The 57,361-nt window shown below is 61.6% G+C and carries 49 protein-coding genes (2 of these 49 only partly in view); 18 read left to right on the plus strand and 31 right to left on the minus strand.

Annotated features, from left to right (window positions below; translation table 11 throughout):
• The 4 genes from AC3D25_RS19250 to AC3D25_RS19265 form a co-directional block, all read left to right on the plus strand.
• A protein-coding gene (locus AC3D25_RS19250; RefSeq protein WP_488890049.1) for an ABC transporter ATP-binding protein crosses the window boundary here: on the plus strand, window positions 1–821 show its 3' portion. 49 nt of this gene lie to the left of the window's left edge; 821 of the gene's 870 nt are visible here — the last part of the coding sequence; the start codon falls outside the window, past its left edge; the stop codon is at window positions 819–821.
• Entirely contained in the window at window positions 818–1,825 is a 1,008-nt protein-coding gene (locus tag AC3D25_RS19255) for a HEAT repeat domain-containing protein (protein ID WP_488890050.1), read from the plus strand. The genes AC3D25_RS19250 and AC3D25_RS19255 overlap by 4 nt, the downstream gene beginning before the upstream one ends.
• 604 nt (window positions 1,826–2,429) lie before the next feature.
• Window positions 2,430–3,188 carry a DUF4118 domain-containing protein gene (locus AC3D25_RS19260; RefSeq protein ID WP_488890051.1) on the plus strand — a complete coding sequence of 253 codons (759 nt, stop codon included), beginning with the start codon at window positions 2,430–2,432 and terminating at the stop codon, window positions 3,186–3,188.
• On the plus strand, window positions 3,185–4,060 hold the full coding sequence (locus AC3D25_RS19265) for an alpha/beta hydrolase (protein ID WP_488890052.1): 876 nt from the start codon (window positions 3,185–3,187) through the stop codon (window positions 4,058–4,060). Before AC3D25_RS19260 ends, AC3D25_RS19265 begins: the two co-directional genes overlap by 4 nt.
• Window positions 4,061–4,362: 302 nt before the next feature.
• Here AC3D25_RS19265 and AC3D25_RS19270 read toward each other — a convergent pair whose 3' ends face one another.
• Window positions 4,363–4,707 carry a hypothetical protein gene (locus AC3D25_RS19270; protein ID WP_488890053.1) on the minus strand — a complete coding sequence of 115 codons (345 nt, stop codon included), beginning with the start codon at window positions 4,705–4,707 and terminating at the stop codon, window positions 4,363–4,365.
• 22 nt (window positions 4,708–4,729) lie between these two features.
• Between AC3D25_RS19270 and AC3D25_RS19275 the strand changes: the two genes are divergently transcribed.
• The gene (locus tag AC3D25_RS19275; RefSeq protein ID WP_488890054.1) at window positions 4,730–5,233 is read left to right on the plus strand and encodes a hypothetical protein; all 504 of its coding nucleotides are present in this window, start codon (window positions 4,730–4,732) and stop codon (window positions 5,231–5,233) included.
• 192 nt (window positions 5,234–5,425) lie between these two features.
• Here AC3D25_RS19275 and AC3D25_RS19280 read toward each other — a convergent pair whose 3' ends face one another.
• The 3 genes from AC3D25_RS19280 to AC3D25_RS19290 all read right to left on the minus strand — a co-directional run bounded on the left by AC3D25_RS19280 (window position 5,426) and on the right by AC3D25_RS19290 (window position 7,268).
• The gene (locus tag AC3D25_RS19280) at window positions 5,426–5,746 is read right to left on the minus strand and encodes a DUF4148 domain-containing protein (RefSeq protein WP_488890055.1); all 321 of its coding nucleotides are present in this window, start codon (window positions 5,744–5,746) and stop codon (window positions 5,426–5,428) included.
• 36 nt (window positions 5,747–5,782) lie between these two features.
• Window positions 5,783–6,046: a DUF4148 domain-containing protein gene (locus AC3D25_RS19285; RefSeq protein WP_488890056.1), complete on the minus strand. Its 264-nt coding sequence runs from the start codon at window positions 6,044–6,046 to the stop codon at window positions 5,783–5,785.
• A 280-nt stretch (window positions 6,047–6,326) separates the two neighbouring features.
• Window positions 6,327–7,268: a GlxA family transcriptional regulator gene (locus AC3D25_RS19290; RefSeq protein ID WP_488890057.1), complete on the minus strand. Its 942-nt coding sequence runs from the start codon at window positions 7,266–7,268 to the stop codon at window positions 6,327–6,329.
• A gap of 138 nt (window positions 7,269–7,406) precedes the next feature.
• On the opposite strand from AC3D25_RS19290, the gene AC3D25_RS19295 reads away from it, so the two are divergent.
• Window positions 7,407–8,048 (plus strand): HD domain-containing protein, encoded by a 642-nt coding sequence (locus AC3D25_RS19295; protein WP_488890471.1) that lies wholly within the window; start codon window positions 7,407–7,409, stop codon window positions 8,046–8,048.
• A gap of 235 nt (window positions 8,049–8,283) precedes the next feature.
• Here the strand turns inward: AC3D25_RS19295 and AC3D25_RS19300 are convergent, their stop codons facing one another.
• On the minus strand, window positions 8,284–9,702 hold the full coding sequence (locus tag AC3D25_RS19300) for a DEAD/DEAH box helicase (protein WP_488890058.1): 1,419 nt from the start codon (window positions 9,700–9,702) through the stop codon (window positions 8,284–8,286).
• A gap of 330 nt (window positions 9,703–10,032) precedes the next feature.
• Between AC3D25_RS19300 and AC3D25_RS19305 the strand changes: the two genes are divergently transcribed.
• From AC3D25_RS19305 to AC3D25_RS19315, 3 genes are all read left to right on the plus strand, one after another.
• Window positions 10,033–12,459, plus strand: coding sequence for a two-partner secretion domain-containing protein (locus AC3D25_RS19305; RefSeq protein WP_488890059.1), 2,427 nt, complete (start codon window positions 10,033–10,035; stop codon window positions 12,457–12,459).
• Between the two features lie 25 nt (window positions 12,460–12,484).
• Complete coding sequence (locus tag AC3D25_RS19310; protein WP_488890060.1) at window positions 12,485–14,848, plus strand: two-partner secretion domain-containing protein; 2,364 nt, start codon at window positions 12,485–12,487, stop codon at window positions 14,846–14,848.
• Between the two features lie 310 nt (window positions 14,849–15,158).
• Window positions 15,159–17,375 (plus strand): two-partner secretion domain-containing protein, encoded by a 2,217-nt coding sequence (locus AC3D25_RS19315; protein ID WP_488890061.1) that lies wholly within the window; start codon window positions 15,159–15,161, stop codon window positions 17,373–17,375.
• A gap of 103 nt (window positions 17,376–17,478) precedes the next feature.
• Here AC3D25_RS19315 and AC3D25_RS19320 read toward each other — a convergent pair whose 3' ends face one another.
• Complete coding sequence (locus AC3D25_RS19320) at window positions 17,479–18,330, minus strand: spherulation-specific family 4 protein (RefSeq protein ID WP_488890062.1); 852 nt, start codon at window positions 18,328–18,330, stop codon at window positions 17,479–17,481.
• Window positions 18,331–18,582: 252 nt separating this feature from the next.
• Window positions 18,583–20,127: a methyl-accepting chemotaxis protein gene (locus AC3D25_RS19325; protein ID WP_488890063.1), complete on the minus strand. Its 1,545-nt coding sequence runs from the start codon at window positions 20,125–20,127 to the stop codon at window positions 18,583–18,585.
• A gap of 309 nt (window positions 20,128–20,436) precedes the next feature.
• Between AC3D25_RS19325 and AC3D25_RS19330 the strand changes: the two genes are divergently transcribed.
• Window positions 20,437–21,762 (plus strand): Gfo/Idh/MocA family protein, encoded by a 1,326-nt coding sequence (locus AC3D25_RS19330; protein ID WP_488890064.1) that lies wholly within the window; start codon window positions 20,437–20,439, stop codon window positions 21,760–21,762.
• 145 nt (window positions 21,763–21,907) lie between these two features.
• The gene (locus AC3D25_RS19335) at window positions 21,908–22,291 is read left to right on the plus strand and encodes a nuclear transport factor 2 family protein (protein WP_488890065.1); all 384 of its coding nucleotides are present in this window, start codon (window positions 21,908–21,910) and stop codon (window positions 22,289–22,291) included.
• A gap of 26 nt (window positions 22,292–22,317) precedes the next feature.
• Here the strand turns inward: AC3D25_RS19335 and AC3D25_RS19340 are convergent, their stop codons facing one another.
• Window positions 22,318–22,476 (minus strand): hypothetical protein, encoded by a 159-nt coding sequence (locus tag AC3D25_RS19340; protein ID WP_488890066.1) that lies wholly within the window; start codon window positions 22,474–22,476, stop codon window positions 22,318–22,320.
• Window positions 22,477–22,699: 223 nt separating this feature from the next.
• The gene (locus AC3D25_RS19345) at window positions 22,700–23,725 is read right to left on the minus strand and encodes an aldo/keto reductase (RefSeq protein ID WP_488890067.1); all 1,026 of its coding nucleotides are present in this window, start codon (window positions 23,723–23,725) and stop codon (window positions 22,700–22,702) included.
• 367 nt (window positions 23,726–24,092) lie between these two features.
• On the opposite strand from AC3D25_RS19345, the gene AC3D25_RS19350 reads away from it, so the two are divergent.
• Both AC3D25_RS19350 and AC3D25_RS19355 read left to right on the plus strand, forming a co-directional pair.
• Window positions 24,093–24,566, plus strand: coding sequence for a VOC family protein (locus AC3D25_RS19350; protein WP_488890068.1), 474 nt, complete (start codon window positions 24,093–24,095; stop codon window positions 24,564–24,566).
• A gap of 305 nt (window positions 24,567–24,871) precedes the next feature.
• The gene (locus AC3D25_RS19355; protein WP_488890069.1) at window positions 24,872–26,668 is read left to right on the plus strand and encodes a thiamine pyrophosphate-requiring protein; all 1,797 of its coding nucleotides are present in this window, start codon (window positions 24,872–24,874) and stop codon (window positions 26,666–26,668) included.
• A gap of 46 nt (window positions 26,669–26,714) precedes the next feature.
• On the opposite strand, the gene AC3D25_RS19360 is transcribed toward AC3D25_RS19355, so the two are convergent.
• Window positions 26,715–28,223, minus strand: a complete 1,509-nt coding sequence (locus AC3D25_RS19360; RefSeq protein ID WP_488890070.1) for a sensor domain-containing diguanylate cyclase — start codon at window positions 28,221–28,223, stop codon at window positions 26,715–26,717.
• A 448-nt stretch (window positions 28,224–28,671) separates the two neighbouring features.
• Here AC3D25_RS19360 and AC3D25_RS19365 point away from each other — a divergent pair, with 448 nt between their 5' ends.
• The 4 genes from AC3D25_RS19365 to AC3D25_RS19380 all read left to right on the plus strand — a co-directional run bounded on the left by AC3D25_RS19365 (window position 28,672) and on the right by AC3D25_RS19380 (window position 32,503).
• Window positions 28,672–29,217 (plus strand): hypothetical protein, encoded by a 546-nt coding sequence (locus AC3D25_RS19365; RefSeq protein WP_488890071.1) that lies wholly within the window; start codon window positions 28,672–28,674, stop codon window positions 29,215–29,217.
• Window positions 29,218–29,399: 182 nt separating this feature from the next.
• The gene (locus AC3D25_RS19370; protein ID WP_488890472.1) at window positions 29,400–31,199 is read left to right on the plus strand and encodes a RecQ family ATP-dependent DNA helicase; all 1,800 of its coding nucleotides are present in this window, start codon (window positions 29,400–29,402) and stop codon (window positions 31,197–31,199) included.
• Between the two features lie 75 nt (window positions 31,200–31,274).
• Window positions 31,275–31,511 carry a hypothetical protein gene (locus AC3D25_RS19375; RefSeq protein WP_488890072.1) on the plus strand — a complete coding sequence of 79 codons (237 nt, stop codon included), beginning with the start codon at window positions 31,275–31,277 and terminating at the stop codon, window positions 31,509–31,511.
• A 56-nt stretch (window positions 31,512–31,567) separates the two neighbouring features.
• Entirely contained in the window at window positions 31,568–32,503 is a 936-nt protein-coding gene (locus AC3D25_RS19380) for a serine hydrolase domain-containing protein (protein ID WP_488890073.1), read from the plus strand.
• A gap of 19 nt (window positions 32,504–32,522) precedes the next feature.
• Here the strand turns inward: AC3D25_RS19380 and AC3D25_RS19385 are convergent, their stop codons facing one another.
• The 17 genes from AC3D25_RS19385 to AC3D25_RS19465 all read right to left on the minus strand — a co-directional run bounded on the left by AC3D25_RS19385 (window position 32,523) and on the right by AC3D25_RS19465 (window position 50,199).
• A complete protein-coding gene (locus tag AC3D25_RS19385; protein WP_488890473.1) occupies window positions 32,523–33,812 on the minus strand; it encodes a c-type cytochrome in 1,290 nt (429 codons plus the stop codon).
• Between the two features lie 450 nt (window positions 33,813–34,262).
• Window positions 34,263–34,871: a cytochrome c oxidase subunit 3 gene (locus tag AC3D25_RS19390; RefSeq protein ID WP_488890074.1), complete on the minus strand. Its 609-nt coding sequence runs from the start codon at window positions 34,869–34,871 to the stop codon at window positions 34,263–34,265.
• On the minus strand, window positions 34,864–36,897 hold the full coding sequence (ctaD, locus tag AC3D25_RS19395) for a cytochrome c oxidase subunit I (RefSeq protein WP_488890075.1): 2,034 nt from the start codon (window positions 36,895–36,897) through the stop codon (window positions 34,864–34,866). The genes AC3D25_RS19390 and ctaD overlap by 8 nt, the downstream gene beginning before the upstream one ends.
• Before the next feature lie 16 nt (window positions 36,898–36,913).
• Window positions 36,914–37,969 (minus strand): cytochrome c oxidase subunit II, encoded by a 1,056-nt coding sequence (gene coxB, locus AC3D25_RS19400; protein ID WP_488890076.1) that lies wholly within the window; start codon window positions 37,967–37,969, stop codon window positions 36,914–36,916.
• Between the two features lie 189 nt (window positions 37,970–38,158).
• On the minus strand, window positions 38,159–39,019 hold the full coding sequence (locus tag AC3D25_RS19405) for a cytochrome c oxidase assembly protein (RefSeq protein WP_488890474.1): 861 nt from the start codon (window positions 39,017–39,019) through the stop codon (window positions 38,159–38,161).
• Window positions 39,019–39,639 (minus strand): SCO family protein, encoded by a 621-nt coding sequence (locus AC3D25_RS19410; RefSeq protein ID WP_488890077.1) that lies wholly within the window; start codon window positions 39,637–39,639, stop codon window positions 39,019–39,021. The genes AC3D25_RS19405 and AC3D25_RS19410 overlap by 1 nt, the downstream gene beginning before the upstream one ends.
• A gap of 181 nt (window positions 39,640–39,820) precedes the next feature.
• Window positions 39,821–41,344, minus strand: coding sequence for an amidase (locus tag AC3D25_RS19415; RefSeq protein WP_488890078.1), 1,524 nt, complete (start codon window positions 41,342–41,344; stop codon window positions 39,821–39,823).
• A 37-nt stretch (window positions 41,345–41,381) separates the two neighbouring features.
• Window positions 41,382–42,146, minus strand: coding sequence for an SDR family NAD(P)-dependent oxidoreductase (locus AC3D25_RS19420; protein ID WP_488890079.1), 765 nt, complete (start codon window positions 42,144–42,146; stop codon window positions 41,382–41,384).
• 46 nt (window positions 42,147–42,192) lie between these two features.
• Window positions 42,193–42,843, minus strand: a complete 651-nt coding sequence (locus AC3D25_RS19425; protein ID WP_488890080.1) for an ANTAR domain-containing response regulator — start codon at window positions 42,841–42,843, stop codon at window positions 42,193–42,195.
• A gap of 1 nt (window position 42,844) precedes the next feature.
• Window positions 42,845–43,999 (minus strand): transporter substrate-binding domain-containing protein, encoded by a 1,155-nt coding sequence (locus AC3D25_RS19430; protein WP_488890081.1) that lies wholly within the window; start codon window positions 43,997–43,999, stop codon window positions 42,845–42,847.
• 81 nt (window positions 44,000–44,080) lie between these two features.
• On the minus strand, window positions 44,081–45,067 hold the full coding sequence (locus tag AC3D25_RS19435; RefSeq protein WP_488890082.1) for an acetamidase/formamidase family protein: 987 nt from the start codon (window positions 45,065–45,067) through the stop codon (window positions 44,081–44,083).
• 13 nt (window positions 45,068–45,080) lie between these two features.
• The gene (locus AC3D25_RS19440) at window positions 45,081–45,788 is read right to left on the minus strand and encodes an ABC transporter ATP-binding protein (protein ID WP_488890083.1); all 708 of its coding nucleotides are present in this window, start codon (window positions 45,786–45,788) and stop codon (window positions 45,081–45,083) included.
• The gene (locus AC3D25_RS19445) at window positions 45,785–46,495 is read right to left on the minus strand and encodes an ATP-binding cassette domain-containing protein (protein ID WP_488890084.1); all 711 of its coding nucleotides are present in this window, start codon (window positions 46,493–46,495) and stop codon (window positions 45,785–45,787) included. Before AC3D25_RS19445 ends, AC3D25_RS19440 begins: the two co-directional genes overlap by 4 nt.
• Window positions 46,492–47,556 (minus strand): ABC transporter permease subunit, encoded by a 1,065-nt coding sequence (locus AC3D25_RS19450; RefSeq protein WP_488890085.1) that lies wholly within the window; start codon window positions 47,554–47,556, stop codon window positions 46,492–46,494. The genes AC3D25_RS19445 and AC3D25_RS19450 overlap by 4 nt, the downstream gene beginning before the upstream one ends.
• A 24-nt stretch (window positions 47,557–47,580) precedes the next feature.
• Entirely contained in the window at window positions 47,581–48,450 is an 870-nt protein-coding gene (locus AC3D25_RS19455; RefSeq protein WP_488890086.1) for an ABC transporter permease subunit, read from the minus strand.
• 64 nt (window positions 48,451–48,514) lie between these two features.
• Window positions 48,515–49,750, minus strand: coding sequence for an urea ABC transporter substrate-binding protein (locus AC3D25_RS19460; RefSeq protein ID WP_488890087.1), 1,236 nt, complete (start codon window positions 49,748–49,750; stop codon window positions 48,515–48,517).
• A 242-nt stretch (window positions 49,751–49,992) separates the two neighbouring features.
• Window positions 49,993–50,199, minus strand: coding sequence for a hypothetical protein (locus AC3D25_RS19465; protein WP_488890088.1), 207 nt, complete (start codon window positions 50,197–50,199; stop codon window positions 49,993–49,995).
• A gap of 119 nt (window positions 50,200–50,318) precedes the next feature.
• On the opposite strand from AC3D25_RS19465, the gene AC3D25_RS19470 reads away from it, so the two are divergent.
• Window positions 50,319–52,094: a chloride channel protein gene (locus AC3D25_RS19470; RefSeq protein WP_488890089.1), complete on the plus strand. Its 1,776-nt coding sequence runs from the start codon at window positions 50,319–50,321 to the stop codon at window positions 52,092–52,094.
• 134 nt (window positions 52,095–52,228) lie between these two features.
• Here the strand turns inward: AC3D25_RS19470 and AC3D25_RS19475 are convergent, their stop codons facing one another.
• The 4 genes in view from AC3D25_RS19475 to AC3D25_RS19490 are tightly spaced (at most 49 nt apart) and all read right to left on the minus strand, a layout consistent with a single transcriptional unit that may run on beyond the window.
• On the minus strand, window positions 52,229–53,200 hold the full coding sequence (locus AC3D25_RS19475; protein ID WP_488890090.1) for an MBL fold metallo-hydrolase: 972 nt from the start codon (window positions 53,198–53,200) through the stop codon (window positions 52,229–52,231).
• A 10-nt stretch (window positions 53,201–53,210) separates the two neighbouring features.
• Window positions 53,211–54,962 (minus strand): FAD-dependent oxidoreductase, encoded by a 1,752-nt coding sequence (locus AC3D25_RS19480; protein WP_488890091.1) that lies wholly within the window; start codon window positions 54,960–54,962, stop codon window positions 53,211–53,213.
• Window positions 54,963–55,011: 49 nt separating this feature from the next.
• Window positions 55,012–56,472, minus strand: a complete 1,461-nt coding sequence (locus AC3D25_RS19485) for an alginate export family protein (RefSeq protein WP_488890092.1) — start codon at window positions 56,470–56,472, stop codon at window positions 55,012–55,014.
• Window positions 56,462–57,361, minus strand: partial view of a VOC family protein gene (locus tag AC3D25_RS19490; protein WP_488890093.1) — the 3' portion only. The gene runs 51 nt beyond the window's last position; the window shows 900 of its 951 coding nt (coding positions 52–951); its start codon lies off the right edge, out of view; the stop codon is at window positions 56,462–56,464. The genes AC3D25_RS19485 and AC3D25_RS19490 overlap by 11 nt, the downstream gene beginning before the upstream one ends.

Here is a 57,361-nt window from a genome sequence, read left to right on the forward strand (position 1 = left end):
AACTCTCGGTGACGCTAGGCGATGACGCGCGCGCTTTCATCGCCGTGCGCGACGTGAACGCGGTTATCGAAGCGGGCGAGTTCGTCTGCATTCTCGGTCCGTCGGGCTGCGGCAAGTCCACGCTGCTCGCGGCGCTGGCGGGACACGTTGCGCCGAGCGCAGGCCGCGCGACACTCGACGGCAAACCGATCGAAGGACCGCATCCCGATCGAGGCATGGTGTTCCAGCAGCACACACTGCTCCCGTGGCGCAAGACGCTCGACAACGTCGCGTTCGGTTTGAAGATGCGCGGCGTCGGCCGCCGTGAGCGGTACGCCGAAGCACGCGCGCTGCTCGAACGCGTCGGTCTCGGCGCATTCGCGGACCGTTATCCGGCGCAATTGTCGGGTGGCATGCAGCAGCGGGCCGAGATAGCACGCGCCATGCTCAATGCACCGCGAATTCTCCTGATGGACGAACCGTTCGGCGCGCTCGACGCCCAGACTCGCGCGATGATGCAGGCGCTGTTGCTCGACGTGTGGAGCGAGCACAAGCCGACCGTGATCTTCGTCACGCATGACATCGACGAGGCGTTGTTTCTCGCCGACCGCATCCTCGTGATGAGCGCAAGTCCCGGCACGATACTCGAAGAACTGCGCGTGCCCTTCGCGCGGCCACGGCTTCGCGGCGAGACACACGATCTCGTCACGGAACCCGAATTCGTCGCACTCAAGCGCCGGTGTCTCATGCTACTGCGGCATCAGGCCATCGCCACGCCCGCCGTTTTCGAGGATGACCCGGCGCGCGTCCGTTTCACGAACTCCGTCCAGACCGCTCCATGACGCACGCCACTTCGTCGCGCCCTTCTCCGCTGTTCGATGCATTCACCGACGCCGACGACGCCGCACTCGCCGCGCGCTTCACGCATAGCGATGCCGCTGTGCGCCGGCTCGCGGTGATCGAAGCGGCCGAACTGGAAGAGGAAGCGTGGTTGCCCGCGCTGACTCACGTTCTGCGTCACGACGCCGACGCCGACGTGCGCCGCACGGCGGCACAACGGCTCGGCGCGTGGGAGCTGGATGAAGTCGTCGACGCGCTCTGTCATGCGGTGCGAGACGACACGCTCGATATCGCCACGCGCGAAGCCGCCGCCGAAAGCCTGACCGCGCTAAAGGCGCAGTCGGCGGGCGCACGCGTGCTCGGCCAACTTCCCAACGCAGACACATTCGCGCGCGCCGCGTTGCTGCGGGCTCTTCGTGAATTACGTCTGCCGCAATCCGCACCGGCGGCGCGCGAGGCGTTATCGGATACGTCGGCGGACGTCAGGCGCGAAGCGGTGGGCGTGCTCGGCTGGCTGCGCGACGAGGCGGCGCTTCCACCCCTCGCGGCGCTCGCTCGCAATGATGAAGCAGCCGAAGTCCGTCACGCCGCCGTGGGCGCGTTGGGTTTCGCCACCGACGATACCGTGCTCGACACACTGCGCCACGCGTTATCCGACGACGAATGGCGCGTGCGCGAGGAAGCCGCCGCGACGCTCGGCAAGCTGCGTCTGACGGCTGCGCGCGCCGCGCTCGAAGCCGCGCTCGCCGACGATTACTGGCAAGTGACCCTGCAGGCGGCGCGCGCGCTCGGACGTATCCGCGACGTCGCCAGCAGCCATGCGGTTGCGACCTTGCTCACATATCCGATCAGCAACGTGCGCAAGGAAGCGGCGCTTGCACTCGGCGAACTGGCGGATGCCAGCGCGCTCGCCGTGCTCGAAGCAGCACTCGGCGACGGCGATCCGGAAGTGCGCAAGGCCGCGCGTATTGCAATCGCGCAGATTGGCGCGCGGCACGAGTCGTAGGATGGAGGACCGGCGGAACACTGCAGTCCGCCGCTTGAGCTTCCAAAAGGATGACCGGACCCATTGGGTCCGTCTTATCGACCGTTTCCACGCATTGCGCGATATCCCGGGCATACATCGCGGATGCCGGTGACTATGACGCCTGGCGCGCCAACTTGGTCCGCACGGGACGCATGCCGCTCGGCTCTATCAAGACGGGCACATGACCAGTCGTTGGTCCTTTTGCAGCGACGTCGGAGGCGCTGACTGCCAGCGGCGATCCCGCACGCCATCTTCACAAAACACGCCACACCTACTCACGCTCGCGGATGTCCGTCTGGATACACTGCGCGTCATTACGTAGGTTGTCGTTCGCTTCGCGAGCCTCGTCGGTCTATTGAATAAAAGCCTTCAAATTCGCCGTGACGACCTGCGAACGAAAAGGACGACTTGCATAAGGAAACGTTAAGCATCGCGCTGCTTTAATCCGCAACGGGCGCGGCGTCTTTGCAACGACGGCGGCCCGATCAAATGACGGCCGAAAGCGCACAGAAAGCGATGACGGAACCAGTTCGCATTTTAGCGACGGCGACTTGCCGACCGTTGCAAACAGTTAGTAAAGGCTATGAAAGTAAAAAACGCTGGCCGCTGGGCGCCCCGAGGCGGCCAGGCGTGGCTTTACACCGCGCTTGCAGTCGGCGTCGCAGGGGCATTACGGATGATCCTGCACCCGTATCTCGGCCCGATCATGCCAGGCACCGCGTTTCTGATCGCGGCGGCGCTGGTCGAATATTTCTTCGGCATGACGCGCGCCCTCGTCGCAATGACGCTGGGGCTCGGCATTGCCGATTATCTCTTCGTACCGCCGTACGAGCAGATCGCCACGCTCGACCAATCCGACCTCGCGCTGATCATCTCGTATCCACTGATTACGCTCGTGGTTATCGTCTTGATCGAGCGGCTACGACGCGCTCAATTTCGTGCCGAGTTCATCGCGAGCGTCGCGCAGTCGCGCTATGAAATGCTGCTGCGACTCGACAATGAACGCGCGCTCGCCAAGCGTGCCGCCGACGAAACGCATCGGCTGCTGCGGCACCTGCCGCACTATCACGACGACATCATTCTGATCAAGGCGTTCGACCGATCATCCGGCGCGGCTGCGCAGCCCGGCGCGGCGAAAGACGTTTCCGGCGTCGCGCATGGCGCGTGCTTCGATAGTGTGCATCCGGCCGACGCGGTGCGGCTCTCGTCGACGTCGAATCCAGGCACTCATCGCGTGCGGTTCAGCAGAGGCGGCGTGTACAAATCGATTGTCTGTATCGCCGAGCGCTTCACCACTCATGCGGGCGACTTCCTCGTGTTTCGCGTCGAAGGCTCGTCATGAATGCAGTCAAGAGCATCGTGTATGAAGGCGGCCAGCATGCGGTGCTCTTGCTGCACGGCCTGTCGAGTTCACCGCTCGAAATGCGCTTTCTTGCACGCGCGCTGTATCGAGAGGGCTTCACGGCCGTCGCACCGGCGCTCGACGGCTACAGTGCCGGTACGAGCGAGAAGCGGATGGAAGCGTGGCTCGCGGCCGCCGTCCGTGAATTCGACGCATTGCAGGCGAAGTACGAAACGGTGTCGGTTTGCGGACTGTCGATCGGCGCGACGCTCTCGATTGCGCTCGCGGCCGAACGTCCAGCGACCCGCGCGCTGATCCTGCTTTCGGTGACCCTCGAATACGACGGATGGGCGATCCCCTGGTATCGCTTCCTGCTTAACTGGGCGTGGTACACGCCGTTGCGGCACCGTTGGCGATATCGCGAAGGCGAGCCGTACGGGCTGAAGAACGTCGCGTTGCGGGCGAAGATCGCCCGCGCGATGCAGAAAGACGCTATCAGCGAAGTCGGTCCGTCGACGATTTCCCTGTCCGCGCTGCACGAAGCGAGCCGACTGTCGGGCGATGTGCGGCGGCAACTTCCAGCGATCACGACGGACACGCTGATCATGCATGCAATCGACGACGAAACGGCAAGCCCGCTCAATGCCCGCTTCGTCGATGCGCACATCGGCGCGAGCTTTGTGCGGACCATCTTCCTCGACGACTCGTATCACATGATTACGTCGGACAACGAGCGCGAGATCGTCGCGCGGGAGATCGTGATGTTCCTGCGCGAAAGCGACGCTGCCCGCCATGCAAACGACCGAAAGGCGCCCGTCGTCTCGAAGGCGCTCGCGCGGAGGCTGCGGCAGATCGCGGCGGTCAGCATCTGAGCAGCCGCGCTATGCGTCATGCGGCGCCTCGTTACCTTCACTGCTTCGGCAAGTTGCTGCGTTACGCCGCCCGAAGTCCGGTCACCGCGCAAGCGACCGAGTTGAATAGGTTGCCGCGCTGAGCACGGCGAGTCGTGGCCGTCGTGGCCGTTGCCGGCCGGACGATTCGACGGACCGCGCATCGGGCGTCACCGTTAACGGAAGGCTACGATACCCTGTCGCGGAGCTTCATGACGGGGCTTTATTCCCTCGTGGAAAGGTTTGGTAAGAGGACGAGATTTAGGTCCGGTTCAGCTCTGGACTTACTTGTCGTAATAACGGATGTGCCTCAAGCGGGCGCCGCCCCGCGAAGCGATTTCGTTAATCTTACGGAGACCATTCATGTCGATTTCGACATTGACCGGGTCCGCCAGCAACGCCCAGATCTGGCAGCAAAGCCTCTCGAAGCGTCGTGCGGCCCAGAGCAGCACCGACTCGTCGTCGGACACCGGCTCAACCTCGGATATCAATCCGCTCGCCGCCGCCATTGCGTCTGCATTCTCTGCGCTCGGCATCTCGACGCCGAGCACCTCGTCGACGGATGCGGATACGGCTTCATCGTCAACGAGTTCGACCGACAGCACCTCGACCAGCTCGGATACCACCATCTCGGCCGCGCTTCAGCAATTCATGGGCGACTTGTTTCAGTCGCTCGGTCAATCGAACGGCGCACCGCCTCCGCCACCTTCCACCGACAGCAGCACCGACTCGACACCGGTGAGCAGCGTCGATGGAAGCCCAAGCGCTTCGTCCGGCACGAGTGCTACGTCGACCAGCGGCTCGCTGCCGCCGCCCCCGCCCCCGCCGCCGTCTCAAGCACAGGGCTATGGCAACGACCTCGCATCGGCGATCGAAAATCTCGCGCAATCGCTCTCGTCGGGCAGCGGCACGAGCACGGCATCGTCCAGCACATCGAGCAGCGCGTCGGACAGCAGCGCTTCCGCAAGTTCGACGTCGAGCAGCGGCGCGTTGTCGAGCGACTTTCAGAGCCTGCTCTCGGCGTTGGGGGGATCCAGCGACAGTTCCTCGGCATCGTCGAGCGCAACGCTGCAAAAGTTCTTGACGACGCTCGCCAGCAACCTGCAAAGCGGCGTCTCGCGTTCGAGCGGTCTGTTCGTCAGCACATCAGCCTGACTTTCTGGTGCGGCGCGCCTCGACCCTCGATTCGATGCTCGGCGCGCGCCACTCCGAAAGCGGAGAGTACGAGAGCCACGTGTCTCATACCTTTCGCTTCGCGCTCCTCCACTTCGATCCGTCCATCTTTCGGACCTCTGTGCCGCGCTTAGCAAAGCAATGCCTCGCGCAGACAACGCCGCCTCAACCCCATCACTGTGACGCCGATGTTCCGTCCATGGTCGATCCATAAGCCGTCGCCTGGTGTTGTTGTTCTCGCGATTTTTGTTCTGCCGCTTGAATGTCCTGCGGATAATTCGGGTCTTCGCCGCCCGGACGATAACCCGCTTCCTCGAGCCGCACCAGATCCGCCTTAACCTGCTCACGCGTTACGGGACCGTTGTTCTCGGCAAATGCGAAAGACGGCGCCGCCAATGCCGACGAAAGAACCAATGCGAAAATAATAGCTTTGTTCACGATAACCTCACACTCTGTTAGCGATCCTGTATATCCAGCATGCTGAACGTCATTCACGACGACTTCCCTTGCTTTCCGATCGATACGATCCGTTCAGTTGGATTCCTGCGGATTGGCTGGCGTTGTGCTCGTGACGCTATTCGATCGCTCTTGAGCGAGCAGCGCTTGCCGCTGTTTCAACTGATTCTCGAATATCGGATTGACGTCGGGGTACGAGGTATCGGTGACGAAATCACGCCCGTCCTTCTGAGCCTGAATTAGCTCCTGATAGACCTCGGCGCGTGTCTTGGCTTGAGCAAACGTGCTCGCTGAGGCGATGGTCGCAACGCTTGCAACTACGATGGCAATGACTTTCATTTTCTTCTCCACGAAGGTTGATGTTTCTGCGGTTTGCAATGGAGAGAACCTGCGCAAGCCCACGAAAATTCCCGAAAATCGCGATTATTTTTTAAAGAGTCGATCAAGTCTCCTCAGAGACTTCTACCTTTTGCGGGCGCGAATGGCGCGGTGGGACAGGCGCTAGCGGCCGCCAGCGCAACGATAGCCGACTAAGGACGAACCGTAAGCAGGCACCTACTTACGAGTGGCGCGCCACTTTTAGGGCTCAGGACATCGAACGGGACGAAGCACGGAACCATCAGCTTCTTTGAGACATTTTTCGGTACTCGACAGGCGTCACGCCTACATGTTTGACGAAGCTTCGCCGCAACACATCGACGTTGGCAAACCCGCATTTCGCGGCGACCTGCTTCGGCGCATCGCCGGTCGTCTCGATCAGGCTTCTGGCCGCAGCGACGCGAGCACTCTCGACCCAAACCGCTGGCGTCACGCCCACTTCCGACTGAAATAACCGAGCGAAATGCCGCGAACTCAAGCCGGCGTGCGCCGCCAGATTCGCGACGCTATGATCCAGTTCCGGATGCGTCGCAACCCTACGCTGGACCTCCTGCAATACCGAACGGCCCGTCGGCTCGGCGCGGCCCTTGCGGCTGAACTGCAACTGCCCGCCCGGTCGCTTGAAGTACATCACGAGCTGACTTGCAACACGCATGGCGAGATCGCGGCCCAAGTCCTCTTGGACCAGCGCGAGCGCGAGGTCCAGTCCTGCCGTTACGCCAGCGGCCGTGCGCAGCTTCTTATCGCGGATATACAGCGCGTCCGGTTCCACCGTGATACCCGGATAACGACGAGACAACTCGTCCACGGAAGCCCAGTGACTCGTGATGCGTCGATTCGCGAGCAGCCCGGCCTCAGCCAGAATGAACGCACCGGTACATACCGAGCCGTAGCGTCTGCAAGCCTTGGTCGTTGCAGTCAACCACGCGCGGAGTTTGTTGGAGAGGGTCATGGTAGACGCATGCGGCGCGCCGGCAACCAGCAGCGTATCGAGCTTACCCACATGGTCCCCGAAGATCTCGTCAGGCAACAGACGTACGCCCGATGAACTTCTCAGTTGACCGCGTTCCGTCCCGACAATCTTCAGCGCGTATTCGTTACGCCCCGCCTCGATATTCGCCTGCGCAAAGACGTCCAGCGGCCCGCACACGTCGAGCAACTGCACGCCGGGCATCGCGAGCATTGCAATTATCTTAGCCATGATGGCTTTTTTCTCCAGGTCTCGATATGACGTGAAATGGCTGAAATCGGCGTTTTACGTCTATCAATGCCAATGCTAGCACGTCCCATAATGACTGCCATACCCACCCTGGAGTACGTCATGAACACGAGCGTTAATGGCATAGCGGTTCCGGATAGCAAGCTGGCCCGCGAAATCACGGAATTTATCCGCGATACCGAAACCGAGCTTCTTTTCAATCATTCGAGTCGCGTGTACTGCTTCGGCGCGCTCGCTGGCGCCCATCGCGGTTTGAAGTTCGACACCGAATTGCTCTATGCCGGCGCGATGTTCCATGACATCGGCTTGATGCCGTCGCACAGCAGCCATAACGAGCGATTCGAGGTCGATGGCGCGAACGCCGCACGCGACTTCCTGAAGCAACGTGGCATCAGCGCGTCTGACATAGATCTGGTCTGGGCGTCGATTGCCCTGCACACGACACCGGGCATCCCGCAACATATGCATCCGGTCGTTGCGCTCGTGACTGCGGGCGTGGAAATGGATGTGCTGGGTCTGACTTACCCGCAATATAGCGATGCGGAGAGACACGCCATCGTCCACGCTCACCCCCGCACGGAGCATTTCAAGGAGGACATCATTCAGGCGTTTTATGACGGCATCAAGCATAAGCCATGTTCGACGTTCGGCAACGTCAAGGCCGATGTGATCGCGGATAAGGAGCCGCAGTTCGTAGCTGGAAACTTCTGCTCAGTGATCCGCAATTCCGCGTGGCGCGGCTGAACGACCGCAGATTACGCAGCACGTCATCGCGCTGAAGGGCTGCAACTTGCTCGCGCACGGCCCGTTCGCGGGGTCGATGCGGCCGACACGCTTAGCGGGATTTACGGCATTCCGATGGACACCGTCCGCGCATGCGGACGGCGGAGTGCGGATTGGCTGCGCGCGTTGAACGGTCTAACCCAAATCGCATCGAGACTAGTGGCATTCGCCGGAAACCTCCTCGATCAGACCGCCGTTACGTACGATTTCGCCGTCCGTTCGCCTCAACCGTCTTCCCGCCAGCTTTCGCGCGTGGCTTTTGCACATTGAACGGGTTATCGACGGGCGAGCTCGCGCCTTTATCCGCACCGGCGGCGCGCTGAGCCGCTGGCTTGCGTTTGCTTGCAGCACTCTGCGCGCGCGGTTTCTTGCTTGGCACCTGTGGAGCGATGTTTCCCGCCTGCTGCACTTTTTTCGGTTTCTTAGGCTTCTTGGGTTTCTTGATGATCTCGCCTGTCGCGCTGGTTTGCGGCACGCGATGTTCGGCCTCGAAGCCCGGCTCTTCTTCCCGCGGCAGCGTCTGTCGGATCAGCGCTTCGATGGCCGCTAACTGGGGCGCTTCATCGGCACATACGAGCGACACCGCCGTGCCGCTGGCACCCGCGCGGCCGGTGCGTCCGATACGATGCACATAGTCTTGCGCTACGATCGGCAGATCGACGTTGATCACGAGCGGCAGATCGTCGATATCCAGCCCGCGCGCCGCCACATCTGTCGCGACCAGCATATGGACTTCGCCCGTCTTGAAACGCTCCAGCGCACGAAGACGCGCGGGTTGCGGCTTGTCCCCGTGGATCGTGTCGACTGCGTAGCCCGCTTCGTCCAGCATCGCCGCCAGGTAGTCCACGCCGTTGCGGGTTTTAACGAACACCAGCGCGTGCTGCCAGTCGTTCGCAGCGACAAGATGCATGAACAAGTCGGGCTTGTTCTTTTTATCCACCGGGATCACCCACTGCTTGATCTTGCTGGCCGTGGCATTGCGCGGGCTGACGCTGATATCGACCGGCTCGCGCAAAATGCCCGCCGCCATCGCGCGAATGTCATCCGTGAAGGTCGCGGAGAACAGCAGCGTCTGGCGCCGGACGGGCAAGGCAGCGAAGACCGCGTCGAGTTCGCGCGCGAAGCCGAGGTCCAGCATGCGGTCGGCTTCATCCAGTACGAGCGATTGCACCTGATCGAACTGCACCGCGTTCTGGCGATGGAGATCCAGCAAACGGCCCGGCGTGGCAACGAGCACATCCACGCCTTTGCGCAGCTTCATCATCTGCGGATTGATGCTCACGCCGCCGTAGGCCGCCAGAAATCGCAAATCGAGACCTTTGCCGTAATCGATAAAACTTTGCAGCACTTGTTCGGCCAACTCACGCGTGGGCACGAGCACGAGAACACGCGTGCGATTACTGGACACTTCCGGACCGTGTTGCACCAGCCGTTGCAACAGCGGCAGCGCAAAACCGGCCGTCTTGCCGGTGCCGGTCTGTGCTGCGGCCATGACGTCCTTGCCGCTGAGCACGGCAGGAATCGCCTTGGCCTGCACCGGCGTAGGTGTCTGGTAATTGAGGTCCTGCACATTACGCAGCAATGGATCGATCAGGCCAAGCGAGGCAAAGGACATCGGCTTTATTCCAGGCTAAAGCCGCAATTCTAGCGGTTACCGTCTAAATACGCCGCGCAGATCGATGGTTTAGTGGATCGATGTCGATCGCAGCGCAAAGGTGCGCGCTCGAATAACTATGCAACAGCTTAGGTGTTTCAATCCGAACGAGGCTCGCTGATACGAAGCGCGAAGCGGTTTTAAGCGGTTACCTTCGCACCCGGAACACCTCCTCTGAGCAGAGTTATCGAGTCTATCTTTTTCGCATTCCTCTGCTAAAGTTAAACGGCTCTACGCGACGTATTCAATTCGATCGCGCGGGTACGCTTTGCATGGCGGAGGAGACAAAACATGGCGAACGCTTCGGGTTCGATGGCATCGGCTGTTCGTTCGCGCCGTGGGCGCTTATTCCGCGCGAGTCATCCTGCACATCGTCTCGCGGACACTCGGCGATCGCGGCGCAATACGTTCGCGGTATCGCTCTTCCTGCTCTCCGCGGCGCACGCGCTTGCGGCGGGACCGCTGCCCGCAGGCGGACGGATCGTGGCCGGCACCGGCAGCATCACGACGCAGGGCAACACGCTCACCATCCATCAGGTATCGGATCGCGCGGTCATCGACTGGCGCAGCTTTTCCATCGGCAACGGCAATACGGTCACCGTCGACGGCAATAGCTTCAACGTGACGCTCGCGCGCGTGACCGGCACCGAGCGCTCCGTCATCGACGGCACGTTGACCGCTCCCGGCCAGTTCTATCTCATCAATCCCCAGGGCGTGCTGATCAGCAAGACGGGCGTGGTGACCACAGGCGGAAATTTCGTCGCATCGACACTCGATACCGATAACGACGCATTCATGAACCGGCAGCCATCGCTGTTTTTTGGCGGCGGCAATGGCAGTGTCGTCAACCTCGGCAAGATCAATTCGACATACGGCAATGTGTATCTGATCTCGCGCAAGCTCGCGGAGAACGACGGTGTCATCAGCGCGCCACAGGGCACGGTGGACCTTGCCGTGGGCGATCAGGTGCAGATGAAGGACTGGCTGCTTTTCTACGACGCCAACGCCACGCCGCAGACGTTCGTCACGGCCGCAGGATCACACGGCGATGCGGTCAACAAGGGCGGCATCGACGCGATTCGCATTGCGTTGCAATCCGCCGACGGCAACGTCTACGCGCTCGCCGGCAACTCGGGGGCGATCCGGGCGACCGGCACGGACTTGCTCGACGGCCGCGTGTGGCTCATCGCCGATCGCGGCACGACGCATGTCCATGCAACGATCGAGGCGCAGAACTTCGTGGGCGCTGGTTCGACGGTCGAGACACAAGGCGCTGCCGTGCATCTCGATAATGCTGACGTGCGCGCCACGCACTGGAACATCTCGGCGGACAAACTGGACATCGGTCCGATCACGGCGTCGATCCTCTCGCACAATCTGAACAACGGCACGTCCGTCAATGCCATCGCCACGCGCGACGATCTACACGTCACGGGCAATCTGCGCTGGAGCGGCGACGGCACGCTGACTGTCAGCGCGACGCGTTCGGTGTTCGTCGACCCGAAAGCGTCCGTGCAAAGCACCGGCGCGGGCTCACTCGTCTTGCGCGCGGACGCCGGCAGCTACAACAACGCCGGCGGCGTCTTCAATCGCGGCACGCTGGACTGGTCGAAGAGCACGGGCAGCATCGCGGCATTAGTCGACGCTAACGGCAGCTTCACGCGCGGCACGGTGCTTTTGAATCCTGCGTGGAGCGCGCAATTCAGCGGACTCAAGACGCAGCTCACGTCCTATCAGCTCGTGAATACGCTTCTGGATCTGCGCAACATTTCGAACGGCATGGCGGGCAATTACGCGCTTGGCAGCGACCTTGGCAGCACAGGCGCGACAACGGTGATCGCCCCGATCGGCAGCGCGACGCACACACCGTTCTCAGGCCAGTTCGACGGCCAGAACCATGTCCTCACCTCGTTCCAGTTCAATGGCAACAGCCTCGATCAAAATGCGAGCGATGCCTATACCGGACTGTTCGCGGAGATCGCCGCGAACGGCGTCGTGCGCAATTTACGCCTCGACGATGCCGAGGCGGTCACGCTCTCCACGCCGGTCGGACTGATCGCGGGGCGCAACGCCGGCACCATCAGCAACGTCGTTGTTTCGACGGGAAGCGTGAAAGCGCAGGACCCGCTCTTCGCGAAAGGTGCGGGTGGACTGGTGGGGATCAACGACGGCGTGATCGAGCGCTCGGGAAGCGGCGCGAATGTCTCCGCCGCCGGACCGATGGGCGGCCTGGCCGGCATCAGCAGCGGCACGATCGTGCAGTCCTACGTCTTGAATGCTCATCTGATAGCGGCAGGCGGCGCGCGCGGCGGCGGACTCGCGGGCACGAATAGCGGTGCAATCACGCAATCGTATGAAATCGCCGATGTGGAAACGCCGTTCACCGGCGGGCTGGTCTCGCTCAATCAAGGCACGATCAGGCAATCGTACGCGTTCAGTAGCGACGACACGGGCGCGCGCAATCTCGGACGCATCGCGAGCACGAACACCGGCACGATTGCAGACGACGTCTACTGGTACGCGCCGCAATCCGCGCCGCTGTCCCCAGGCGTGTTCTCGGGCACGCAAATTCCCGCCTCGAACGCGCGCGAGCCCATGCAACTGAGCGACCCCACGACCTATGCGTCGAGCTGGAACTTCGGGCCCGACGGCACGTGGGTGATTCCCGCCACGGGACGCAGATCGCCGATTTTGCGTTGGCAACTCGGCGGGCAATGAGGGCATGAGGGAAATGGGAGCTGACATGGCGGACCTCGTTCATGGAAAGAAGGCCAGTCGACCGTTCGACTGGCGCCTGACAATGCCCCTCATCGCGTTGCACGCATCGACCGTGTTCGCCGCGGGGCCGCTGCCGCAAGGTGGCCAGTTCAAAGCCGGTACGGGTACGATCACCACGCAAAGCACGGCGGTGAATATCACGCAGAGTTCGGCGCGTGGCGTGATCGACTGGAGCAGTTTTTCGATCGGCGCCGGCAACACCGTCTCGGTGAACAATGGCAGCGGCGCGACCCTCTCGCGCGTCACCGGCACGGCGCGCTCGCAAATCGACGGCAATCTGAACGCGACGGGCAGCCTGTATCTGATCAACCCGCAAGGCGTCGTGATCGGCGCCAACGGTGTGGTGACGACAGGCGGCCGATTCATTGCATCGGCGCTCGATGTCGGCAACGACGCCTTCATGGCCGGCGGACCGCTGACCTTCAGCGGCGGCGGATCGGGCGCAGTCGTGAACATGGGAACGATCGGCTCGACAGGCGGTGACGTGCTCCTGATCGCGCGCTCGCTTGCGGAAAACGACGGCACGATCAGCGCGCCCAAGGGCACGGCCGAGCTTGCGGCGGGCGGTCAAGTGCTCGTGCGCGATACCACGAGCGTGCCGCAGACCTACGTGCAATCGACGGCCATCGACAGCGGCGACGCCGTCAACAAGGGCGCTATTTCCGCCACGCAGATTGCACTTCAGGCAGCGGACGGCAACGTGTATGCGCTTGCGGGCGCTCACTCCGCGTTGCGCGCGACGGGCGCGGGCGCGCGAGACGGCCACGTATGGCTTATCGCGCAGAACGGCACGGCGCATGTGCACGCGCGCATCGACGCGACGAACGCCGACGGCAGCGGCGGCACGCTCGATACCACGAGCCACGCGGTGCATCTCGACAACGCCGATATCCACGCCGCGCAATGGAACCTCAGCACGCCCGCGATCAACGTCGGCCCGGTCACGGCGGCGATCCTCACAAAGCAACTGTCGCAAGGAACATCGGTAGCGATCAACGCCACTTCCGGCGACATCAACATTGCGGGCCTGCGCTGGAGCGGCAATTCTGCGCTTACGCTCAACGCGTACGGCTCGGTGACGATCGTGCCGGGCGCGACGCTCGGCAACACGGGCGGCGGCAACCTGATGCTGCGCGCTGACGCGACCGGCATCGACAACGCCGGGGCCGTGTTCGTGTATGGCGCCATCGACTGGTCGCGCAGCACGGGTATCGTTTCGACGCTAAGTCCAGAGAACGGCGGCCTGATCGGGTCGGGGCCGATCCTCACGAATCCCGCATGGACTGCCGCGCCCTACAGCGGCTTGAAAACGCAGTTCACGAATTATCTGCTTGTGAATTCGCTCTCCGACATGCAATACGTTGCCGCGAATCTCACCGGCAACTTCGCGCTCGGCAAGGACGTGACGATTCCCACTGGCGCTACGTTCTACGGCATCGGCGTCGGCGCGGATCTCGAATTCAACGGGCAGTTCGACGGCATGGGTCACGTGCTGCGCGGCCTGTCCAGCAGTCAGCCCGATTCCGGCGCGAAGCCGGGCATGTACACCGGATTGTTCGCCGTGATCGGCACCGAGGGCGTGGTGCGCAATCTCGGCGTGGACGGGACATCGAGCCCCTCGGCGAACGGCATCGGCGGCGTGCTCGCGGGACGCAATCGCGGCCTCATCACCCATTCGTATTCGACAGGCTTTGCGGGCAATTCCGGGGACGAGTCGACCGGCACGGGCGGGCTCGGCGGCAGCAGCATCGACACGGGCGGACTCGTCGGCCGCAACGACGGGACGATCGAGCGATCGTGGAGCAGCGCGGGTGGCGGTTATTCAGGCGCGTTCGGCGGACTCGTCGATCAGAACAACGGGACGATCGTGCAATCGTTCGCGACCGGTCTGACCGGGAGCGGCCGGGATTCGGCAAGTGCGGGACTGGTCGTCGTGAATTCGAATACGGGCACGATCCGTCAATCGTATGCGGCGGGCCTGGTCGATGGCTGGGGCGAGAGCGACGCGGGACTCGTCAGCGATAATTTGGGCAAAGTAGACGAGTCGTTTTCGGCCGCCGTCGTGTCGAACGCAATCGGACCCGCGCCGCGCTCGGGACTTTTCATCTTCAACACGCCCTCAGGCGCGACGAGTGTCTTCTGGGACAAGGACATTACTGGCCAGCGCGACGGCGGTCCGAACGTACCCGCATCGAACGGACTTACGACTGCACAGATGAGCAATCCGGCGAGCTTCGGGCCGCGCTGGGACTTCGGTCCGAACGGCACATGGGCGATGCCCACGGGCGCAACGCATCCCGTGTTGCGCTGGCAGCTCGGGCAGCAGTGACATAGGCGGCGTCTTTTTAGGCACTCGCCTGCTCAGCGACGGTCGCGCTGCATGAACGGCTCATGTAAGCGATGCGCTACGCACGTGCAGCATCGATTTCCCGCCGGCGCGGCCAGCATTGTTCTACAACTCTATGGGTCACAAGACGAAGCGCAAGAATAAGCGGTTGCGGGTCGTCGTTTTTCGCAACGCGGAGGAGCACGCCATGCACAGCCGAATCCATTTCCCACTGCCTCTCGATTCGATTCTCCTTTCAAACTACTGTACACGTATCTTACGTTTGCGCTCACCTTGCTGGCTCGCCGCTGTCATGTCGACGATGAGCGCAAGCGCCTTCGCGGCTGGACCGCTTCCGCAAAACGGTCAGTTCGTCGCGGGCGCCGGCTCGATTTCAACGAGCGGCAGCGCAGTCAACATCACGCAGAGCACGACACGCGGCGTGATCGACTGGCGCAGTTTCTCGATCGGCAGCGGCAACAGCGTCACCGTCAACAATGGCGGAGGCGCCACGCTCAGCCGCGTGACCGGAACCGCTAGCTCGCAGATCGACGGCAAACTTAGCGCGTCGGGCAGCTTTTACCTCATCAATCCGCAAGGCGTTGTGATCGGTGCGAACGGCGTCGTCGCGACAGGTGGCCGCTTCGTTGCATCGACGCTCGATATCGGCAACAGCAACTTCATGAGCGGCGGCTCGCTGAACCTCACCGGCTCGGGCGACGGCGTGATCCTCAACCTCGGCAAGATCAGTTCGACCGGCGGCGACGTCTTTCTTATTTCGCGTGCGCACGTGCAGAACGATGGACGCATCGATGCGCCGAAGGGGTCGGCGGAACTTGCGACCGGGAGTCAGGTTTTACTGAAGGATTCCGCGACTGGAATGCAAGTATTCGTTCAGCCGGGCACGCGCGGCGACGTCGTGAATAGCGGCACGATCACCGCTGCGCAGATCAATCTGCGCGCGGCCGATGGCAACGTATTCGCGCTCGCCGGCACCCACGAAGATTTGCGCGCGACAGGCACCGCGACGCGCGACGGCAAGGTATGGCTCGTCGCCGATCGCGGCACGGCGCACGTGCATTCCAACGTCGAAGCGTCGGACGAAGTCATCACCACGGGCAACCTGCTTCACCTCGACAACGCAAACATCCACGCCGGCCTCTGGACCATCAGCGCGCCCGAATTCAATGCCGGGCCGCTGAACTCGGCCACGCTCGCGAGCAATCTAAACAACGGCACGTCGATCACGGTCAATGCGACCGCCGGCAGCGGAAGCGGCGACGTCAATCTGGGCGCGGCCGTACGCTGGACCGGCGACGCCTCGCTCACGCTGAACGCCGTCCATGACGTGACGCTCGGCCCGCTCGCGACATTGGCGAACACGGGCGCGGGCAATCTCACCTTGCGCGCGGATTCCCACGGGATCGACAACAGCGGCAGCGTGGTAAGCCGCGGGACGATCGACTGGTCGAAGGGTACGGGCGTCGTCGCCACGCTCTACGACATGAACGGCACCTACACGCCTGGAACCGTGCGGAGCAATCCGGCGTGGAGCGCCGCGCCCTTTAGCGGCCTGCTCACGCAATACACCGCGTATCGGCTCGTCAATTCGGCGGCGGACTTCGCGCAAGTTTCGAACAATCTCGCGGGCGTCTACGCGCTCGGCCGCGATGTGGATCTTTCGACCAGCAAGGCCAGCGTCGGAGGCGTGGCGGCCACGCCGTTCACTGGGCAGTTCGATGGCATGGGTCACGTGGTGAGCAATATGTTCCTGGGCCAGACAGTGCCGGAAACGCCTAATTACCTCGGGCTTTTCGGCATAATCGATACGACAGGTGTGGTGCGCAATCTCGGCGTCATCGACTCGAAGGTGAACGGGCTTTACTTTACGGCGGCCGGACTCGTCGCCGGACTGAACCGTGGACTGATCACGAACACGTACTCAGCGCAGACAGGTGCCGCGCTCAATGCCATTTTCGGCGGCGGCGGTATTGCAGCAGAAAACGACGGCACGATCGAACGCTCGTCCAGCAGCGTCGTAGTGGATAGCAACAGTGGCGAGTTTCACGGAATCGCGGTGAACAATTACGGCAAGATCATCCAGTCGTTCGCGACCGGGAGCGGTGGCCTGGTCGGGCAAAATAGCGGGTCCATCACCCAGTCGTATGCAACGGGCGAAGAAGGCCTGGCGCAACTCGGCGGAATCGCAATCTACAACGAGGGCACGATCAACGAGTCGTTCGTGACGACGAAGCTCACAGCGCTGGGCGCTCCGGAACTGAAGGGCGGCATCGTCTACGGCAATCATGGAACGATCTCGAACACCTTCTGGGACGTGCAAACGACCACAGCGCCCAACGGCGCGTATGAGGGCACCGCAGTGCCCGCCGCGTTTGGCTTGACCACCGCGCAGATGAGCACAGCATCGAGCTTCGGGCCAACCTGGGACTTCGGCCCCGCAGGTACGTGGGTGATCCCGGCGGGAGGCACCCATCCGATCCTTCGCTGGCAACTTGGCTCGCAGCAGTAGCGGACAAAACCGGCCGCGCGGAATCGAGCTTGTAGCTGCTTTTGCGAGGCGCTGCCGTTGCAGCGCACGCGCGTTTAGCCCAATTCGCACCCGCTCTCCGGGGCTATTTCAACGCGCGCGCGCTCGTAATCTCTTGCGTCCAATAACCAGGCAACGCTTTATACGGATTAGGCAGCGTCAACTGCGTGATGAAGACCGCGCTGGCCTGATGGGCGGCGGCATATTGCATGGTGCCCGCCATCTGCGCCGCGCTCACGTTGTAGACCATGTGCAGAAAGCGGCTTTTCGGATACCTGAGCTGCCATGCGGCGGGCGTGTAGCGCGCGTAATGCGTCGCGGTGTCTTCGAAGACGACGAAGCGGTCGGCGGTCGGAAGGCTCGCGTACATTTCCGGCATATTGGTGCCGGGGTTCGCGATCACCACGAAGTTGGGCGAAAGGCCTTTCACGTAGTTGTACACCGACTGGTAGTACTGCACGTGCGCAATGACATTATCGGAACTCATCTCGTCGATAAAAAAACCGTCGAGCTTATAAAACGCGATGTACCGGTTGATGTCCTTGACGACTGCCGAGAGCGCACGCTTCGAATAGCTTGTCGATACATAGCCGATCACCTTCCCGCCCGCCGCATGAACACGCGCAATGGCCGAGGTATAGAGCGGGTCTTCGGCCACGCCGGGGCCGCTATTGGGATTCGCGATGACCGTCGTTGTGACCTTGCTCGCCGTGGTGGCGATGTCGGCCCACGAGCCGCCCGTCGCCTTCGGGTCGTAGTAAGCGGGAACGACGAGCTCCATCGCATTGACGGTGCCCGCGAAGGCTTGCAGGCCGAGTACGGCGAATCCGAGCATCGCGGCCTTTCGCCCGAGCGAGCCAAGCGTCCGCCGTAATTCCGGTCCTGCGTTCGAGGCAGCGGGCGTCTGCATCGTCTGATTTTCAGCGATCTTGTTCATGCTGCTTCCTGAGCGGGGTTCTTGAGTTTTGTCGACCTGACCGCCGGCGATACGGCAAGAAAATGGCCGACAGTCCCTCTATTTTTGCGTCGCCGGATTGCGCTTGATCTCGCTAACGAGCGTAAGCGACCAAACCTGAGCAGGCAAACCTGAGCAGGCAAACCGAATTATGCGCGCGGGCAGACCGCGCCCGCATGCGCCAACCGCACTGCGGAGACGTCAAACGTCAAGTTCGTTATCCCGCGCCGCGCCTCAGGCGGCGGCCGTCCTGAACACCGACACCGCCGCGCGCAACTGCTCCGCCTGATCTTCGAGTGAGCCCGCTGCAGCCGCCGCCTGCTCGACGAGCGCCGCGTTCTGCTGCGTGACCTCGTCCATTTGCGTGATCGCCTGATTCACCTGTTCGATGCCGCGGCTCTGTTCGTGCGACGCCGCCGCGATCTCACCCATGATGTCCGTCACGCGCTGAATGGCCGTGCCGATACTCTGCATCGTGTCGCCCGCGCGCGCCACGAGTTCCGTACCGGCATGCACGCGTTCGCCGGAGGTATCGATCAGTTCCTTGATCTCTTTCGCCGCGCCCGACGAACGCTGCGCGAGACTGCGCACTTCACCGGCGACCACCGCGAAGCCTCGGCCCTGCTCGCCCGCGCGCGCGGCTTCGACTGCAGCGTTCAAGGCAAGAATGTTGGTCTGGAACGCAATGCCTTCGATAATCCCGATAATGTCCGCGATCTTTCGCGAGCTCTCGTCGATACCGGCCATCGTCACGACAACCTGATCGACGAGCGCGCTGCCTTCTTTTGCCACTTCGCGTGCGCTATTCGCCAGCCCGCTCGCCTGATTCGCGTTCTCCGAATTTTGCTTCACGGTGGACGTGAGTTCTTCCATGCTCGCGGCCGTTTCCTCGAGCGACGCGGCTTGTTCTTCCGTGCGCGAAGACAGGTCCGTGTTGCCGGCCGCGATCTCCTTGCTGGCATTCGCGATGGTTTCGCTGCTCATGCGCACGCTGCCGACCGTTGCCGCGAGTTTGCTCTGCATCGTCGCGACGCCCTTGAGGAGTTCACCCATCTCGTCGTTCGTCGTAACGACGATCCCACGCGACAGATCGCCCGCCGAAATATGCTGGAAGTGAGCCAGTGCTTCGTCGAGCGGACCCATGATCGCGCGGCGCAGGAAGAACCAGCCCGCGATGGCCGCGCCGATACCCGCCACGAGCGCAACGATACCGATGGTCTTCTGCACCTCATACGTCCGCGCGTTCACCTCGTCTTGCCGCGCCGCGTCGGAGATCTGGAACACCTTGAGCTTCTCCGACGCCGTAGCCATCGAATCGTAGACGCCCGGCAACACCGTCATCGCAATGCGACGCGCCTCGGTTTCATCGCCCTTCGTGATCGCCGTGGAGAACTGCTCGATCGTCGCGCGCAAGGTGCTGCGTGCCGCCTTCGCGTCCTTGGCGAGCGCGTCCTCCTCGGCGCCACGTTCGAGCGCGTCGTATTGCTTGAACCACGTGTCGGACTCGTCGACCATCTTTCGCGCGCGTTCGGCGAGGCTCGCGGCATCGGCGGCCTGCGGTTCGAGCGCGATGCGATCGAGTGCGAGACGGCTTCGCGCCATCGTGACTTCGGCGTTGCCCAGTGCATTGACCGAAGGCAGGCTGTTGCGGCTGACGTCCTGAGCCGATGCGTTGATCGTGCTCATGCCGAACAGCCCGAAGCTGACAGCGAGAGTCAGCAATCCACCGAGAAATATCATGGTGAGGGCTAGCCGCGCCCGAATCGTAAGTCCCTTCATTGGATTTCCCTGCGTTGTCGCGCTTTCGTGGATCGGGCGGCTGCGCGTGGCGGTCCGATGCAGCCGCAGATGCTGGCTTGCAATTGCATAACGGCGTCGCGAACGGGAACTGAATACTCCCCGACGGGGATTAACCAGTTAGTACGCACGTGCAGATCTTTCGAACACTTACGGATTCCGATTCGTTCGAACGAACGTTCGAACGAGTCGTTTTGATTGCCGCGTGGCGAGTGGCACGCCGGATGCTGGTTCGGTGTCGCGCATTCACTTATGTCCGCACTTGCGCCGCGACCGATCACGGAGTTTTAAATGCCTCTTCGCAGCCGACCGACGAACCCCGAACAACTGCCGCCCGATACGAACGCAGCGCCGCCAGAAAACCCACGACGCTCGTTCCTCCAGCGCGGCGGCGCGGGAATCGCCGCCGCGCTGGCAGCCGGATCGGCGGGTAGCGTGTGGGCCGCCGGGCCATCGGGATCCGACGCAAACCAGGTCCGGCTTCCGCTCATTCAAGACCCGAACACCGAGCAGAAGGAAGAGACGCCCGACGCGAATCTTCCGCCCGACGATCGCGTGGGCTACGCGATAGTCGGATTGGGACGTCTGTCGCTGAATCAGATTTTGCCGGCGCTCGCGCACTGCAAATACTCGAAAATCGCGGCGCTCGTGTCGGGCGACCGCGCGAAGGCGCTTAAGATTGCGCGGCAGTATGGTCTCGCGGAAACGGACGTCCACGATTATCAGAACTTCGAGCGTCTCGCCGATAACCCGCGCGTGCAGGTCGTCTATATCGTGCTGCCCAACGGCATGCACAAGGAGTACACGCTGCGGGCCGCGAAAATCGGCAAGCACGTGCTCTGCGAGAAGCCGATGGCGACGAGCGCCGCCGATTGCCAGGCGATGATCGACGCGTGCAGCCGGGCCGGCCGCAAGCTGATGATCGCTTATCGAAGCCAATATGAGCCGATGGACCGCATGATCGCGAAGATGGTCAAGGAGAAAAAGCTCGGGCCCTTGCGCGAGTTCATCGCGGGCAATTCGCAGAACGTCGGCGATCCCGCGCAATGGCGGTTGAACAAGGCGCTGGCCGGTGGCGGCGCGATGCCCGATATCGGACTTTATTGCCTGAACGCGGCCCGCTTTCTGTCGGGCGAGGAACCGCTCGACGTGTTCGCGTCGGTTCATAAGCCGGACGGCGATCCGCGCTTTGTCGAAGTCGAAGAGTCGGTGCATTTCATCCTGCGCTTTCCGAGCGGCCTGACGGCGACGTGCATGTCGAGCTATGCGAGTCACGAATCGCGATTTTTCAGGCTGCAAGGCGCAGAAGGCTGGGTGGAAATGGACCCGGCGTTCGGCTACAACGGATTGCGCATGCGGCATGGCATGCTGGTCGAAGGCAAGAGCGCGACCACGGAATTGCAGATCGATCCGCAAGACCAGTTCGCGCGCGAGATCGATCACATGTCGGTGTGCGTGAAGAGCGGCATCACGCCTCACACGCCTGGTGAGGAAGGCTTGCAGGATCAGCGCATCATCGAGGCGATCTACGAGTCGGCGCGGACCGGCCGCGTCGTGAAGATCGCCAAGCCTGGCTCTCCGACGCGCGGGCCCGATCCTGACGAGGAAACGTTCTAGCCGGTTGATGCCGTCTGGGATAAGCAGCGCCGCCTTGAAACGCCAGAACATCGCCCATCGCGCGCGGAGTAGAGTCTACAAACGGCCGTTCCGCACCGGCTCGAATTTTTTCGACAAGTCGCGAGGTATCCACCGGAGACGCGCCATGCAAGAAGAACAAATACGTGACGCGCTAAACGCCCACTGGCAAGCTTCGGCAGCGGGCAATCTCGACGCGGAACACGACATCTACGACGACGACGTCACCTGTGACTATCCCCAGTCGGGCGAGCGAATCCTCGGGCGAGTGAATTTGCAGGCGTTGCGGAGTCATCATCCGGGCAAGCCAGCCGGTTTCGAGGTCAGGCGAATTCAGGGAGAGGGCAATCTGTGGATCACGGAATATTCCATCCGCTATAACGGTCGAGTTTCCTTTACCGTCAGCATCATGGAATTTCGCAATGGCAAGGTATTCCACGAGACACAGTACTTTTCGGATCCCTTTGAAGCGCCGGCGTGGCGGAGTCAGTGGGTTCAGCGGATTGGTTAAGGGTCGACGCGGATGCACGTTCGGTCCTATCTAACCCCGCCGTCTTTAATGAGGCGCTTAATGACGGAGGCGATCTGCAAACTAATGGGTTCGCCGGCGTTGCGCCACTTGGCCAGGCTGTCCAGGTCTTCCGAATACGAGGGCAAACCCTTGGCTTTGCGGATCACGTTGAGAGCGTCGAGCATCGGCTTGCCTCGTGCGAGGGCTCTATGCAGTTCGGCGTCTTCGGCTGGTCGATAATTTTGGGAGCTCATGCTCGCTTATCGGCATGGCTTCCATGAAAATTTAGCGAAAGTCGCGATAAATTCGTCCGCGCGCTTTGAATCCATTCTCGCCGTATCAATGCGAGGACTGGCGGCGGTCGTTCGGCATCGTTCGCCAGATCTCTCGACCGCCGCCGCGAACCGCTTATACCGGCGACGGGTTTCTGTCCGCAAAACCGCGTTGATGCCAGTAGGGATACGGCAACGGCAGGTTGCTGGCCTCATCCAGCCGAGCGATCTGGGCTGCGGTCAGCGACCAGCCGATACTGCCCAGGTTCTCGCGGAACTGCGACTCGTCGCGCGCGCCGACGATCACGTTCGCCACCGTCGGCCGCTGCAGCAGCCAGTTCAACGCCACCTGCGGCACGCTCTTGCCGGTCTCCGCCGCGATCGCATCGAGCGCATCGACCACATCGAACACATACTCGTCCGAGACGGGCGGCCCCTTATCCGCGGTCGAATGCAGGCGGCTGTTGGCGGGCAGCGGACTGCCCCGGCGTATCTTTCCGGTCAGACGACCCCACCCGAGCGGGCTCCAAACGATGGTGGAGACTTTCTGGTCCAGTCCCAACGGCATCAGTTCGTGCTCGAAATCACGGCCGACCAGCGAGTAATACGCCTGATGCACCGAGTGCCGCGCGAGACCTTCGCGGTCGGATGCCGAGAGCGATTTCATCAGATGCCAGCCCGAAAAATTCGAGCAGCCGATCACGCGAATCTTGCCGGCGCGCACAAAGTCGTCGAGCGTGCGGAGCGTCTCTTCCACGCGCGTCAGCGCGTCGAAACCATGCAATTGATAGATGTCGATGTAATCCGTATTCAGGCGGCGAAGGCTTCCGTTGATCGATTCGGTCAAGTGATGCCTCGACGATCCGACGTCGTTCAACCCCGTTCCGAACCCGAACGTTCCTTTTGTCGAGACGATGACTTTGTTGCGGCGACCCGCGATTGCCTTGCCGAGTATTTCCTCGGCCATGCCGTCCGAATAGACATCGGCGCTGTCGAACATCGAAACGCCCGCTTCCAGCGCAATGTCGACCAGACTGCGAGCGCCGTCGACGCCCGTGCTGCCCCACGCTTTGAAGAACTCGTTTCCCCCGCCAAAAGTGGCGGTGCCCAGACTGAGGACGGGCACTTTGAATCCTGTTGCACCCAACAATCGATGTTCCATTGATCTCATCCCTTGAGTTGGCCTGATACGACGTGAATGGTGCGAAGCCGGTCCGTGACGCTCGCGGCGGCTGATGTACGAACAACATAAGGCGGACTAGTTCCGCTCTCCTTACACGCGCTCGCCGATTCGTCAGATATTAGCGAGCGCTTCGTCCAAACAGCTTGCGCGCGTTGCGATTTTCGCTTTTTATCATGGCGTCCGCTCATGCAGTCTGCTTGCGGTCGAAAGCATCTTGAAGGCTTGCCATCGCTCAACGATACTGTTCTACAAACGGCGTGGTTTTCGCGCGTTTTTCGGATGGCAGCTTTTCCGTGGCAGTGCCTTGTCGCTGCCCTTTAGTGACCGGCAAATGGAGTCATGCAAAATGGCTGAGAGCACGATCTGTCTCTGGTACGAACACGACGCCGAGGAAGCCGCGCGCTTCTACGCAAGCACGTTTCCGCAAAGCAGCATCGGCGCGGTGCATCTTGCGCCGGCCGACTATCCCGACGGAAAGGCGGGCGACGCGCTCGTCGTCGAATTCACCGTGGTGGGCGTCGCTTGCATCGGTCTCAATGGCGGCCCGCATTTCAAACACAGCGAGGCGTTTTCTTTCCAGATCGCGACGGACGATCAGGAAGAGACCGACCGGTACTGGGACGCAATCGTGGGCAATGGCGGGCAGGAAAGCAGTTGCGGCTGGTGCAAGGATAAATGGGGCATCAGTTGGCAAATCACGCCACGCGTGCTCACCGACGCACTCGCGAAAGGCGGCGATGCAGCCAAGCGCGCGTTCCAGGCGATGATGCCAATGACGAAGATCGACGTCGCCGTTATCGAAGCGGCTGTGCGCGGCTAAATACGCTTGCTGAGCCGTGGTCCGCATTGCGGCCGTACCGCCGAAACGCCCGTTCCATGCCGGGCGGCCGCTAGTCTTATAGCTCACCGAACGCCTTTGTTCTTGGCTAGCGACCGTGCCATCTTCGGTTGCGTCCGCGCGGTCGTCCACCTGCGCGCGAGCCCTCAAAGCCCTCCCGACGCTCCCGCTTTTAGCCTACCGGCATGTCGATTGCGACAGCGAACGGTGCGGTCGCCACGACCATCACGAACCTGCCCTTGAACTCTGCGACGCGTTATGCGCGCTTTAACTGGAGGAACTTCGCCATGACAACCACCGTCGGCGATTTCTTGATCGACCGTCTTTACGCCTGGGGCGTGCGGCGCATATTCGGCTATCCCGGCGACGGCATCAACGGCGTGTTCGGCGCGCTTGGTCGCGCCAAGGGCAAGATTGAATTTGTGCAGGCTCGCCACGAAGAAATGGCCGCGTTCATGGCGTCGGCGCACGCCAAATTCACCGGCGAACTGGGGGTTTGCATCGCGACGTCGGGTCCGGGTGCGGCGCATTTGATCACCGGTCTGTATGACGCCAGGCTCGATCACATGCCGGTGCTTGCCATCGCCGGGCAACAAGCGCGCGCCGCTCTCGGCGGGCATTATCAGCAAGAGGTCGATCTTCCCGCGATGTTCAAGGACGTAGCGGGCGCGTTCGTTCAACAGGCGAGCGTGCCTGCGCAGATGCCCCATCTCGTCGATCGCGCCGTGCGCATCGCCCTAGCGGAAAAGCGCGTGACGGCCCTCATTCTGCCGAACGATCTGCAGGATCTCGAATACGAACCGCCGGGCCGCAAGCACGGCACACTGCATTCGGGCGTGGGTTATACGGCGCCCAGAATCGTGCCATATGCCGACGATTTGAAGCGCGCGGCCGACGTGCTCAACGCGGGCAAGAAAGTGGCGATCCTGGTCGGCGCGGGTGCCTTGCAAGCCACCGATGAAGTGATCGCCATCGCGGAGAAACTCGGCGCGGGCGTGGCAAAAGCACTGCTCGGCAAGGCTGCATTGCCCGACGACCTGCCCTATGTCACTGGCTCGATCGGCTTGCTCGGCACCGAGCCGAGTTACAAGATGATGACCGGATGCGACACGCTTTTGATGATCGGCTCGGGCTTCCCCTACTCCGAATTTCTGCCGAAGGAAGGCGCCGCGCGCGGCGTACAGATCGACCTCAAGGCGGACATGCTGAGCATCCGCTATCCGATGGAGGTGAATCTTGTCGGCGATAGCGCGGAGACTTTGCGCGCGCTCCTGCCCTTGATCGAAGAGAAAACCAATCGCGGATGGCGCAAGGATATCGAGGGATGGACAAGCGATTGGTGGAAGACGCTAGAGAAACGCGCGCTCGAACCCGCGAAGGCCGGCGTCAATCCGCAACGTACGGTGTGGGAACTGTCGCCGCGCGTGCCATCGAACGCCATCGTCACGAGCGATTCCGGCTCGTGCGCTAACTGGTACGCGCGCGATCTGAAGATCAAGCGCGGCATGATGTGCTCGCTATCCGGTGGGCTTGCGTCCATGGGCGCCGCCGTGCCTTATGCGATCGCGGCGAAATTTGCGCATCCTGAGCGGCCCGTGATCGCGTTGGTCGGCGACGGCGCCATGCAAATGAACAACATGGCCGAACTCATCACGGTGGCGAAGTACTGGAAGCAATGGGCCGATCCGCGCTGGATCTGCATGGTGCTGAACAACGAAGACCTCAATCAGGTGACATGGGAACAGCGCGTGATGGAGGGCGATCCGAAGTTCGAGGCATCGCAGGATATCCCGTCAGTGCCGTATCACAAGTTCGCGGAGTTGATCGGCCTGAAAGGTTTCTACGTCGACGACGCCGAGCGCATGGCCGCTGTATGGGACGAGGCGCTCGCGCTGGATCGGCCATGCGTCATCGAAGTGAAGACTGACCCGAGTGTCCCGCCGCTGCCGCCGCATATCACGCTTAAACAGGCTAAGGCGTTTGCCACGACGCTTATGAAGGGCGATCCGAACGAAGGCAACGTTCTCGTCGATACGGCGAGGCAAGTGCTCGGTGCGGTGTTGCCGGGGCATAAGGACAAATAGGCGGACCGTTCGTCCAAGCATCTTTCCGACCTCGGACGTTCGGACCTTAGGCGGGACTCGGAAGCGTTAGCCGTTCGCTCGCGCGATCGAATGCATATCGATTTCGGCCTTCTTGTTTCGCGCGGTACATGGCTGCGTCGGCCTTGACCAGAAGGTCCGTGGGAAGCGTCGTCCGCGAACCTTGAATCGCGATGACGCCGACGCTGACCGTGACGCGTCCGTACGCGCTACCGCTGTGGGGCAGATTCAGGTTCGACACGGCCTGCACCGTCTCCCGAGCGAATGAGAGGAGCGCGCCCTCGTCCGTATCCGGCCAGACGATGGCGAACTCTTCCCCGCCGATTCTTGCAACGGTCGTGGATTCAGGCAAGCCTTTGCGCAAGGCATTGGCGACGGCGCAGAGCGCATCGTCGCCGATGTGATGACCGTAGGTGTCGTTGTACTTCTTAAACCAATCGACATCGATGAACATCATGCCCAGTGTTCGGTTGGCCCTCGACGTCTGCTGTATCGCATCGGCGAGCGCACTATCGAACCTCCGGCGATTTGCCAGGCCGGTGAGCGGATCGCGGTGAGCCAGCGCATTCAGTTCTTCGTTGGCGACGCGCAGATGACCGGCGAGCCTGAGTTGCCTGCGATGGCTACGAATCGTGTGGCGAAGATATCGCTGACGGTCCGCGAGTATTGCGGCCATGAGATACGCGGTGAGCATACAAGCTACCGTAAAGCCCTGCACTTCGACAATGGCCTGCGCGGGCTCGACGAATCGTCCAAACGCGCTATTCAACGGCTGGTCCACGGTGCAGATAACCGCCACGACAGCGGTGAGGAACGTGCCGGTAACCGCCGCGTAGCTACCGGCCCAGAGGACACCGAGCACGACGGGCGGAAGCGCCCAATAGGCTGCCGCGTAGTGCTTCGAACTGAAAATCAACAGGCTGACGATGAGCATGACGGCATGGGCCGCAGCGCCGGTCACACATCGTGCAAGCAACGCTCTGGAGGCGCCTTTCGTGCGAAACGGCGCGGCCGGGTTGCGGCAAACCCGTCTTGCCAGCGCGCCGAGCGGCAAGAAAATCGCGAGTCCGAGCGCGTCGCTGTAAAGCCAGGTTAGCGCGACCGTATGCGCGGGCCAGTCCAAAAACGCATGCACCATCACACCGACCAGCAACGCGGAAAGGCCCGCCGGCACGAGCGCCGCTAGCAGCAGGAAACCAAACAAGCCTCGCGGATGAGGCACAGCGGTCACCGAAGCGTGCCGCCGCCGCACGACGTATGCAGCTGTCAGGACCTCGGCCACATTGCCCAACGCAAAGATGAATGCGGAGACGGCTTCCGATCGAAGCCACAAGTTGGACAGCAAACTGCCGATGAAAACGGCAACCGCGACGTCGCGCCATCGCGTTTTACGGCCTTCGTAGAGAAAGCCGACCATCAGCCCGCTCGCTGGCCAAATGCTGCTCACGCCCCACGTGGCGCGCGTGAGCGCAATGCCGCAGCAGGCGATGAGTGCGAAGGCCAGCGCCGAGAAAACAACGTGGAAGACCCGGTTCATATTGGAGCTTGAGCGCTTTATAAAAGCGACAGAGCGTAAGTCGTAGCGCGGGGTCTATCGATATTGATGGAGCGACAGAGATACCAGCGAGGGAATCAGCGAATCAATTCATCTACGGCGGTTTTTGCTGGAACTTGAGGACGAGCTTGCGTTGATAACGTCGGCGATGAGAGTGAACGAGCGTTCGCTTCTCGTGATCGAGTTTTTGCAGGCTTCATTCGGCAACGCCGATGCAGCGAGCGAACAATGCCCCATGACGTTCCCGCTCGCCCGGCCCACGAATACACGGCATATCTTGCCGCACTTCGGCGCTTCGATTTCTTGCAACACTGCGATACTCGGCCGCGTGACCGTGGCATACGGCCTTCAAATGCGTCGAGCGTCTGTTTAACTTGCTATGTTTCTTCTACGAAGAGTTTGCCGAGTATCAGCATTTTCAAGCGCGGGTGTGGCATTGCTGCTGAGCGTCCTCGCGGGTTGCGCGTCCGCGCCGGCGACCAATGTAATGAGGGAGCCATCCTCATTAGCATCGACTTGCGCCTCGACTGACGGCCTTAAAAACTTTTCAATCGATGAGATCGCTGCGGACAATTCACGGCAGGACGACGCTCGGACAACGATCACCCAGTCCTCTCCAACCGCCGGAAATCGCGCGGAAACAGACCGGCGCGATGCACTACCGGCGCTTCACCTATTGATGCGCTGCTTGCAAAATCCTTCTGCATCTGACAAATCTCGGCCGCTGCGCCTGGAAGTCGAAATGAAGCGATACTCCTATTCCATGGGCGAACCGGGCAGAAAATACGCGTCCGTGGAAATAGCAGCAACCATCGCGAAGAACGGAAAAGCCCTTATTCAACGCGACTTTCTGGCGCGCGCGCCCGTTATCTCCTCGGACGATGATCTGAGCGCATCGGCGTTGGAACACGCTTGCGCCGATCTGGCTTCGCAGCTCTCGGCATGGGCGAACATCGAGAGCGCCGAGATCTCTTAGCATGATCTCCGCTACGCATCTGACCGAGTCATCTAGCTGCCTGTGTTGCGGCTGATTGAAAGTTGAGCTCCGCCATTCACGCTCATCCGGGACCCACTATTGCTAAAGGTTAGAAAGCGGCTGCGTAGGCCCCTCTTCTTACCGGAGCAACGATGACTGAAAGCGCTTCGGCTGGGATCGGGATGGATGCCCATCTAACAGTCGACGCACGCACCGACAAGACTCTCGACCCGCCTCTGCAGCACTCGCTAAAGCGAGTTTTCGGTCTTGACACCTTGCGTCCAGGACAGGCACGCGTGATCCACAGTGTGCTTGATGGACACGACACGCTCGCCGTCATGCCCACGGGCGCGGGCAAGTCGCTTTGTTATCAGCTTCCAGCGATGCATCTGACCGGCATGACCGTTGTCGTCTCGCCGCTCATTTCGCTGATGAAGGATCAATCGGACAAGCTGAGCGATGCCGGTGTCGCGACGGTCGTGCTGAACAGTTCGCTTAGCGCCGCTGCCGAGCGCGACGCCGTGCGCGCAATCGAGTCCGGTGCGCGCCGCATCCTGTTCGTTACGCCCGAGCGGCTTGCCAATGCCGAATTCGTCGCGATGCTCGCTAAGCCGAACATGCCAGCGATTCCGCTCATCGTGGTCGATGAAGCGCACTGCATCACCCAATGGGGACACGATTTCCGTCCCGCCTTCATCGAAATCATTCACGCGATCAAAGCGCTCGGGCGTCCGCCGGTACTCGCGCTGACCGCCACGGCGACGCCCTCCGTCGTCGTCGATATCTTGCGTGAACTGGACATGCGCGACCCGAATATCATCAACACGGGTGTGTATCGCGAGAACCTGATATTTGCCGTCGAGCAGATCACCAATCAACGGGCGAAACGCGCGCGCGTGGTGGTACTGGCCGGTTCGCTGGAAGGCCCGGGCATCGTCTATTGCGCGACGATCGCCGAATGTGAGGCGGTATGCGCGGCGCTAGTGGATACGGGTGCGTCGGCGGGGCGTTACCACGGACGTCTGGCGAGCGCCGAGCGCACCGCGGTGCAAGACGCGTTCATGGAGAACCGCGTGCGCGTCATGGTCGCGACCAATGCGTTCGGCATGGGCATCGACAAGCCGGATATCCGCTTCGTGATCCACGATCAGATGCCAGGAAGCCTCGAAGCCTATTATCAGGAAGCTGGACGCGCGGGACGTGACGGGCGCGACGCACGCTGCGTTTTGCTCTTCGAATTGAAAGACAAGCAGGTCCAGCAGTTTTTTCTAAGCGGACGATATCCGGGCGTCGAAACGATTCTTCGCGTTGCCGACGCCCTGCGCGTGCTTGCAGAAAAAAACGCGAACGGGACAGTGGAGCGGCCGGCTGTCGCTTTGCGCGACGCGGTGTCGAACGTTGGCGCAAACCGCTTGCGCATTGTGCTTGCCCTGCTTGAAGAGATCGGCGTCGTGCGTCGTCTGCGGCGAGGCGCGTTGAAAGTGATCGACCAAGCCGATACCACCACATTGATCGAGGAAGCGGCACGGCGCTATCTCGCGATGGCGGAGCACGATCGCGCGGTGCTCGAACGAATGATCGCCTATGCACAGAGCGCGCAATGCCGTTGGCGCGCGTTGCTCGATTACTTTGCGGCGAGCCTCGATGAAGCAGGCGTTCTCAAGCGCAACAGGAAGTTCTCGCAAGTTCGTCCGATCTTGGACGACGAGTTTTCTGGCGGCGTCTGCGGCCGCTGCGACAACTGCCTGAATCCGCCTACCATCCAGGAAAGCGCGCGTGAGCAACACGTTCCGCACGCCGTGAAAACCGCCCGGAAAATTGCGGCGCTAGCGCTAGGCGACCAGGTGCGCGTGCGTCGATATGGCGAAGGCACAGTCGCGTTGGTGAGCGGCGAGCAGGTCGCGGTCGCGTTTCCAGATGGCGAAACGCGTACGTTTATCGCACGGTACGTCCGGCGTTGCAGGCACGCGCCGTCCTCGTAGACACTGCGGTTCGTCGCGATGAGCAGGCCCGATTGATGCTGATTTCAAGTATCTTTGTGCCAGGGAAACATGACCATGACTATCGTAACGTTCCGTCTTTCCGAAACCGAAGTGCAGGTCGATCAGACTATTTACGTCTTCGACTCCGGCGACACCGCCGACAACTTCCAGCAGTGCCTCGGCGACAATGCACTCCACACCTGCATGGCAAATCACAAGCCATCCGCAACGCGGGCGGTTTCGAGAGATTCCGCCACCGACTCCGGCGCGCCGGGGAGCGTCATTTCGCCTTCGCTCGGCGGGATGCCGTAACGCTGGCTTCCCAATGCGGAGCCACGGCGAGCCACGCATCCATCCGATAAGCGCCCATGAAAATACGTGAAGCAAGTTTCACTTCGCTAAGGGAAAAGCTGGCGCAACGGGGTAGCGGAATACGCGCGTTTGTCGTCGTTCGAGACGGGCGTGTTGCATTTGAGCACTTCCGGCAGGACGTCGCGACGTCGGATCTGCAAGAGATCAATTCGGTGACGAAGAGCGTCGTCGGGATGCTGGTGGGAATCGCTTTACGCTCAGGCGCGCTCCGCGACTTGCAGCAAACGATCGGCGAATTTCTCCCCGAGGCGCGCGCGCAAGGGATCGACGAACGCGTGCAAGGCATCACCATCGAGCACCTGCTGACGATGACGTCGGGCTTCGAATGGGATGAACGTACCGTAGACGATTGTCTGCTCGGCACGTGTTCCCGTCTGGATGGCGAGCGGCTACGTTTCATTCTCGGCAGGCGACTCGCGCATCAACCCGGCACGCATTTCAACTACGACTCTCACGCAGCCCACCTTCTTTCGATCGTGCTCGCGCGGGCGACGGATCAGCCGCTCGACGTCTTTGCACAGGCGAAACTCTTTGAGCCACTTGGCATCGAACGGTTCGAATGGGCAGTGGATGAAGAAGGGAACGCGTTTGCCGGTCGTGGACTTTCACTGACCACGCGCGACGTGGCAAAACTTGGACAGGTCATGCTGTCGGGCGGCGACTGGCAAGGCCTGCGCCTCCTCGACGACGCGTACATTCACGAAGCGACGGTGCCGCACAGCGCAGGCGGCTTGCCGGTGCTCGACGCTCGATATGGCTATCTGTGGTGGGTCGAACCACGCGGCTATTTTGCTAGCGGCTTCGGCGAACAGTTCCTCTTCGTCATTCCAAAGGAAGGCACCGTTGCGGCCGTAAGCTCCAACAACGGCCGAATGCCAAAGCATGTGCGCGCCCTGTTCGACGAATACTTGCGCATCGCGCGCGGACTCTAACGGACGATCGGGCGGCTCGCTATTTGTGAATGTCTGCGCGTAGCCGCTGAACGTCTGCTGCCGAAACGGGACGCGCGTCGTTACCCCACGTCGTGCGAATAAAGGTCAGCACGCTCGCCATTTCTGTGGTCGTCAGTTTGTTTGCGAATGCGGGCATTTTCTTTCGTTCAGGCCCGTGAATGGTGTCGGGGCTATTGCCTCCCTCTACCAACAGACGCATCAGGGACGTGGCATCGGGTGCGAGCACGGCGGGATTACCTGCAAGCTTCGGGTATTTGTCGACGACGCCGGTTCCATCGTTTCCGTGGCACTTCGCGCAGAACGAGAGGTAGATTCCGGCGCCAGGGCGCGCAAATGCTCCGGTGTGCATCGCGGCTGACGTCAATTTAGCGGTCGTCGAATCTGGAGCATATTTGCTGGCGGACTCGTTCGCCGGGAGGCTCTTGAGATAGACGGCGATCGCATTCAGGTCGTCGTCGGACCCATATTGCGTGCTGTCCTCGACGACTTGCACCATGCTTCCAAATGCTACCAGGCCGCCGCCATGACCGCTTTTCAAAAACGACACGATCTCGTCTTGCCGTACGCGACCCAATCCTGCGCCCGGGTCGCCGGTCAAGTTTGGAGCGAACCAGTGATCGTTGACCCCGCCCGCCAGAAAGCGTTTGGACGACTCGTCATAGCCCCGTTCTTCAAATGCGGGACCGCGCGGCGTGTGGCACGCTCCGCAGTGACCTAGAGACTGCACGAGATAGGCACCACGATTCCATTGCGCGTCGCGCTTGTCCGATGGCTTGTAAATCCCCTTGGACGCAAACGCGAAATTCCATATAGCAAGTGCCCATCGTTGATTGAACGGAAACGGCAAACTGGTCGGCGGCGCGCTAGCGTGAACTGGCTGGACGCCATGCAAGAAATAAGCGTAAAGCGCTCGCATGTCGTCGTCGTTTATTTTTGAAAACGATGGATACGGCATGGCAGGATAAAGGTGCTTGCCGTCGGGGGCTACACCTTCCCGCAACACTCGCGCGAAGTCCTCGTAACTATATTTGCCGATCCCGAACTGCTTATCCGGTGTGATATTGCTTGATACGATCGTGCCGAAAGGCGACGCCATTCCCAGCCCGCCAGCAAATGGGGCACCGCCCTTCGGCGCCGTATGGCATCCCGCGCAATCGCCGAGCTTCGCGACGCTTGCACCGCGCACGACTAGTGCCGGTAAGTCTGCGCCGGATTGCGCGAATGCAGAAAGGTCGCCGACGAAAAGCGCCGCGCCAAGCAGTAGCGATAGATACGTTAGCGCTCTCATCACCATGGCCTGCAAGGAGAAACAATCAGCGCTGCCATCCCCGTCAAAAGCGATCCAAGCAAAAATAGTGGACTTGAGATCAGCCCAACTAGCGCAAGAAAGCGCATCGGCAGGCCAGTCGACGAACCGGCGCGTTCGTTCTTTGCCGACTGGAGTCTCGTTCTTTTCCAACCTCCCCAAGCCGCGATAACGCCAGCGATCGCAAGCGCTATGCACATGGCGCTGACACCGCCGATCCACATCTCAAGCGAGCCACGCAACGGAGTGCTCAACGGCCGGTTCGCGGGATAGCACCATTGCGCGGCAAGCGCTTCGCTCGCGCATATCTGAACGATCCACGCGAGCGGCGGAGAGAGCAGTCCCGCGAAGACAAACGCGCCGACAACCACGGTTCTCGCGTTTTCGGGGTTCTTGGGCTGGGTCATGTTTGCGAGCACCGATCGGTCTCCTTCAAAGGAGATACGGAGAGAGATACAAGGTGCTGAATATGAACAACCAGACGACATCGACGAAGTGCCAATACATGCCGCCAATCGTCAGTGCGCTGTGCCGTTGCTCATCGAAATAGTGCAATCCCGTACCTGCGAGAAGAAAGATCAGCACGCACAGGCCAACGATCACATGCAGCATGTGAAAGCCCGTTATCGTGAAATAGAGTGAGCCGTAGAGATGCGTACTCGGACCAAAATGATGTTCGCGATACTCTTTCATCTGCAAAGCCACGAAGAGAATACCGAGCAGAATCCCGACGCACATCGACGCGACGGCAAGCGGAAACCGGCGACGCTTGACCAAGCGTTCGCACAGCCAGACGAACACTGAGCTTGAAAGCAGCACGACAGTATTGATACCCGCCGTTCCAAGCTTGGGTCGTCCGTCGGGCAACCACGTCCCCGTATATTGCGAGTAAAGGTAGAGGTAGGAAAATATCAGATAGCCGAAAAGCGCGGCTTCGGTCGCGATAAGCGTCCACATTCCCCACCAGCCGCTCGCATGGCGGCCCACACTGCCCACCGGCAGCCTTCGTTCAAGCACGGGTATCGATTGATCGCTAGCCATGGGCGCCTCTTTGGGAATCCACCGACGGCTCGCGTTGTCCTAGTCGCGGCTCCGGCCACATCCACATCACTAGCGACACAGCACTTCCGGCAATGCCGATGCCAGCGAGTCCCCACGCGTGCAGCAGCATTCCCGCAAAAAGAAGCGCGGAGAACACGCCCAGTGCGAATGGCGAATAGGAGTCCGAGGGCATCTTCATGATCGCGTCGGGAAAGGCGCTCAGTACAGTGGTCGCAAGCGCCTCGCGACCCTGATCGAATATGTAGCCTTCTGTCAGCACAGAGCGCATTTCGCCGGGCAATTCGCTTTCAAGGCGGGTTTCCCACAACGGATGACGGCTCGCGATGAACGGAATGGTCGCGAAGTTGTACGGCGGCGGCGGCGAAGGAATCGACCATTCGAGCGTCGGCGCGTCCCATGGATTATTGCCCGCGACTTTTCCGTGTCTGTAGCTGTAGACCAGGTCGATCAGGAAAATCAATATTCCGATTGCGAACACGAACGAGCCGATCGACGTAATCATGTTGACCGTGCTCCAGCCCATTTCTGGGCCATATGTGTAGATTCGCCGGGGCATTCCGAGCAGACCCGAGATGTGCATCGGAAAGAAGCCGAGATTGAATCCTATGAACATCACCCAGAAACCGATCTTGCCTAGTCGTTCGCTCATCATCCGCCCGGTGATTTTCGGGAACCAGTAGTAGATGCCGCCTATTACGGGGAACACGTTAATGCCAAGAAGCACATAGTGGAGATGGGCCACGATGAAGTAAGTGTCGTTGAGTTGCCAGTCGAGCGGCACGGCCGCGGTCATGACGCCGGACACGCCGCCCATGACGAACAGCAGGACAAAGCCCGCGAAAAAAAAGAATGGCGTCTTGAATACCGGCCGGCCCGTCCAGATCGTGGCAAGCCACGCAAAGGTCGCGATCGCGCTGGGAATGGAAATGACCATGCTGGCCGAGCCGAAGAACGCCAGCGCGAGCGCCGGAATGCCTGTGGCGAACATGTGGTGAATCCACACGATGAAACCGATGATCATCGTCGCGACGGTCGACAGTGCGACAGGTGCGTAGCCCACCAAAGGGCGTCGGCAAAAGACAGGCAGCGCGTCCGAGACGATGCCCATGGCAGGCAATACCACGGCATAGACCCATGGATGCGCGAACATCCAGAACATGTGCTGCCAAAGCAATGGCCGGCCACCGTTCAAGATATCGAAAAAGTGCGTGCCAAACTGGCGATCCAGCCACAACATGAAGAACGCGAGACTCACAACAGGCACCGCGAGCAAGTTTCCACAGGATGCGGTGAACGTGCCCCACACGAGGACGGGCACACGGTCGAGCGACATGCCCGGCGCGCGCATTCGAAGGAGTGTCACCACGAAATTGGCAGAGCCCACCGTCGTCGATGCCCCGAGCAGCACCATACCGAGCGCGTAGACATCGATGTTCGGACCGGTGTTGTATTCGAGGCCGGCGAGCGGTACGTAATTGAACCATCCCGCGTTTGGCGCTTGCCCGAAGGGGAAGCTCGAATAGAGAAAGATTCCTGCGAAGAGAAACAGCCAGTACGAGAGCGCGTTGAGCCGAGGAAACGCCATATCGCGCGCGCCGAGCACGAGCGGCCACACATAGTTCGAGAATCCCGAAAGCACCGGCAGGGCGTACAAAAAAATCATCGTCACGCCGTGCATCGTGAATAGCTGGTTATATTCCTCGGGGCTTAGCAGCGTCGCGTTGGGGCGCGCAAGTTGCAGGCGCATGATAAGCGCTTCGACTCCGCCCATCAGCAGAAAGACGAATGCGGTGATGAGATAACGCACGCCGATCGTCTTGTGGTCGACCGTGGATAGCCAACCGCGCCAGCCCGGTTCCGTTTCCCACAATCCTTCCAGACGCTTCTGCCGAATGCTGCCTTCGGGCAAGCGCCCTCGCTCCGGCACGCGCCAGGATGGTCCCTCCTCCGTCCGGCTTGCGTCCGGTGTCTCTATCGTTTGAAGCGAACGCGGATTTATTGTCATTGGCCACCGACCTCGCTCAATTCAGCGTCGAGAGAAACGCGCTGAGATTCGCCGCATCGGTGCGGCTCAGATCGATGCTCGGCATACGCCCGTCAGGCTTGATCCGCTGTGCGTGGACGATCCAGTCCATCTGATTCTCAGCCGTGTTCTGAAGCATGCCCGCCGCGATCAGGCGTCTGTTGTTGAGATGCGTCAGATCCGGCGCCAGCGCACCGGTCGCATCAGTGCCGCGCACGGCGTGACAGCCCGCGCATTTGTCCAGGAACAGCTTTTGACCGGCGATGCTCGAAGGCGACGCGTTCGAAACGGTGCTACGTGACTGCCTCTCGCTCCATCGCGCAAATTTTTCCGGGCTCTCGGCCACCACTTCGAATGCCATGTGCGCATGCTGCGATCCACAGAATTGCGAACACTGTCCTCGATACACGCCGGGCACATCGGCTTGAATCCATTGCTCATTGTTTTGGCCGGGAATAGCTTGGGTCTTTCCGCCAAGCAACGGCACCCAGAACGTATGAATGACGTCCGCGCTTTTCAGCACGACGCGAACGGGTTGACCCACCGGGATGTGAATCTCATTCGCCGTTTCGAACGCTTGAGCGTTCGGGCGCGCATCAGGGTAGGAGATCTTCCACCACCAGTCGTAAGCGGTGACGGTAATCGTAAGCGCTGGGCTAACGGAGGGCGTCGCGACCCGCTGGAGCGTCACTAAAGCAAACACGAGCATGGCGACCAGTACGGGGACCGACACGCCTGTACCGATCCAGATCCAGCGCATGCCTTTGCCAGTCGAACCGATTTCCTCCGACGACACCAGCGGACGCCGCCGGACCACAGCCCAAAGTAAAAGAATGGCGACGATCACGCATACGGCGATGCAGATCGCCGTGAAAATCCAACCGAGCGTGCGAGTTGGATACGCAGCCGGACCCGCTGCGTGAAGAAAGTAATTTAGCGGCGTCTCAGCGCGTGCATGCGTTGCTAAGAGGCAGGCGGCGATTGCCACTATCGGACGCTTCGGCTGACTACTCGGAAGCTTTAAATTTACGAATACCTTGCTGGCGTTCGACATCGAGTCCGTACCCGGATGTGGCTGCTGCTAGCGCAATGCACGCAAGTCAGCAAATGCCGTACCCAGGTCACGGTCTCGATTACAAATCTCGCCGCGCCAGATTTTTCTCGTTCGAATTCGCGTTAATCGCTCTTCTGTTCCGATCTCGTTGACCGCGAGCCACGGCAGCGAAAGGAACGCAAGCCGCGCTCAACGCGCATTAAGAACCGCACCGCCGCGCCGAACTTGCTCGTCGCGCAATCGCGAACGTGCCGACAGCCTTAGCCAATGACGCAGCGCAATCAACGCGCCGATCACGCTCATCATCGAACCGGGAATCCACAACAACAAGCCGCCGATCTGCTGGTCGCGCATCGGACTGATCCACGTGAACGCGCGCCCGCAAATCGAATAGATCGAATATAGTTCGTGCGAACTGAAGAAGATGTATGCGCCGAGCAAAATCTGCGGCGGGATCGCCGCGATCACGACGAGAATGCGCCGCCCCGGCGCGAGCCGTGCGGGCGGCGCCGGTCGCGAATCGAGCACGAGCCACCAAAAAAGCAGACCGTCGATCACCATGCTCCAGTTCATCACTCGATATAGCCGCTCGTCGAGCATCGCGATGAAGTGGATCGGCGAGAGCAGCCAGAAGTAGATCAGTCCGACGAAAAGCGTCACCGCGACAACGGGATTGAACAGCACGTCGAGAACGAAACGCGCTGGGCGCGTTTGCATCGCCGGTCGCAGCCAGCGCTGTCGCCAGGTGAAAGGAATGCCTGCGCGGATGGCAGCGCCGGGATACGACAGTGCGATCAGGAAAGGTCCGAGATGATGCAGTACCAAATGCTGCAGCCGATGCATGAAGAACTCATGCTGGAAAAAATAGTCGAGCCGCGTATGAAGGGCGACGTAGATACTGCCGAGCCCTAACCAGAAGGCAACGTGGCGCGCGAACGTTACGCGCGCATGCCGCGCGCCGCGCGCGAACAGGACCGCCGCCACAAGCACGGCGACGACGACCGTCGGTGAGAATTCCCACGGGTCGAGCCAATATAAAAGCGCTTCCATCATGACTTCTCCGTGTCGATCACGCGCCTTACGTCATGTGCAATGGCATCGACGGAGTCGTTGTCGGTTGCGAGCAGGCGCGCATGGCCTTGCGCGTCGAAGATGTAGATCGCGGAGCTGTGCGTGACGGCATACTCGCCGTGCGTATCGCGTTTCTCCATCTGGTATGCGACCCGATATCGCTTTGCAATCGCCTCGATATCGCGGCCGGAACCCGTCAGACCGACCGAGTGCGACGAGTCGAACGCACGGACGTATGCCTTCAACTCCGCAGGCGTATCGCGGGCGGGGTCGACGGTGACGAAGACGATCTGCGCACGGTTCGCGTCGGCGCCAAGTTGCCCAAGCACCTGAATGAGCCGAGCCATTGTTTCGGGACACACGTCCGGGCAATGCGTATAGCCGAAGTAGACGAGCGTCGCGCGTCCCTTGAACGATTGTCCAGTGACAGCGTGACCGCTGTCGTCGACGAGCGAGAGTGCGAGGTCAGGCAGGTGGCCGCTCACATCGGTGAGGCGCCACGGTTCGGCCGGTCGAGAACACGCGGCGATGAACACGCACAGCGCTAGAACAGGGGCGAAAAGAAAGCTTTCACGCCGAAGCTGGAAAAAAGAAGGCATTTCGAATTCTATCAGTCGCAGTCGAACAAGCGTCGAGCTCGTACTGTAACTGGCTCTTCGAAACCGTGCCGGGGAGGCGCTTTACTCGCCGAGATTTTCACGCGACCTGCCGACGAACTCAAAGCTGAGTCTGGACCTGGCGTTCTTTGAGCACGCCAGGTCCGCACGCAAAATCATTCGCTTACTGACGACCCGCGATGGTCTCGTACGCGTAGGCGTATCCGAGAAGCGCCGCCTCGTCCCATTGCCGGCCAACGAAGATCAGCCCGAACGGTGACCCCGACGCGTAATAGCCCGCCGGAACCGCAATACCCGGCAAGCCTGCGATATTGATCTCGCCAACCGTCGTCTCGTGGATGATGTCCGTGCCGTGAAGCGGAGGAAGCTCGCATCGCATCTGCGGAAAGACGAGCGCATCGAGCCGCTGCGCGCTCATCACTGAATCGAAGATTCGCAGATAGCGCGCCTTCAAATCGACGAACTCGGGCATCTCCGGCGGCAATGATGGATCGGCCAGCGCCACCTTGAAATCGGCAAGACTGTGCAGATAGCGCAACACGCCGTCGGGTCCGAACGCATTGTCGTCTTTGGTCGCTTCGGCGAATTCCGCGAACGTCTTGAGCGGCGACTGCTTGCCGAGACGCTGCAGGTATTTCTCAAGATCGTAAGGAATGGATTCGAGTCCGCGTGCATCGAAGTGCTCCAGCGGCGGCGTCGGCTTTCTCAGATCGGCGAAACCAGAGCCTTCGAATGGATCGTCGATCAGGACCGCGCCCAAACCCGTCAACTCTGACTTGACCCGCTCATACAGCGTGGCGGCTTCATCGGAGAGCGGTTGTGCGCGCCAGCCTGGCCCATATAAGCCGATACGCTTGCCATTCAACGCATCCGGCGCCAGCGCCGACGTATAACCGCCTTCCGGTTGCCTGCCGACGCTCGCAAGCGTCTTAGGGTCTTCGCTCGAATAGCCCGCGAGTACGTCGAGGCAAAGCGCTGCATCGCGCACGTTGCGGGCAATCGGCCCGACTACATCGCGATTACCCGACAGCGGGACGACGCCCGCATTCGGCACCAGCCCGATGGTCGGCTTGATGCCGACGAGGTCCTGCGCCGAGGCCGGGTTCTGAATCGATCCGCCGGTCTCTTCAGCGAGTCCGAGCACCGCCATGCCGGACGCTACCGCCGACGCCGTTCCCGCGCTGCTGCCGCCCGGCACGCGGTCGGGCATCGCCACGTTGATGGTCGGCCCCGCCCAGCTATCGTTTGCATGCGAGCCGGTATGGCTCAGGATCGGCACGTTTGTCTTGCCGAGCAGGATCGCGCCCGCGCGCCGCATCCGCGCGACAACCGGCGCGTCGCGTTCGGGCATCAGATCGACGCCGCCCTTCTTGCTGTATAACTTCGCCCAGCCCGCCGTGGTCGGAAAGCCGACCATGTCCATCGGATCCTTGATGACCACCGGCACCCCCGCGAGCGGTCCGAGCGCTTCGCCCGATGCGCGCCGTGCGTCGATCTTGCGCGCATCGTCGATGGCGTCCGGGTTCAGAAAGATCAGCGCGTTGTATTTCGCGTTGTCGCGCTCGATCCTCTCGAAGCACGCGCGCGTCAGTTGCTCGGCCGTGAATGCGCCGGCTCGAAAACCCGCCTGAACGGCAGCGGCCGTGAGAGCGTCCAGATCGATGTCCATCGCACTGCCTTGTTCCATTCGATGCTCCTGTTGAATTATCCGTACCTTAAAGCGCTCAGAGCTGGACGCCGCGTGTGAGCGCGCCATCGACGACGAAATTCGCTCCGCTCACGAAGCTCGCCGCCGGACTTGCGATGAACGCCACTGCGTTGGCGATTTCCTGCGGACGGCCCATGCGCCCGGTCGGGTTCAAAGCAAGCGCGCGCTCGAACAGCGTCGCGTCGTTATGTTCGATCCAGTCCCACACGCCACCTTCGAAATACACGTTGCCGGGAGACACCGTATTCGCGCGGATGCCCTTCGATGCAAGCTGATTTGCGAGTCCCTGCATGTAGTGAACAAGCGCTGCCTTGAAGACCCCGTACGGGCCCGCCGCAAAATCGATCTCGCGTCCCGACACGCTCGATATCGCGACGATCGAAGCCGCTTGGCTCGCTGCGAGAAACGGCATGGCGGCATCGACGAGGTTGACCGTTCCGAGCAGATCCGTCTCGAACTCCTTGCGCCACGACGCGATGTCGTTGCCGATCGCAAGCGCGCTCACGTTGGCCACGACGATATCGATACCGCCCCACTCCGCACCGACGCGTCCGACCCACGCCTTGAGCGCGTCGCCGTCCGATACATCGACCGCCGCACCCGACGCCCTCGCACCGCTTAGTTCGGCCAGCGTGGTAGCCGTCGATTTCACTGCGGCTTCATCGCGCGCGCAGATAGCGACGTCCGCGCCCTCCGCGGCGAATGTGCGCGCAATGGCGAGTCCGATGCCCTTCGTGCCACCGGTCACGATCGCCTTCATGCCTTTCAGTTGCAAGTCCATGTTCGTCGCTCCTGTGCGTATCAATCGGAAAAAGGCCGGGACGTGCTCACTCTTTCTCGCGCCCGTCCCCGGATGTCATGCCGCGCGCGATCTGCAATACCTCCCCCGCCTGAATGACGGAATGGCAGATATCGTCGATGGTCACGCGCTTCTCCATTGCCTGAGCGCGCAGCATGTCGTAGGCATCGCGCTCGCTCACGCGGTGCATGATCATCAAAATATTTTTGGCTTCTTGCAGATGCCGGCTGTCGAGCAGTTTCTGTTCGAGCTTGGCGATGCGTTGAGCGTTCTGGCGCGAACGCCTCGCGTGATACAGCGCCATCACCACGGTCGAAAGCAGCCCGGACGCGCGGATCGGCGTCGTGACGATGCCATCCGCGCCGAGCTTGATAGCCTGGTCGATGAACGTTGGATTCTCATAGGCCACGACGCAAATCACAGGCGGTGCATCGGGGCCCGACCACTCGCCGCTCGGTGCACGCTCCTCCGGCAAGAGCGCGCGAAACACGAGATCGACACGCTCGGGCAACGTCTCCATCGGCGGCCAGCACTGTTCCACCTGAAAGCCCATGCGCCGAAGGTGGTTGGCAAGCGTCTGCCCGTCGTCGTCGTCCGGATGGAAGACGACCACGCGAGCATTGCGCTCGAGGATGGAACTGGTGAGGCTTCGCTGCCCTCTATCCGCACGCGTCGTCACGTCAATAATCCCGCGTGCTCAACTTCGTGACCCAATCCCCGAGCGTCTGGCGTGTCATGTACGGATCGGGGCCGACAGCGAACTTCGATTCGCGCAAGATGGTGAACTGGCCGTCCGCGTTCGCGCGGCCGATGCGCGGATAAAGCGCCATGTGATGGTTCACGGGATCGATGCGCACGCGGCCTTGCGGCGCGTTGAATTCCAGGCCGAGAAAATGCGGCATGATGGTCGCGAGCTCGTCCGAACCCGCGCGCGCGAATGCTTCCGCGAACATGTGCATCTGATAGTAGGCGGCCTCCCAGTTCATATCCGTGGGCACGTCCGCGCCGTAACGCGACTGATGATGCGCGACGGCGCGATGATTCTCCTCGGTATCGATACTCTGGAAATAGGGCGCGGCCGTGATGTGACCGGTCGCGACGCCGCGGTTCATTGCACGAATCTCGGTCTCGGAGGTATTGAGACTGCCGATCGGCATCTTGGCCGGATCGAAATCCGCCTGTGCGTAGGCGTCATAGAGATAAGGCACGGTCTCGCCGATCACCGTGCAAAAGATCCAGTCCGGCGACTTGCGCCCGATATCCGCGATCACTTGCGCGAACTGATCGCGCGTTGCATCGAGCGACAGATAGCGCTCACCGAGGATCGCGCCTTCGGGATGCTGGAGCAGCAGCTCCTGCATCGTGCGATTGCACTCGTACGGATAGACATAGCTCGACCCGACGAAGTAGACGCGCGCGCCGAAAGTCTCCGTCATGAAGTCCGCGAGCTGCACGCCGTTCTGATTGGGCGATGCGCCGCTGTAGATGATGTTGTCGGAATACTCGAATCCCTCGTACATCTGCGCGTAGATCAACAGCCGGTTGTGCTTTTCGACGACAGGCAGCATCGCTTTGCGGCTCGTCGACGTATAGCCGCCGAAGATCGTGTTGACGCCATCCTTCACGATCAACCGTTCGGCAAGCTCGCGAAACGAGGCCGGATCGGACGCGGGATCGTAATGAAGCGCGACGAGTTCGCGTCCGCCGATTCCACCTCGCGCATTGATTTCCTCGACGGCGAGGCACGCACCGCGCCATTGCGACTGCTCGAGCAACGCGGTCGAACCGCTCATCGAGCACAGCAGGCCCACTCGGATAGGATCGGACAAAGCCATTTCGTGACACGCTCGCTAATGCGCGCGGAGCGGCGGCCCCGCGCTTGGGTCTTCGTTGCTTCGATTCGTCTGACCGATGCGCTACTTGAGATAGTGTTTGGCGACCATCGCGCCAACCGTATATTTTGGGTCGACAAAATTGCCGAGGCGAACCCGGCCGACCTGGCTCAGCATCATGTACGCGTCCCATTTGTCGAAGCCGTACTCGGCGGCCATCCACAACACGAGTTCGCGATAAGCGATACGTGTCGCGTCTTCCAGCGGCCGCGCACTGCCGATGCTCATGAGCGCATCTTCATTCTCCAGACGCGGCCACGCAATCGGCCAGTTCTTGATGAGATCGACGCGCACGGTCGTCGTGCTTTGATACTCCACGGCCGTGCCGCACACTTCGCCATCGCCCTGACAGGCATGCGCGTCGCCGATAAACAAGCGCCCGCCCGGCGACCGTACCGGCAAATACGTGATGCTGCCCGGACCCATGTCCGGAACATCCATGTTGCCACCGTGATTGTCGGGCGTGAGGGAATTGATCGAATCGATTTCGGGCGAAAGGCTCAGCGTGCCGATATGCGGCTTGTACGGCAGCGTATTACGTTTGCTCCAGTACACGTTCTCTTCGTCGATCTTGATCTTGCGCACGATTTCAGGCAACGGTTCGTTCAGCAACGCAGTGTAATCGGTGCCCGTCAATCCGCCGAAGTTCGGAATCATGCAACAGAAGCCGTGCGGATCGTCGCCGCGCGGCGCCATCTTCTCGATGTACACGGCAACCACGTCGCCCTTTTCCGCGCCCTCGATCATGATCGGCCCATTCTGCGGATTAAGAAACGGCACCTGCAGCACTTGCGAAGGTTTGTCCGTCTCCTCCTTGATCTTGCCCTCGAAAGCGTCGCGCGTTTCCACCACGACGCGATCGCCGGGCTTCACGTGCAGCACCGGTTGCGAATACGGCCCGATGGTGTAGTGAAACGTCTTCTGCAATTCTTCGGTGAGATGGTGCTCCACCGGTTCGCGATCCGCGCCGACCCCGCGCTTCATCATGATCGATTCTTCAAGCCATTTCATGTTCCGCTCTCCGTCACAGTGCCAGATACTGGCGAATCAGTTGCTCGTCTCCGAGTTGCGCAGGGCTCAATACATCGACGATACGGCCCTTGTCCATCACGCAGCAGCGCGTCGCGATGCGTTCGACCATGCCCATGTCCTGTTCGACCAGCACAACGCCGATGCCCGTCTCGCGCGCGATCTGCTGCAGCGTCTCGCCGATCAGATCGACGATGGACGGCTGAATGCCTTCCGATGGCTCGTCGAGCAGCAGCACCTTCGGCGCGCTGATGAGCGCGCGCGCGATCGCGAGTTGCTGCTGTTCGCCGCCGCTCATGGTTCCCGCCTTCTGCGTGTAGCGCTTCTTCAAAATGGGAAAGTAGCCGACGACCTTCTCCTTCATCTGCGCCGCCTGCGCACGGTTCGCCTGCGCGCCGACCTGAAGGTTTTCGGCGACCGTCAGCGCGCCGAAAATCTCGCGGCCCTGCGGCACGTAGCCCATGCCTTTTTGCGCGCGAACGTAGGGCTTTTCATGGCCGATGGCGGCGCCGTCGAGTGTGATTTCACCGGCATCGAGCTTGACCAGTCCGATAAGCGTGCGCATCAGCGTTGTCTTGCCGACACCGTTGCGTCCGATCAGCGCCAGCACTTCGCCGCGCTCGATGCCGATCGACACGCCGTTAAGCACGCGGCCGCCGCCATATCCTGCTTCCACGCCTGATACTTCGAGCAACGCGCTCATTTCTTCTTTCCCAGGTAGACCTCGGCGACATCGTCGCGCGCGAGAATTTCGTCGAGTGGGCCGTCCGCCAGCAGACTTCCACCGTGCAGCACGGTCACGCGCGAGGCGATCTGCTTGACGAACGTCATGTCGTGTTCGACGACCATCATCGTGAGACCGGCCGCCGACAAACGCTTGATGAGTTCGCCCGTCGCATGCGTTTCCTCGACCGACATACCCGCCACGGGCTCATCGAGAAACAGCAGTTTCGGACGCAGGGACACGGCCATCGCAATCTCGAGCCACTGCTTCTTGCCATGCGAAAGATTACGCGCGAGCACGTGTTCCTCGCTTTCCAGCATGAAGCGCTGCAGCAGTTCATCGAGGCTTTCGGGCCGGTCGTCTTTCGCCCGATGCAGCGACAGTTGCAGATGCTGGCGCACGCTCAGGTCGGGGAACACGCCGGGAATCTGGAACTTGATGCTCATCCCCATGCGAATTCGTTCATGCGGCAACACATGGCTCATGTCCTGCCCGAGAAACATCACGCTACCTTCGGAGGGGCGATGCTCTCCCGTAATGAGCTTGAAGAACGTGCTCTTGCCCGCGCCGTTCGGCCCGATCACGCAGCGAATCTCCCCCGCATCGATACTGAAGTCGATCCCGTTAATGACGTGCGCGCCGCCGAAATGCTTCTTGAGTCCGCGCGTTTCCAGCAACGTAGTCATGGCTTGCCCTCCTCTTGCTTGAGGCATGCGCCACTCGGGCGCGTACCGCCGGTGCGGCTGGAAAGACGTTTCAGTTGCCGCGTGACGAACGGCAGCAGACCTTCGGGCGCGGCGAGCACGACGATCAACAGAATCGCGCCGAGCAGGATCAGCGCGTACTGGCTGCCGTACACCGCGAGATTCTGCGAGAGCCAGACAAGCAGCGCAGTGCCGAGAATGGTTCCGCCAATGCTCTTCTTGCCGGACGTCGCGACCCAGATCACGGGCATTGCCGCCGCGGTCAGGCCCATCGTCGAGGGTGTGATGTAGGAGCCCCAGATCGTGTACAGCGCGCCCGACAATCCGCCCAGCGTGCAACCCAGCACGAACACGAGCAGTTGATGACGGCGAATGTCGACGCCGAGCATCTCGGCGCGTTGCGGGTTCTCGCGGATGGCGATGAGCGTAAGACCGAACGTGCCGTCGAGCAGACGCCGCATGACGGCGTAGACCACCATCAGCAGAATCAGCACGAGATAGTAGAAGCTCGCGTTTTCCAGCGTGAGCGGTCCGCCACTCCACGGAATCGTCAAAGGCGCCATGCCGCCCATACCGTTGTAGCCATTCAGCCGCGCTTCACCGATCGCCCATTGCGGACCCGCCGTTTGCGACATGAAGGTTTCGAGCACGAGCGTCACCGAAAGCGTGACGATGCCGATAAACACGCCCTTGATGCGCCCATAAAAAATCATGTAGCCGATCAACGCGGCGACCACCACGCTCACAACCAGACCCGCGCCGAGACCGAGCCACGAGTCGAACCACGTGTCCGTGTAATTCAGCGTGAAGATGCCGTAGCTATAGCCCGACAATCCGAAGAAGGCGGTCTGCCCGAACGACAGGATGCCGCCGTAGCCCCACATCGCCGCGAGGCCGACCGCGCCGAATGCCCACAGCAGGCAGTACGCGAGATTGCCGCTGGTGTTGGCGTCGACCACGAGCGGCAGGCACAACGCCACGAGCCAGGGCAGCGCACGCAGCACGCGTGCCGAAGCGCCGGTTTGCGAAATCTTTGAAGGCATGTTCGATTGCTTCACGTGTGCCTCCTAGCGCAAGCGTGTGAAGAGATTGCCGAGGCCTTGCGGCATCAGCCGGATCACGACGATCACCGTCAGCAGCAGCCCGATCTGTCCGAATAGCTGGCCGTAGGAAGCCGTGAGCGCCGTCTGGATGATGGCGAGCACGCCCGCAGCGGGCGTCGTTCCCGCAATCACATTCGCGCCGCCGACGACCACCGAAACGAACGCCTGCACGATAAAGTTGCTGCCCATCGTCGGGACCGCCGTCATGGTCGGCGCGTAGAGCGCGCCGGTGAAACCTGCCAGCCCCGCGCCGAGCGCGAAGGTCAGCGTATAGAGCCGGTCCGTGCGCAACCCAAGGCACTGCGCGATATTGGGGTTCTGGATCGTCGCGCGCGCACAAACGCCGTAGTTCGTCTTGAAGAACAGCAGATAGAGACCGAAGAGGATCGCCAGCGCAATGAGCGGCAGCACCGCGCGATAAGTCGAGAACGAGTAATCGCCGAGCGAGAACGAACCGAACGGCGTGCCGATACCTTCGATGGACGGACCCGCAACGAGCAGCATGGTCTGCTGCACGATGAGGCTGATTGCCCATGTCGCCACGACGGAATCGAACAGGCGGTCGTAGAGATGACGAATGACGAGCCGCTCGACGATGACGCCAGCCACCGCCGCCGCGACCGCGCCGAGCAGCATCGCGAGCGGAAGCGGCACACCGCGTTTGGCCGCGATAATCGTGACATACGCCCCGCACATGATGAATTCGCCATGCGCGAGATTGATCACGCCCATCATGCCGAAGATCACCGCGAGACCGAGCGCCGCGAGCACCAGATAGGCGAAGTTATCGCCGAACTGATAAACGAGCGAATAGAGAACCGACAGAGTGGTCATGCGTGCTCCACGTTCAGGAGGCCGGCGCGAGCGTGCTGCAAGTCGAGCGCGCGCCGGCTTTGGATCAGGACTTCTTGGGCAGATTCGACGGCGTGTACTGACGATGGTCCGGCTTGTTCGGCAGATCGCAACCCACCTTGCCGAGCCAGTACGGCTGCACGTCCTCCCAGACCTTCGGAATCTCGACGGAGTGGTCCTCCTTCACGTGCACCAGATAAATGGTGTGGCTCGCATGATGGCTCTTCGGGTCCATACAGACTTTGCCTTGCGCGCCCGTCGTACAGATGTCGCCGCTTTCCAGCGCCTTGCGCACCGCGTCCTGATTCGTCGTCTTGGCCTTTTCAGCGGCGGCCTTGTAGAGATAGATGGCGTCGTAGGCGTTCGCCGCTTCCTGATTGATGTACGGCTCGTTCGGGAACTTGGCGTGGAAGCGCTTCTTGAAGTCGTTGCTCGCGGGCGAGTCGACTTCTTCGACGTAATTCGCCGTCACGTACATATCCTTCAGCGCGGGCGCTTTGAAGCGCTTGTGCTCATAGGCCTGGCCTACGTTGACCGAACTCGCCATCGGCAGGTTCAGATGCGCCGACGCCTGCTGCTCGTAATACGACGACTGGTTCGCGCCGACCAGCAGCGTGACCACGAAATCGGGCTTCGCCTTCTGGATGTTCTGGATCGTCTGGCCGAACTGCGAGACGGACAGCGGGATGAATTCCTCGCCCGCCATCGTGCCGCCGTTTTCCTTGACGATGTTGCGAACCCATTCCGCCGAGATTTGCCCGAAGTTGTAGTCGGCGGCGATGGTGTACACCTTCTTGCCGTATTTCTGCATCATCCACGGGATGAGCGTCGAGAATTGCTGCTCGGGCACCGCGCCCGTCACGAAAGTGTTCGTATCGCAGACGCCGCCTTCATACTGATTGTCGTACCAGTAAAGCTGATGCGCGCGGTCCATGATGGGCCGAATCGCTTCGCGCGAGGCGCTGGAGAACGCACCGAAGATCACGTCGGGCTTGTCGGTCTGGACCAGGCGCCGCGCGAGTTCCTGGAACTTCGTGTTGTCCGACTGCGTGTCGTAGGCGATCAGCGTGACCGGGCGTCCGAGAATGCCGCCCTTCGCGTTGATTTCATCGACCGCGAGTTGTGTGGCGTGGATCTTCGGGATCGTTGCCAGCGCGAAGTTTCCCGAAGCGTCTTCCAGCAAACCGATTTTCACGGGATCGGCGGCGCTCGACACGAGCGAGGTCAGTGCAAGTCCTGCGGTGAGGGCGAGACGCATCCAGCCCGACGGCTTCAGCAACATGCGGATTCTCCAGAAGTAGAGGTAGGCGCTAGAAACAAGGGAAAATTCGGACAAAAAAAAGCCCCCTGGCGAACCATTGGTTCGCCAGGGGGCTTCTGTGCCGGTTCCTCGGGCGGACATCTTTGTCGGGCCTCGAGGATTGGCCCAAGTCTAAGCCGCTGTATTTTTAGTTGTCAACCGTGGTCAAAAATAGTTGAGAGCATTCGATGCGGGATCGCCTTGTGCGCACGAACTCCTTTCCGTCAAACATTCACATCGGGTGAGCGACCGTGTCGCGGCTGATTGCGGCGGGCGCGAACGTCATCGCGGTCGGCCGGGATCGGATCAAGCTCGACAACGCATGCGCCGGGCTCGAACGACGCGCGCAGGTCGCGAGCGAAGCGGTCGATCGCAATGACCGACCAGCGCTCGACCGTTTCTTCGCCCATCGCGAATTTTCGGCCGACCATTTATATCACCTTGTGACATATAATGCGAAATCCGAGGTTCGGGACGTCGCGCGAAACCGAAGTCGGTGCCGCGCATTTCCCGCGCTTGAAATCGACTATTGGCCGGACTCCGACCCACCATGAGCCATCGTTCCTCCCAACGCGACTTTGCCGTCAACGCCCGACTTCCGGGCATTTCCGCGCTTGCCGCCGTGATCGGCATTGCGGCGACGCTCGCCGCGTTCGTCCTGCTCTCGCTTATTCATCTGTTCACCAACCTCTTTTTCTTCAGCCGATTTTCGTTCGTCGACCGCTCGCCGGCGGACAACACGCTGGGTCTCTGGGTGATCGTCGTGCCGGTTATCGGCGGGCTCGTCGTCGGGTTGATGGCGCGCTTCGGCTCCGAGAAAATTCGCGGTCACGGTATTCCGGAAGCGATCGAAGCGATCCTGTTCGGCAAGAGCCGCATGTCGCCGAAAGTGGCCGTGCTGAAGCCGCTGTCGTCGGGAATCGTGATCGGAAGTGGCGGACCGTTCGGCGCGGAAGGTCCGATCATCATGACCGGCGGCGCACTCGGCTCGCTGATGGCGCAATGCGTCAAGGTCACTGCCGCCGAACGCAAGACGCTGCTCGTCGCCGGAGCGGCCGCTGGCATGACGGCGGTGTTCGGCACGCCCGTCGCCGCGCTGCTCCTCGCCGTCGAGTTGCTGCTATTCGAATGGCGGCCGCGCAGTTTCCTGCCGGTCGCGCTCGCGTGCGCGGTCGCCGGATTTGCGCGCGCCGCGATCTTCGGGCAAGGGCCGCTCTTTCCGCTCGTGACCGCAGCGCCAAGCGCGATGGCGCTCGGCTCGTGCATGATCGCCGGCCTGCTTTCCGGCGCGCTCGCGTCGGGTCTGTCGGCGGCGCTCTACAAGACCGAGGATCTTTTCGGCAAGCTGCCGATTCACTGGATGTGGTGGCCCGCGATCGGCGGGTTCGTGATCGGCATCGGCGGATTCATCGAGCCGCGTGCGCTCGGCGTCGGCTACGACGTGATCGGCGATTTGCTGCATCAGCACGTCGCGCTGCAGATCGCTGTAGCGATCCTCGCGGTGAAGGCGGTGATCTGGGTCGTGGCGCTCGGATCGGGCACCTCCGGCGGTGTGCTTGCGCCGCTTCTGATGTTGGGCGCGGGACTCGGCACCGTGCTCGCGCCGCTCTTGCCGGGCGGCGAGCCGGCGTTGTGGCCGCTCGTTTGCATGGCCGCGACGCTCGGCGCGACGCTGGGCGCGCCGCTTACCGCGATCGTCTTCGCCTTCGGTCTCACGCACGACGCCAACGCGCTCCTGCCGCTGCTTGCCGCGACGCTCGTCGCGCACGGCTTCACGACCGTCGTCATGCGGCGCTCGATCATGACGGAGAAGATTGCACGTCGCGGCTATCACATCTATCGCGAATACGGCGTCGATCCGCTGGAGCGGCATCACGTGGATGAGGTCATGTCGCATCCCGTGCAGACCATCGACGCGAGCCTCACCGTGCCCGATGCGCTGAAGGCGTTCTTCGGCGATGCGCAGGCGCATCGTGCGTATCCGGTCGTCAGCAACGGCGCGGTGATCGGGATGGTCGAGCGTGCAGTGCTCGCGCCGGATTCAGACTCGACTCTCGGCGGCGTGCTGCGCGGCGTCACGCCCGTCGTCGCTTTGCCGGGCGAAACCTGCCGCCTCGTCGCGACGCGGCTTGCGGTGCATGGGCTTGAACGGATGCCCGTGGTCGCGGACAAGGAAACGTTGCGGCTGGTCGGGATTGTGTCGCGCAGCGATCTGGTGAAGCCCTCGCTCGCTCACTTCGACGAGGAACACAAGCGCGAACGATTCCGGCGAATTCGCCTGGGCGGATCGAAGACGCGTTTTTCTCGCGCCAACCGCAGCGGCTGAAGGCATGACCGCGCAAGCCGCTTAACAAACCCACCGATTCAACACGGAGCGGTCGATCATGGAACGTTGCAGCGACGACAAGGCGACTGAGCAGAACGTATAGCGCTACAAACACGCTGACGCGGCAGCGTCCGTCAGCCGCCCGGCGCGCCCTCATAGTTCACCGGAACCCACTCATAAGCGCTGCCGTTCTTTCTGATATGCCCGAGACCGGGGAACGCGATATGCGCCGCGCCGACGAGGTAATGCTTGTCGGCGGCAAGACTCAACGCACAGCGGCGTGAGCGTCGGGCGTCGGCGGCGTCCGTGTCGTATTCGACTGACGCCTCTGGATTGCGCAACTGAATCGACGCGACGTGCACGATATCGCCCCAAACGAAAAGGTCCTTCGAATCGCTTTCCACGAGATACGCGCTGTGTCCCGGCGTATGTCCGGGCATCGCGGTCGCGTGGATGCCGGGTTCGAGTTCGACATCACCGTTGAACGGAACGAAGCGTTTCGCCGCGATATACGGCGCCAGCGCGGCGCTGGCGGCATCGAAGAACGTGCTTAGAAAAGCCGGAGCTTTCGACTTGTTAGCGGGATCCAGCCAGTAGTCGGCTTCTGTCTGGTTTGCCCGCACGACCGCGTTCGGAAACGCCATCGTCCCGTTCGACACCACACCGCCGACATGGTCCTTGTGCAAATGCGTGAGCAATACTTCGTCGATCTGCTCGGGCGCGTAACCCGCCGCGCGCAAATTGGCGAGCAGACGGCCGCAGCAGCTTCCATAGAGCACGCCCGCGCCCGAGTCGATCAGGATCAGCTTCGTGCCGGTATTGATGAGAAATGCGTTGATCGAACCCTGTACCGGTGCATGCAGAAAGTCGCGCTTAAGGTCCCGCGCGATTTCGGATTTCGGCACGCCCTCGACGACCGTATCGATAGGAAACGGGTGCGTGCCGTCGCTAAGCGCCGTGACCTCGAAGCCGCCGAGCATGATCCGGTAGAAGCCCGGCGCTTGCGCCTTGACCTGCGGCGCGGCCGCGAGCGTGAACGCAGGCCAGCCCGCCGCGACTGCGCAGAATATGCCTGCCTGTACCGCCCATTTACGCAAAATCGGCATCGCTGCTCCTTTACTTTTGACGCGTCTGAACGGACGTCAAACGCTGCCCCAGATACGCGTGGATCTGCCCGACCACCCCCGCGCCGTCGCCCACCGCGGCGGCGACGCGCTTAGCGCAGTCCGAACGCACGTCGCCCACGGCAAACATGCCCGGCACGCTGGTTTCCAGCGAATAGCGAATGACGGCTTCCGCCGATGCCTGCCCGCTGCGCGCAAAGCCGGTCACGACGAAGCCCCGGTTATCGAGTTCGACGCTGCACGATGCGAGCCAGTCTGTCTTCGGATCCGCGCCGATAAAGAGGAACAGATGCCGCGTTTCAAGCACTTCGCCGCGGCCCGCCGCTTCGTTACCCTCGTCACCTTCGTGCCGGATATGAACATGCGTCAACCCGGCTTCGTCGCCTTCGAGCGAGCGTAGCGTACAGCGCGTGCAGAGCGAAATGTTCGGCAACGAGCCGATCCGGTCGATCAGATACTTCGACATGCTCGCGGTGAGGTCCGCGCCGCGAATCAACACGCGAATGCTGCGCGCGAAATTGGCGAGGAACACAATGGCCTGCCCCGCGGAATTGCCGCCGCCGACCAGCACGATGTCCTGCCCTTTCACAAGTTTCGCTTCGATCGTCGATGCCCAATAGTAAATCCCTCGTCCCTCGAAGCGCTCGAAGCCATCGACGGACGGCTTGCGATAGGCCGCACCGCTCGCGACAACCACGGTGCGCGCGCTGACGCGCTGGCCGTCGGAAAGTGTCAGCAGGAAGATGCCGTCGTGCCGGCTCACCTCCGTGACACCGCCGGGAATCGCCAGATGCGCGCCGAATTTCAAGGCCTGCTGGAAGGCGCGCGCCGCGAGAGCGTGGCCGGAAATGCCCGTCGGAAAGCCGAGATAGTTTTCGATTCGCGAACTCGCGCCCGCCTGTCCGCCCGGCGCGCGCTGATCGAAGACGGCAACGGACAGCCCTTCGGTCGCGGCATAGACGGACGCTGCCAACCCCGACGGGCCCGCGCCGACGATCGCGACGTCGTACACATGCGACGGTTCGAAAGTGGGCACGAGCCCGAGACAAGATGCCAGTCGAACCTCGTCCGGCGCGCGTAACACGTGACCGTTCGGGCAAAACACGAGCGGGAAATCGTCCGGTCCCGTGGTCATGCCGCTAAGCAGCGTGATCGCCTCGGGGTCGCTGCGCGCGTCGATCACCATCGCCGGATAAGCATTGCGGCGCAAAAATCCTTGCAGACTGACGAGCTTCGGATCGTCGCCGTTGCCGACGATGATCGGCCCGAGTCCCTGTTCGATCAGCCCGAGCCGCCGCAGGATCAACGCGCGCATGATCTGCTCGCCGAGTTGCGCATCGGCGACAATCAGCGCGCGCAACCGGTCCGGTTCGATCACGAGCGTCTCGACATCGGTCAGCGCCACGCCGTCGATCAAAGCGGGCTTGCCCGAAAGCTGAGCCATCTCGGCCATGAAATGGCCGTCGTCGTGCTCGGTGATGAGCGTCGAGCGGCCGAAGCTGTCACGCGAATGAATGCGCACACGGCCATGCAGCAGGACGAAGAGGCCGAGCGCGACCCGCCCCGTTTCGAAGATCAACTCGCCTGCCTTGAACGACATCGGCCTAGCGAAACGCCGCAGGCTTGCAATTTCAGCCAGCGACAAACGCGGAAACATCTGGTGCTGACGAAATTCGAGCGACGAGTACGGAACGTCGAGTTCGGACGGCTCGGTATCATCGGTGGTTAGATTGAACGAACTCATGGTTTTCGGCCTCGTCTAAAAACGTTGCGACGGATTCAGTAGACATTGTCTACCATCCGAACTTCAGTTCGGCACCGACGTAGTCGGCATTGCGCGCGCCGAGTTCGCGCAGCGACGAACCGACCTGGAAATGCACCGCCTCAAGCGCGGCGGCCAGGTTCGCGGCAACTGCCCAATCCGCGCGAAGCTGCGTGTAGAAACCCGTCCAGCGCCCGCCACGCCCAGCCGTGCCGGGCACGACCGACGAGCCTTGGCCGTACACGGCGTCTTGCGTCGTTTCACGCCACTGAAGGCCGACACCCGCCAGGAGCGTCAACTTGCTGGTCGGCTTGAGCACGAGCGTCGGCTTGACGTGAATCAGGTTCGTGTAGCCCGTATAGCCCGCAAGCGCGAAGTAATAGCCGTTGGGAAAGAGCGGATTGAACGTGCCGATCCGGCCATCGCCCGGATGGCTGTCGCCCGAGGCCGCATCCACTTGAAGGCCGAACCGGGGCGTCCATGGCACGCCGGTCAGCGTGTAACCCGCGAGCGAACCGACGGCCCACGCGCCGATGGTCTTGTTGCCGACGTGGCCCGCCTGATACATCGCTTCGACATCCCAGTCGATGCGCTCCGCCTTGCCCGCATAGCGCATGTCGAACACGTCGCGATGTTCGTCGCCGGTCGCGTCGAGAAAGCGGGCGTTGCTGCGGTTGTAGCGTGAGTAATACGCCGACAGGTCGCCTGGACCCACGCCCTGACGCTCCACGCGCACGCCGCTGAAGGTTACGCCGCGATTGGACACGTCGTCGAAATCCGAGTTGTCGCGGTACTGCACCGGCTGCGTCCCGTAGGCGATCCAGCGCCACGGTCCGGTTTCGTAGTCGGCCCAGATCGCATCGAACGCCTGCCGCACGTTCGGACCGTCGCGCACGGAGACGAAGCGTTGCAAGTCGAACGCCATCTCCTGCCGTCCGACGCGGAACTTGAACGTGCCCGGGCCGAGCGGCTCGGTGATCGCGACGAAAGCCTGGCGCAAATCGAGCGGGTTTTTATCGACGGGGGACACGGTGTCCTTGCCGAACGGCCGCGCATCCTCGAACTGCGTAAAGACCTGAACATGAGGACCGAGACGGACGTCCGCGTGAACTTCGAGGCGCTGCAGGAAGTAAGTGTCGTCGCGGCCGGAGCCTAGCCCGAACAGCGGCGCGTCGTTGATTTCGAGTCGTTCCCGCAGCACCGCGCCAAGCGAAATGTAGGCGTCCGGATTGCCCGACAGCGGGATATACTTGAGCGAATCGAATGGCCGCTTCGGGACGCACGGATCCGCCAGCGCCGACCAGTTTTCCTGCCAGCGATTGAACATCACGACGGGCCGCGCGCACGACTTGGCGCTGCTGGAAGACGTGGCCGTATCGTCGGCGCTGCCGAGCGCGGTGTCGGCAGCCGACGCGGGCAGCGAGGCAGCGAGCGTTGTGCCGATCAGCAATGCACCCGTGACTGCACGACCCACGAAGGCCTTAACGACCATCGTGAATTTCGGCGATATAGCCACCCGGGAATTCGACCACGGCGGTCTTGCCCGCGCCACTATCGTAAGCCGGATAAAGCACCTTCGCGCCGGCCGTCTGGGCGCGTTCGAGCGTCTGACTGAGATCGTCCACGCCGTAGCCGGTCGTCTCGCGGCCGAACGGGAACGGCAGCTTGCCATCCGTGACGAATACCACCATGCGGCCGAAGCCCGACTGGATACGAATCACGCGGATCGTCTCACCGGGCCGCCCGATCACGCCCGCGTCCGCATGCATGTTGTCCGACACGATCTTGCCATGCGAAAAATGCAGCCAGCGGCGCACGAAATTGTTCGCCTCGTAGCGCGAAACGTACACGCGGTTGTCCGGCACGCTATGAAGCGGCGCGTAGTTCGGTGCCTTCGTATGCCAGTAGAGTTGCATCGTGAGACCGCCCGGCCACTGGATGATCGCGTCCTTGCCGATCGGATCGTCGAACGAATCCACGAGCACGTCTGCGCCCGAAGCGCGCGCGGCCTTCGTCGCCTGATCGATATCGGTCACCAGATAACCGGTTCGCTCAGCGCCGAACGGATACGGCACCGGCGTCTCGAAACCGAAGACGGAAAGCATGCCGACCGGCGTCTGCACGTATTGCGAGGCCGTCTTGCTCGGCGTGGGCGTCACCGTGAACACGGCGCGCGGCGACGCCTTGCCGCCGAACGTCGCGAGGAAACTCGCGACGAACGCATCGAGATCGGACGACGCGACATACACGTGCGTGGTGTCGTACTGTGGCCCCACCGACACATCCGGCCGCTTGGCGGCAAGCGCCGCCGCGCCCAGCGGAATCTCCGACGGACCGGTATCGGCGAACGTGGCGGCAAACGGCGTCAGTCCGATCAGAAT

The sequence above is a fragment of the Caballeronia sp. SL1002 genome, assembly GCF_057814995.1.

Excerpts from the sequence above, each read along its gene's own strand:
- AC3D25_RS19255 (WP_488890050.1), top strand. The coding sequence starts at position 818 with ATGACGCACGCCACTTCGTCGCGCCCTTCTCCGCTGTTCGATGCATTC.
- AC3D25_RS19260 (WP_488890051.1), top strand. The coding sequence starts at position 2,430 with ATGAAAGTAAAAAACGCTGGCCGCTGGGCGCCCCGAGGCGGCCAGGCG.
- AC3D25_RS19265 (WP_488890052.1), top strand. The coding sequence starts at position 3,185 with ATGAATGCAGTCAAGAGCATCGTGTATGAAGGCGGCCAGCATGCGGTG.
- AC3D25_RS19270 (WP_488890053.1), bottom strand. The coding sequence starts at position 4,707 with ATGGTGGTATCCGAGCTGGTCGAGGTGCTGTCGGTCGAACTCGTTGAC.
- AC3D25_RS19275 (WP_488890054.1), top strand. The coding sequence starts at position 4,730 with ATGGGCGACTTGTTTCAGTCGCTCGGTCAATCGAACGGCGCACCGCCT.
- AC3D25_RS19285 (WP_488890056.1), bottom strand. The coding sequence starts at position 6,046 with ATGAAAGTCATTGCCATCGTAGTTGCAAGCGTTGCGACCATCGCCTCA.
- AC3D25_RS19290 (WP_488890057.1), bottom strand. The coding sequence starts at position 7,268 with ATGCTCGCGATGCCCGGCGTGCAGTTGCTCGACGTGTGCGGGCCGCTG.
- AC3D25_RS19295 (WP_488890471.1), top strand. The coding sequence starts at position 7,407 with ATGAACACGAGCGTTAATGGCATAGCGGTTCCGGATAGCAAGCTGGCC.
- AC3D25_RS19300 (WP_488890058.1), bottom strand. The coding sequence starts at position 9,702 with ATGTCCTTTGCCTCGCTTGGCCTGATCGATCCATTGCTGCGTAATGTG.
- AC3D25_RS19305 (WP_488890059.1), top strand. The coding sequence starts at position 10,033 with ATGGCGAACGCTTCGGGTTCGATGGCATCGGCTGTTCGTTCGCGCCGT.
- AC3D25_RS19310 (WP_488890060.1), top strand. The coding sequence starts at position 12,485 with ATGGCGGACCTCGTTCATGGAAAGAAGGCCAGTCGACCGTTCGACTGG.
- AC3D25_RS19315 (WP_488890061.1), top strand. The coding sequence starts at position 15,159 with ATGTCGACGATGAGCGCAAGCGCCTTCGCGGCTGGACCGCTTCCGCAA.
- AC3D25_RS19320 (WP_488890062.1), bottom strand. The coding sequence starts at position 18,330 with ATGAACAAGATCGCTGAAAATCAGACGATGCAGACGCCCGCTGCCTCG.
- AC3D25_RS19325 (WP_488890063.1), bottom strand. The coding sequence starts at position 20,127 with ATGAAGGGACTTACGATTCGGGCGCGGCTAGCCCTCACCATGATATTT.
- AC3D25_RS19330 (WP_488890064.1), top strand. The coding sequence starts at position 20,437 with ATGCCTCTTCGCAGCCGACCGACGAACCCCGAACAACTGCCGCCCGAT.
- AC3D25_RS19335 (WP_488890065.1), top strand. The coding sequence starts at position 21,908 with ATGCAAGAAGAACAAATACGTGACGCGCTAAACGCCCACTGGCAAGCT.
- AC3D25_RS19340 (WP_488890066.1), bottom strand. The coding sequence starts at position 22,476 with ATGCTCGACGCTCTCAACGTGATCCGCAAAGCCAAGGGTTTGCCCTCG.
- AC3D25_RS19345 (WP_488890067.1), bottom strand. The coding sequence starts at position 23,725 with ATGGAACATCGATTGTTGGGTGCAACAGGATTCAAAGTGCCCGTCCTC.
- AC3D25_RS19350 (WP_488890068.1), top strand. The coding sequence starts at position 24,093 with ATGGCTGAGAGCACGATCTGTCTCTGGTACGAACACGACGCCGAGGAA.
- AC3D25_RS19355 (WP_488890069.1), top strand. The coding sequence starts at position 24,872 with ATGACAACCACCGTCGGCGATTTCTTGATCGACCGTCTTTACGCCTGG.
- AC3D25_RS19360 (WP_488890070.1), bottom strand. The coding sequence starts at position 28,223 with ATGAACCGGGTCTTCCACGTTGTTTTCTCGGCGCTGGCCTTCGCACTC.
- AC3D25_RS19370 (WP_488890472.1), top strand. The coding sequence starts at position 29,400 with ATGGATGCCCATCTAACAGTCGACGCACGCACCGACAAGACTCTCGAC.
- AC3D25_RS19375 (WP_488890072.1), top strand. The coding sequence starts at position 31,275 with ATGACTATCGTAACGTTCCGTCTTTCCGAAACCGAAGTGCAGGTCGAT.
- AC3D25_RS19380 (WP_488890073.1), top strand. The coding sequence starts at position 31,568 with ATGAAAATACGTGAAGCAAGTTTCACTTCGCTAAGGGAAAAGCTGGCG.
- AC3D25_RS19385 (WP_488890473.1), bottom strand. The coding sequence starts at position 33,812 with ATGAGAGCGCTAACGTATCTATCGCTACTGCTTGGCGCGGCGCTTTTC.
- AC3D25_RS19390 (WP_488890074.1), bottom strand. The coding sequence starts at position 34,871 with ATGGCTAGCGATCAATCGATACCCGTGCTTGAACGAAGGCTGCCGGTG.
- ctaD (WP_488890075.1), bottom strand. The coding sequence starts at position 36,897 with ATGACAATAAATCCGCGTTCGCTTCAAACGATAGAGACACCGGACGCA.
- coxB (WP_488890076.1), bottom strand. The coding sequence starts at position 37,969 with ATGTCGAACGCCAGCAAGGTATTCGTAAATTTAAAGCTTCCGAGTAGT.
- AC3D25_RS19405 (WP_488890474.1), bottom strand. The coding sequence starts at position 39,019 with ATGGAAGCGCTTTTATATTGGCTCGACCCGTGGGAATTCTCACCGACG.
- AC3D25_RS19410 (WP_488890077.1), bottom strand. The coding sequence starts at position 39,639 with ATGCCTTCTTTTTTCCAGCTTCGGCGTGAAAGCTTTCTTTTCGCCCCT.
- AC3D25_RS19415 (WP_488890078.1), bottom strand. The coding sequence starts at position 41,344 with ATGGAACAAGGCAGTGCGATGGACATCGATCTGGACGCTCTCACGGCC.
- AC3D25_RS19420 (WP_488890079.1), bottom strand. The coding sequence starts at position 42,146 with ATGGACTTGCAACTGAAAGGCATGAAGGCGATCGTGACCGGTGGCACG.
- AC3D25_RS19430 (WP_488890081.1), bottom strand. The coding sequence starts at position 43,999 with ATGGCTTTGTCCGATCCTATCCGAGTGGGCCTGCTGTGCTCGATGAGC.
- AC3D25_RS19435 (WP_488890082.1), bottom strand. The coding sequence starts at position 45,067 with ATGAAATGGCTTGAAGAATCGATCATGATGAAGCGCGGGGTCGGCGCG.
- AC3D25_RS19440 (WP_488890083.1), bottom strand. The coding sequence starts at position 45,788 with ATGAGCGCGTTGCTCGAAGTATCAGGCGTGGAAGCAGGATATGGCGGC.
- AC3D25_RS19445 (WP_488890084.1), bottom strand. The coding sequence starts at position 46,495 with ATGACTACGTTGCTGGAAACGCGCGGACTCAAGAAGCATTTCGGCGGC.
- AC3D25_RS19450 (WP_488890085.1), bottom strand. The coding sequence starts at position 47,556 with ATGCCTTCAAAGATTTCGCAAACCGGCGCTTCGGCACGCGTGCTGCGT.
- AC3D25_RS19455 (WP_488890086.1), bottom strand. The coding sequence starts at position 48,450 with ATGACCACTCTGTCGGTTCTCTATTCGCTCGTTTATCAGTTCGGCGAT.
- AC3D25_RS19460 (WP_488890087.1), bottom strand. The coding sequence starts at position 49,750 with ATGTTGCTGAAGCCGTCGGGCTGGATGCGTCTCGCCCTCACCGCAGGA.
- AC3D25_RS19465 (WP_488890088.1), bottom strand. The coding sequence starts at position 50,199 with ATGGTCGGCCGAAAATTCGCGATGGGCGAAGAAACGGTCGAGCGCTGG.
- AC3D25_RS19470 (WP_488890089.1), top strand. The coding sequence starts at position 50,319 with ATGAGCCATCGTTCCTCCCAACGCGACTTTGCCGTCAACGCCCGACTT.
- AC3D25_RS19475 (WP_488890090.1), bottom strand. The coding sequence starts at position 53,200 with ATGCCGATTTTGCGTAAATGGGCGGTACAGGCAGGCATATTCTGCGCA.
- AC3D25_RS19480 (WP_488890091.1), bottom strand. The coding sequence starts at position 54,962 with ATGAGTTCGTTCAATCTAACCACCGATGATACCGAGCCGTCCGAACTC.
- AC3D25_RS19485 (WP_488890092.1), bottom strand. The coding sequence starts at position 56,472 with ATGGTCGTTAAGGCCTTCGTGGGTCGTGCAGTCACGGGTGCATTGCTG.